54 protein-coding genes (1 of these 54 running past the window's edge) are annotated in these 57,671 nt (G+C 37.2%); 32 read left to right on the top strand and 22 right to left on the bottom strand.

Going from position 1 to position 57,671, the window contains the following annotated elements; genetic code table 11:
• Positions 1–290 carry the final stretch of an endonuclease/exonuclease/phosphatase family protein gene (locus CHB66_RS06285; protein ID WP_089239119.1) on the top strand. The gene continues 787 nt to the left of window position 1, outside the view, so only the last 290 of its 1,077 coding nucleotides appear in the window; its start codon lies beyond the left edge, outside the window; the stop codon is at positions 288–290.
• Between the two features lie 54 nt (positions 291–344).
• The gene (locus CHB66_RS06280) at positions 345–917 is read left to right on the top strand and encodes a hypothetical protein (RefSeq protein ID WP_089239117.1); all 573 of its coding nucleotides are present in this window, start codon (positions 345–347) and stop codon (positions 915–917) included.
• On the opposite strand, the gene CHB66_RS06275 is transcribed toward CHB66_RS06280, so the two are convergent.
• Entirely contained in the window at positions 904–2,430 is a 1,527-nt protein-coding gene (locus CHB66_RS06275; RefSeq protein WP_089239115.1) for a GH3 family domain-containing protein, read from the bottom strand. The two genes, CHB66_RS06280 and CHB66_RS06275, sit on opposite strands and share 14 nt — an antisense overlap.
• 203 nt (positions 2,431–2,633) lie before the next feature.
• Positions 2,634–4,277, bottom strand: coding sequence for a sodium/sugar symporter (locus CHB66_RS06270; protein ID WP_089239113.1), 1,644 nt, complete (start codon positions 4,275–4,277; stop codon positions 2,634–2,636).
• A gap of 335 nt (positions 4,278–4,612) precedes the next feature.
• On the opposite strand from CHB66_RS06270, the gene CHB66_RS06265 reads away from it, so the two are divergent.
• Positions 4,613–6,283: a formate--tetrahydrofolate ligase gene (locus CHB66_RS06265; RefSeq protein WP_089239111.1), complete on the top strand. Its 1,671-nt coding sequence runs from the start codon at positions 4,613–4,615 to the stop codon at positions 6,281–6,283.
• Between the two features lie 75 nt (positions 6,284–6,358).
• Here CHB66_RS06265 and CHB66_RS06260 read toward each other — a convergent pair whose 3' ends face one another.
• The 3 genes from CHB66_RS06260 to CHB66_RS06250 all read right to left on the bottom strand — a co-directional run bounded on the left by CHB66_RS06260 (position 6,359) and on the right by CHB66_RS06250 (position 11,864).
• Complete coding sequence (locus CHB66_RS06260) at positions 6,359–9,196, bottom strand: S9 family peptidase (protein WP_089239109.1); 2,838 nt, start codon at positions 9,194–9,196, stop codon at positions 6,359–6,361.
• Positions 9,197–9,331: 135 nt separating this feature from the next.
• Complete coding sequence (locus CHB66_RS06255) at positions 9,332–11,254, bottom strand: M14 family metallopeptidase (protein ID WP_089239107.1); 1,923 nt, start codon at positions 11,252–11,254, stop codon at positions 9,332–9,334.
• Between the two features lie 118 nt (positions 11,255–11,372).
• Positions 11,373–11,864 carry a hypothetical protein gene (locus CHB66_RS06250; RefSeq protein ID WP_212668444.1) on the bottom strand — a complete coding sequence of 164 codons (492 nt, stop codon included), beginning with the start codon at positions 11,862–11,864 and terminating at the stop codon, positions 11,373–11,375.
• A gap of 382 nt (positions 11,865–12,246) precedes the next feature.
• Between CHB66_RS06250 and CHB66_RS06245 the strand changes: the two genes are divergently transcribed.
• The 13 genes from CHB66_RS06245 to CHB66_RS06185 all read left to right on the top strand — a co-directional run bounded on the left by CHB66_RS06245 (position 12,247) and on the right by CHB66_RS06185 (position 24,362).
• Positions 12,247–12,723: an Lrp/AsnC ligand binding domain-containing protein gene (locus tag CHB66_RS06245; RefSeq protein WP_076499174.1), complete on the top strand. Its 477-nt coding sequence runs from the start codon at positions 12,247–12,249 to the stop codon at positions 12,721–12,723.
• Between the two features lie 257 nt (positions 12,724–12,980).
• A complete protein-coding gene (gene sufB / locus CHB66_RS06240; RefSeq protein ID WP_089239105.1) occupies positions 12,981–14,426 on the top strand; it encodes a Fe-S cluster assembly protein SufB in 1,446 nt (481 codons plus the stop codon).
• 64 nt (positions 14,427–14,490) lie between these two features.
• Entirely contained in the window at positions 14,491–15,249 is a 759-nt protein-coding gene (gene sufC, locus CHB66_RS06235; RefSeq protein ID WP_089239103.1) for a Fe-S cluster assembly ATPase SufC, read from the top strand.
• A 29-nt stretch (positions 15,250–15,278) separates the two neighbouring features.
• Positions 15,279–16,556 (top strand): Fe-S cluster assembly protein SufD, encoded by a 1,278-nt coding sequence (gene sufD / locus CHB66_RS06230; protein ID WP_089239101.1) that lies wholly within the window; start codon positions 15,279–15,281, stop codon positions 16,554–16,556.
• 9 nt (positions 16,557–16,565) lie between these two features.
• A complete protein-coding gene (locus CHB66_RS06225) occupies positions 16,566–17,789 on the top strand; it encodes a cysteine desulfurase (protein WP_089239099.1) in 1,224 nt (407 codons plus the stop codon).
• On the top strand, positions 17,786–18,214 hold the full coding sequence (locus CHB66_RS06220) for a SufE family protein (protein ID WP_089239097.1): 429 nt from the start codon (positions 17,786–17,788) through the stop codon (positions 18,212–18,214). Before CHB66_RS06225 ends, CHB66_RS06220 begins: the two co-directional genes overlap by 4 nt.
• 12 nt (positions 18,215–18,226) lie before the next feature.
• Complete coding sequence (locus CHB66_RS06215) at positions 18,227–18,568, top strand: DUF59 domain-containing protein (RefSeq protein ID WP_076499164.1); 342 nt, start codon at positions 18,227–18,229, stop codon at positions 18,566–18,568.
• A gap of 20 nt (positions 18,569–18,588) precedes the next feature.
• Positions 18,589–19,011, top strand: a complete 423-nt coding sequence (locus CHB66_RS06210) for a BrxA/BrxB family bacilliredoxin (protein ID WP_089239095.1) — start codon at positions 18,589–18,591, stop codon at positions 19,009–19,011.
• 301 nt (positions 19,012–19,312) lie between these two features.
• Positions 19,313–20,602, top strand: coding sequence for a citrate synthase (locus tag CHB66_RS06205; protein WP_089239093.1), 1,290 nt, complete (start codon positions 19,313–19,315; stop codon positions 20,600–20,602).
• A 136-nt stretch (positions 20,603–20,738) separates the two neighbouring features.
• Positions 20,739–20,999 carry an acyl-CoA-binding protein gene (locus tag CHB66_RS06200; protein WP_089239091.1) on the top strand — a complete coding sequence of 87 codons (261 nt, stop codon included), beginning with the start codon at positions 20,739–20,741 and terminating at the stop codon, positions 20,997–20,999.
• Positions 21,000–21,252: 253 nt separating this feature from the next.
• On the top strand, positions 21,253–23,013 hold the full coding sequence (locus CHB66_RS06195) for a DEAD/DEAH box helicase (RefSeq protein ID WP_089239089.1): 1,761 nt from the start codon (positions 21,253–21,255) through the stop codon (positions 23,011–23,013).
• 126 nt (positions 23,014–23,139) lie between these two features.
• The gene (locus CHB66_RS06190; RefSeq protein WP_089239087.1) at positions 23,140–23,856 is read left to right on the top strand and encodes a 16S rRNA (uracil(1498)-N(3))-methyltransferase; all 717 of its coding nucleotides are present in this window, start codon (positions 23,140–23,142) and stop codon (positions 23,854–23,856) included.
• Positions 23,857–23,864: 8 nt separating this feature from the next.
• Positions 23,865–24,362 carry a hypothetical protein gene (locus CHB66_RS06185; RefSeq protein ID WP_089239467.1) on the top strand — a complete coding sequence of 166 codons (498 nt, stop codon included), beginning with the start codon at positions 23,865–23,867 and terminating at the stop codon, positions 24,360–24,362.
• A gap of 27 nt (positions 24,363–24,389) precedes the next feature.
• Here the strand turns inward: CHB66_RS06185 and CHB66_RS06180 are convergent, their stop codons facing one another.
• Genes CHB66_RS06180 through CHB66_RS06165 form a run of 4 tightly spaced genes read right to left on the bottom strand, consistent with a single transcriptional unit; the run spans position 24,390 to position 26,158 of the window.
• Positions 24,390–25,118, bottom strand: coding sequence for a hypothetical protein (locus CHB66_RS06180; RefSeq protein ID WP_089239085.1), 729 nt, complete (start codon positions 25,116–25,118; stop codon positions 24,390–24,392).
• Between the two features lie 15 nt (positions 25,119–25,133).
• Complete coding sequence (locus CHB66_RS06175; RefSeq protein ID WP_089239083.1) at positions 25,134–25,334, bottom strand: helix-turn-helix transcriptional regulator; 201 nt, start codon at positions 25,332–25,334, stop codon at positions 25,134–25,136.
• Positions 25,324–25,704, bottom strand: a complete 381-nt coding sequence (locus CHB66_RS06170) for a hypothetical protein (protein ID WP_141107375.1) — start codon at positions 25,702–25,704, stop codon at positions 25,324–25,326. The genes CHB66_RS06175 and CHB66_RS06170 overlap by 11 nt, the downstream gene beginning before the upstream one ends.
• Before the next feature lie 10 nt (positions 25,705–25,714).
• Positions 25,715–26,158: a hypothetical protein gene (locus tag CHB66_RS06165; RefSeq protein WP_089239079.1), complete on the bottom strand. Its 444-nt coding sequence runs from the start codon at positions 26,156–26,158 to the stop codon at positions 25,715–25,717.
• A 232-nt stretch (positions 26,159–26,390) separates the two neighbouring features.
• Here CHB66_RS06165 and proC point away from each other — a divergent pair, with 232 nt between their 5' ends.
• The 4 genes from proC (at position 26,391) to CHB66_RS06145 (ending at position 32,603) form a co-directional block, all read left to right on the top strand.
• A complete protein-coding gene (gene proC, locus CHB66_RS06160; RefSeq protein WP_089239077.1) occupies positions 26,391–27,194 on the top strand; it encodes a pyrroline-5-carboxylate reductase in 804 nt (267 codons plus the stop codon).
• Positions 27,195–27,392: 198 nt separating this feature from the next.
• Positions 27,393–29,564, top strand: coding sequence for a penicillin acylase family protein (locus CHB66_RS06155; protein ID WP_089239074.1), 2,172 nt, complete (start codon positions 27,393–27,395; stop codon positions 29,562–29,564).
• Between the two features lie 192 nt (positions 29,565–29,756).
• Complete coding sequence (locus CHB66_RS06150; RefSeq protein ID WP_089239072.1) at positions 29,757–30,953, top strand: hypothetical protein; 1,197 nt, start codon at positions 29,757–29,759, stop codon at positions 30,951–30,953.
• Between the two features lie 6 nt (positions 30,954–30,959).
• Positions 30,960–32,603, top strand: coding sequence for a hypothetical protein (locus CHB66_RS06145; protein WP_089239070.1), 1,644 nt, complete (start codon positions 30,960–30,962; stop codon positions 32,601–32,603).
• Here the strand turns inward: CHB66_RS06145 and CHB66_RS06140 are convergent, their stop codons facing one another.
• The gene (locus CHB66_RS06140) at positions 32,604–33,821 is read right to left on the bottom strand and encodes a hypothetical protein (RefSeq protein ID WP_089239068.1); all 1,218 of its coding nucleotides are present in this window, start codon (positions 33,819–33,821) and stop codon (positions 32,604–32,606) included. It abuts the gene before it with no gap.
• A gap of 108 nt (positions 33,822–33,929) precedes the next feature.
• Positions 33,930–35,417: a cryptochrome/deoxyribodipyrimidine photo-lyase family protein gene (locus tag CHB66_RS06135; RefSeq protein ID WP_317045587.1), complete on the bottom strand. Its 1,488-nt coding sequence runs from the start codon at positions 35,415–35,417 to the stop codon at positions 33,930–33,932.
• Positions 35,418–35,438: 21 nt separating this feature from the next.
• Between CHB66_RS06135 and CHB66_RS06130 the strand changes: the two genes are divergently transcribed.
• Entirely contained in the window at positions 35,439–35,732 is a 294-nt protein-coding gene (locus tag CHB66_RS06130) for a TIGR03643 family protein (protein WP_089239064.1), read from the top strand.
• A gap of 50 nt (positions 35,733–35,782) precedes the next feature.
• On the opposite strand, the gene CHB66_RS06125 is transcribed toward CHB66_RS06130, so the two are convergent.
• The 4 genes from CHB66_RS06125 to CHB66_RS06110 all read right to left on the bottom strand — a co-directional run bounded on the left by CHB66_RS06125 (position 35,783) and on the right by CHB66_RS06110 (position 38,823).
• Positions 35,783–36,118, bottom strand: a complete 336-nt coding sequence (locus CHB66_RS06125; protein WP_089239062.1) for a rhodanese-like domain-containing protein — start codon at positions 36,116–36,118, stop codon at positions 35,783–35,785.
• A 64-nt stretch (positions 36,119–36,182) separates the two neighbouring features.
• A complete protein-coding gene (locus CHB66_RS06120) occupies positions 36,183–36,434 on the bottom strand; it encodes a hypothetical protein (protein WP_089239060.1) in 252 nt (83 codons plus the stop codon).
• Positions 36,431–37,306 (bottom strand): sterol desaturase family protein, encoded by an 876-nt coding sequence (locus CHB66_RS06115; protein WP_089239058.1) that lies wholly within the window; start codon positions 37,304–37,306, stop codon positions 36,431–36,433. The genes CHB66_RS06120 and CHB66_RS06115 overlap by 4 nt, the downstream gene beginning before the upstream one ends.
• A 77-nt stretch (positions 37,307–37,383) precedes the next feature.
• Positions 37,384–38,823 carry an MBL fold metallo-hydrolase gene (locus CHB66_RS06110; RefSeq protein ID WP_394335275.1) on the bottom strand — a complete coding sequence of 480 codons (1,440 nt, stop codon included), beginning with the start codon at positions 38,821–38,823 and terminating at the stop codon, positions 37,384–37,386.
• A gap of 229 nt (positions 38,824–39,052) precedes the next feature.
• Here CHB66_RS06110 and CHB66_RS06105 point away from each other — a divergent pair, with 229 nt between their 5' ends.
• Both CHB66_RS06105 and CHB66_RS06100 read left to right on the top strand, forming a co-directional pair.
• Positions 39,053–39,859 (top strand): universal stress protein, encoded by an 807-nt coding sequence (locus tag CHB66_RS06105; protein WP_089239056.1) that lies wholly within the window; start codon positions 39,053–39,055, stop codon positions 39,857–39,859.
• A gap of 179 nt (positions 39,860–40,038) precedes the next feature.
• Positions 40,039–41,445 (top strand): PAS domain-containing protein, encoded by a 1,407-nt coding sequence (locus tag CHB66_RS06100; RefSeq protein ID WP_089239054.1) that lies wholly within the window; start codon positions 40,039–40,041, stop codon positions 41,443–41,445.
• Between the two features lie 50 nt (positions 41,446–41,495).
• On the opposite strand, the gene CHB66_RS06095 is transcribed toward CHB66_RS06100, so the two are convergent.
• Positions 41,496–42,332, bottom strand: a complete 837-nt coding sequence (locus CHB66_RS06095) for an alpha/beta hydrolase (RefSeq protein ID WP_089239052.1) — start codon at positions 42,330–42,332, stop codon at positions 41,496–41,498.
• Between the two features lie 165 nt (positions 42,333–42,497).
• Complete coding sequence (locus CHB66_RS06090; RefSeq protein WP_089239463.1) at positions 42,498–43,337, bottom strand: 1,4-dihydroxy-2-naphthoyl-CoA synthase; 840 nt, start codon at positions 43,335–43,337, stop codon at positions 42,498–42,500.
• 94 nt (positions 43,338–43,431) lie between these two features.
• On the opposite strand from CHB66_RS06090, the gene CHB66_RS06085 reads away from it, so the two are divergent.
• Genes CHB66_RS06085 through CHB66_RS06075 form a run of 3 tightly spaced genes read left to right on the top strand, consistent with a single transcriptional unit; the run spans position 43,432 to position 46,138 of the window.
• On the top strand, positions 43,432–44,511 hold the full coding sequence (locus CHB66_RS06085) for an AMP-binding protein (RefSeq protein ID WP_089239050.1): 1,080 nt from the start codon (positions 43,432–43,434) through the stop codon (positions 44,509–44,511).
• 41 nt (positions 44,512–44,552) lie between these two features.
• Entirely contained in the window at positions 44,553–44,918 is a 366-nt protein-coding gene (locus tag CHB66_RS06080) for a DUF2141 domain-containing protein (protein ID WP_245812674.1), read from the top strand.
• A gap of 32 nt (positions 44,919–44,950) precedes the next feature.
• Entirely contained in the window at positions 44,951–46,138 is a 1,188-nt protein-coding gene (locus CHB66_RS06075) for an ATP-grasp domain-containing protein (protein WP_089239046.1), read from the top strand.
• 142 nt (positions 46,139–46,280) lie between these two features.
• Here the strand turns inward: CHB66_RS06075 and CHB66_RS06070 are convergent, their stop codons facing one another.
• Positions 46,281–46,712 carry a hypothetical protein gene (locus tag CHB66_RS06070; protein ID WP_089239044.1) on the bottom strand — a complete coding sequence of 144 codons (432 nt, stop codon included), beginning with the start codon at positions 46,710–46,712 and terminating at the stop codon, positions 46,281–46,283.
• 109 nt (positions 46,713–46,821) lie between these two features.
• Between CHB66_RS06070 and rluF the strand changes: the two genes are divergently transcribed.
• From rluF to CHB66_RS06055, 3 genes are all read left to right on the top strand, one after another.
• Positions 46,822–47,556, top strand: a complete 735-nt coding sequence (gene rluF, locus CHB66_RS06065) for a 23S rRNA pseudouridine(2604) synthase RluF (protein WP_089239042.1) — start codon at positions 46,822–46,824, stop codon at positions 47,554–47,556.
• A gap of 160 nt (positions 47,557–47,716) precedes the next feature.
• Complete coding sequence (locus CHB66_RS06060; RefSeq protein WP_089239040.1) at positions 47,717–48,475, top strand: hypothetical protein; 759 nt, start codon at positions 47,717–47,719, stop codon at positions 48,473–48,475.
• A gap of 15 nt (positions 48,476–48,490) precedes the next feature.
• Positions 48,491–49,171 (top strand): OmpA family protein, encoded by a 681-nt coding sequence (locus tag CHB66_RS06055; RefSeq protein ID WP_089239038.1) that lies wholly within the window; start codon positions 48,491–48,493, stop codon positions 49,169–49,171.
• 168 nt (positions 49,172–49,339) lie between these two features.
• Here the strand turns inward: CHB66_RS06055 and CHB66_RS06050 are convergent, their stop codons facing one another.
• Together CHB66_RS06050 and CHB66_RS06045 are read right to left on the bottom strand one after the other, a co-directional pair.
• Positions 49,340–50,119 (bottom strand): XRE family transcriptional regulator, encoded by a 780-nt coding sequence (locus CHB66_RS06050; protein WP_089239036.1) that lies wholly within the window; start codon positions 50,117–50,119, stop codon positions 49,340–49,342.
• Positions 50,119–50,364, bottom strand: coding sequence for a hypothetical protein (locus tag CHB66_RS06045; RefSeq protein ID WP_076499101.1), 246 nt, complete (start codon positions 50,362–50,364; stop codon positions 50,119–50,121). The genes CHB66_RS06050 and CHB66_RS06045 overlap by 1 nt, the downstream gene beginning before the upstream one ends.
• A 317-nt stretch (positions 50,365–50,681) precedes the next feature.
• On the opposite strand from CHB66_RS06045, the gene CHB66_RS06040 reads away from it, so the two are divergent.
• On the top strand, positions 50,682–51,350 hold the full coding sequence (locus CHB66_RS06040; protein WP_089239034.1) for a hypothetical protein: 669 nt from the start codon (positions 50,682–50,684) through the stop codon (positions 51,348–51,350).
• A gap of 55 nt (positions 51,351–51,405) precedes the next feature.
• Here CHB66_RS06040 and priA read toward each other — a convergent pair whose 3' ends face one another.
• Entirely contained in the window at positions 51,406–53,925 is a 2,520-nt protein-coding gene (gene priA, locus CHB66_RS06035; protein ID WP_089239032.1) for a replication restart helicase PriA, read from the bottom strand.
• A 432-nt stretch (positions 53,926–54,357) separates the two neighbouring features.
• Between priA and CHB66_RS06030 the strand changes: the two genes are divergently transcribed.
• Both CHB66_RS06030 and CHB66_RS06025 read left to right on the top strand, forming a co-directional pair.
• Positions 54,358–55,374: a 6-bladed beta-propeller gene (locus CHB66_RS06030; protein ID WP_245812685.1), complete on the top strand. Its 1,017-nt coding sequence runs from the start codon at positions 54,358–54,360 to the stop codon at positions 55,372–55,374.
• Positions 55,371–56,504 (top strand): carboxypeptidase-like regulatory domain-containing protein, encoded by a 1,134-nt coding sequence (locus CHB66_RS06025; protein WP_089239028.1) that lies wholly within the window; start codon positions 55,371–55,373, stop codon positions 56,502–56,504. The genes CHB66_RS06030 and CHB66_RS06025 overlap by 4 nt, the downstream gene beginning before the upstream one ends.
• Before the next feature lie 232 nt (positions 56,505–56,736).
• Here the strand turns inward: CHB66_RS06025 and CHB66_RS06020 are convergent, their stop codons facing one another.
• Positions 56,737–57,474 (bottom strand): DUF695 domain-containing protein, encoded by a 738-nt coding sequence (locus CHB66_RS06020; protein WP_245812673.1) that lies wholly within the window; start codon positions 57,472–57,474, stop codon positions 56,737–56,739.
• Between the last annotated feature and the right edge of the window lie 197 nt (positions 57,475–57,671).

The following is a 57,671-nucleotide window of genomic DNA, read 5'->3' as shown; positions in this document are numbered from 1 at the left end:
ATGCAAATATACTTGTCGGAGACTTCAATGATGTTCCTTACAGCTACACATATTTTTCTCTAAGAAAAACTATGAATAATGCCTTTGAAAAAGCTGGAAGAGGTTTTGGCTTCACCTACAACAAAGTCCTTTTCTTTCTCAGAATCGACAACATTTTCTACGATGACATTCTAGAAATCAAATCTTTCAAAACTCATAGAGAAGTAGATTACTCTGATCACTATCCTATCTCGGCTACTTTTTCGTGGGAGAAACCTTTGAGGAAAGTCCAAATTCAAGAAATTGATTAAATTGTCTCCCAGCTGTGATTTGACTTCATCTAAAAAAAATAGTATAATAACAGGATGCGAATAAGTGAAACAAAATACATTCAAAATAGCATTCCAAAAGAATTAAATGAAGTCATCATCAAGGCTTTGGATTTTTATCCAGATATGAAAAATGTAAAAATTGAGTTTGTTCTCAGTGAAAACATTCGAAAATCTGTCATGCAAGCTCAGCCTAGATTCAATACCATGCTGGGTTCTAGAAAAGACAGAAGTTATATCATCAAGATCAGCAGATTTTTTAAATTAAAAGGAAATGTAAAACCCATACAAGAGCTTCCTGAGGATGTCTTGATAGGGTGGATTGGGCACGAGCTCGGTCATATCATGGATTATCTCAATAGAAGCAATTGGCCCTTATTCTTATTTGGAATTGGTTATTTGACCTCCAAGAGCTTTATTATCGCTGCTGAAAGGGTTGCCGATACCTATGCAGTAGATCATGGATTGGGAGATTATATTCTTAGCACCAAAAACTTCATCCTCCACGAAGCAGGCATGCCTGAAAAATACATACAGAAAATCAACAAACTTTATCTCCCTCCAGAAGAAATCATTTACATGATGGAAAACAGGTCTATCCTAGATTAGCAACAAAATCCTCCCAGGCTCTGAAATCCTTTTCCTTCATCACTCTAGGGAATTTGACCTGTCCACCTTTCTGCTTAGTTTTGGCTGTCCATTTTCTGAAAATTTCATCACTGATAAGCTTTACCTCAACACCCTTAAGGGCTTTATTTCTTGCAACCTTGTAGTTTTTATTATGCTCTTTCAAAATTTCATCCAGTCGATCAGCTACCTGCTTTTCATTTTCCTTCGCAACACCATCTGTACCCAAATACCACCTGTGCAAGTATTCATCCGATTCTAAGATTGCTGCCACGGTAAACTCTTTGACATCAAAACCAAAATCATCACCCAATACTTTAAGGGCTTTATTCATTTGTATCACAGAAAGCTGTGAACCCACTACATTGAGAAAATGCTTTGTTCTCCCTGTAATCTTGATCTCTGCTCTCTCTTTATCAGTAAATGCAACAGTATCCCCTATCATATATCTCCAAGCACCAGACACAGTACTCATCAGCAGGACATAATCCACACCTTCTTCTACATCTTCAATATGGATTGATTTGGCATTTTGATTTACACTTCCATCGTCATTCACGTTTTCAGGAATGAAAGGAATGAATTCAAAGTAAATACCATTATCTGTAATCAATGCCATGGAATCAGTTTCCTTACGTAGCTGGGTTGCTATATATCCTTCTGATGCCAGATAAGTATCAATCACGGTAATCGGTTGACCACATAGCTTCTCAAATGACTGCCTGTAAGGATCAAATGCCACCCCACCGGATGTATAAACCTGAAAATTTGGCCATACTTCATGAATATGATTCACCTGATTATATTCGATCACTTTCTTGAGCATCAATTCTATCCAGGAAGGAATCCCAGATATCGCCCCGATATCCCAGTCAGCCGACTGCTTCGCCAATTCTTCCACTCTCAAATCCCAATCATCTATCGCAGAAATATCTTTGCCCGGTCTGTAAAACCCCTCAAACCAAAACGGAATCTGACTGGCACTAATCCCACTAATTTCACCTTCAAGATGTCCATTGACCTCTTTGAGATTAGTACTGCTACCAAACATCAGAATTTCTTTTTCAAAAAACTCAGCTGGTAAGTCAAAATCTGCAACTCCTTTTATCTGCTGAATACCAGCACTTCTGATGGATTGAAGCATGTCTTCTGTTACAGGAATATGTTTTTTGGTACTAGTCGTTCCACTAGAAACAGCAAAAAAATCAACTTTCCCAGGCCAAGTAATATCCTCTCCCCCATCTATTACTTTTTGCCACCAGCGCTCGCGCAACTGTTCATAATCAAAATAAGGTAACTCAGCTTCAAATGACTTCCTAATATCTTCAGATTTGAGAATACGTTCAAATTGATAATACTTACCAAAAGCTGTATTCCGTGCTGTACTTAGTAGTTCTTCCAAAACTTTCAACTGAGCTTCCTTGGGATTATCATTGGTGAAAATTTTATCAACTGTCTCAACAGATTTTTTGATGATCTCTCCGATTAATGCCATGATGAATATATTTTTTAGATTTAAAAAAGTTGATTTGATCAACTTATGTTTTTTTCAAAACAAAGGCTAAAGCCGAATAACTAAAAAACACGCAATATTCCTGCCATGGAATCAAAAAAGCCTAGAATTTTCAATATTCTGAAAATTCTAGGCTTTTGCTAAATATGCAAGTCCACTTTTATCAAGTGGCGGTGTGGCCTTTTTTACCAAAACACTATATAAAGTGCCGTAGTAATCAAAGTAATGATAAAGGCTCCAATTTTGAATCCAGTACTTGTCTTGAAGATATCTCCTGAAATATCGATGCTTTTTGGATGGTCTTTCCCTTTGCCCTCCAATAAACTAATGACAATCATCAAAGCTGCCAAAACCAAAAATACAATACCCATTCTATCCAAGAATGGTAGTTCAGGCCATAAGAATTTCAACACTACAGACAAAGGAATACTGAGTGCGGCACCGACTAAAGCAGCATTAGAGGTCGTTTTTTTCCAAAACACACCAAAGAAAAAGATTGCAAACACACCCGGACTAATAAAACCCGTATATTCCTGAATAAACTGAAATGCTTGATCCAATTGCCCGAGAGCTGGAGCTATGATCGCCGCTATGACAAATGCCACTGCTGCCGTAATTCTACCAACTTTTACCTGCTTAGCTTCAGAAGCATCCTGACCAAAATATTTCTTATAAATATCCATTGTAAAGATGGTCGAAGTACTATTTGCCATGGATGCTAACGAAGACACAATCGCCGCTGTCAATGCCGCAAAAGCTAGTCCCTTCAACCCAACAGGTAGCAGTTGTAACAAAGTAGGATATGCTCTGTCTGACTTCACAATACCTGTGACTGGATCCTTCATAGATTCCACAAATGTCACATCCATCCCATTATTTACGATAACCAAAGCTGCAATCCCAGGAATCACCACTATCAAAGGCATCAAAAGCTTCAGAAAACCTGCAAAGATCATCCCTTTCTGCGCTTCATCCAGACTCTTAGCAGCTAATGCTCTCTGCGTGATGTATTGATTGAAGCCCCAGTAGGACAAATTGGTAATCCACATCCCTCCTACCAAAACACTCAGTCCAGGTAAATCAAGGTATGCATCTTTTGTAGCACCTTTCCCATCAGGAATCATCATTTCACCTTTGGACAAGATCATTGAGAAATGTCCAGGAACTTCTTTTCTCAAGAGACCTAGGCCCTCCCAAGCACTGCCATCACCTACCATAGTCAAGGCGATGTAAGTCGTAGCTAATCCACCTGCTATCAAAAAGAAAACCTGTACGACATCAGTCCAAGCCACTGCTTTCAATCCTCCATAAATGGAGTAAATCATAGCAAAAAGAGCCAGACCAATAATTGCATAGCGCATAGGCACATCTAGGATAGTATTCAAGCTCAAGGCACCTAAGTAAAGTACTGAGGTCAAGTTTACAAATACATATAAGGCAAGCCAAAAGATCGCCATGGTGGTGCGGACCCTTGTATCATACCTATCTAGAAGAAAACCGGGCATGGTATAAATGCCCTTCTTGATGTAAACAGGCAAAAAGAAAATCGCTACAACTAATAAAGTGATCGCCGCCATCCATTCATAAGTGGAAATTGCCAATCCAAGTGCAAATCCGGATCCAGACATTCCAATAAACTGCTCAGCAGAAATATTGGAAGCGATCAGTGATGCTCCTACAGCCCACCATGGCAAGGCTTTGGATGCAAGAAAATAGTCTTGTGAGTTTTTAACATGGCCTTTCTTCTCTCTAGAGACAAAAAGCCCCATTCCGATTATCAGGCAACAATACCCAATAAATACAATAAGGTCTAAAGGTTCTAATAACATAGGTTGAGGTTAATTAATAGGGTTTAAATTATTTTGAGTGCTTCAAATATAAGTTTTTCGTGTTAGGAAAGAATGTTTTTTACAAAATAGTCCTAAATACTATCAAATATGAATGATTCGTCTCCTGCTTGACCGATTTATATAATTTTCCAAGTGCGATAAATGATAAATAGAGATAATTTATATTTGAAATACCTACCACAAAAAGAAGGAGCCTGCCTTCTGTACAACAAACTTTTTCACCTCAATTGGATAAATTTCAGGAATAGGATCAAAATCAGTTTTTAAGCTGCTCTTTTTGGTTATTTTAGACCAAAGTAAAAAGGATAGAAAATATGAAATTAACAGACCAAGAAATAGCAAGAGCTTCCACCATGCGCCCTATCAATCAAATTGCTCTAAAACTCCAAATTGATGAAGATGACCTCCGCCCCTATGGAAAGTACGTCGCAAAGCTCCCTCTAAAATTGATCGAAGAGTCAAAAATGGTTGGTAAAAAACTGATCCTAGTGACTGCCATCACCCCTACCATAGCAGGAGAGGGAAAGACGACAGCAAGCATTGGGCTCTGTGAAGGGCTGAATAAAATAGGTGTCAAAACAGCTGTAGTGTTAAGGGAGCCTTCATTGGGCCCTGTATTTGGAATGAAAGGTGGAGCCGCAGGAGGAGGATACTCTCAGGTCCTCCCAATGGAATCTATTAATTTACATTTTACAGGAGACTTTGCTGCTATAGAAAAATCTCATAACCTTCTGGCAGCACTTTTAGACAACCATATCCATCAAGGTAACACACTAAATATTGATGCTCGAAAAATTGTCTGGAAACGTGTCATGGATATGAATGAAAGGGCACTTCGCGATATTGTTACAGGTTTGGGTGGAGCAGCCCAAGGAATTCCAAGAGAGTCTGGATTTGACATTACCGCAGCTTCTGAAGTTATGGCAGCGCTTTGCCTTGCCAAAGACTTGGTAGACCTAAAAGAAAAACTCGGCAATATCATTGTCGCTTATACTTACGACAATCAGCCAGTCTATGCCAGAGAGCTGAAGGCACAAGGTGCCATGACAGCTTTGCTCAAGCATACCATCATGCCAAACTTGGTACAAACCATCGAGGGAAACCCAGCCATCATTCATGGTGGCCCTTTTGCCAATATTGCACAAGGTTCCAACTCCATCATAGCTACTCGAATGGGTTTATCTTTGGCTGATTATGTAGTCACAGAGGCAGGATTTGCCTCTGACCTTGGAGGAGAAAAGTTCCTCGACCTCAAATGCCAATACGGTGGATTAAAACCAGACTTAGCGGTTATCGTCACTACCATCAGAGCTTTAAAAAGTCATGCAGGGGTAAAATTTGAAGCCCTAAAGGAGCCGAATGCCGAAGCTGTCAAGGTTGGCTTAGAAAATCTGGAAAAACACATTGAAAACATCAAGCACTTCATGCTTTGCCCAGTAGTGGCCATCAATAAGTTTTATACAGACACTGACGAAGAAATCGACATAGTGCTAAAAAGATGTGAAGCATTAGGTGTAAAAGCAGCTATCTCCGAGGGATGGGAAAAAGGAGGAGAAGGCTGTATAGATTTGGCAAAAGTAGTCAAAGAAGTAGCTGAATCTGGTAAAAGTAATTTCACCCCCCTTTATAATTTTGATTGGCCAATTGAGCAGAAGATAGAAACTGTTGCTAGAAAAATCTACGGTGCAGCTGAAGTCGAATATAGCCTCAAAGCCAAACAGCAAATTAGGCTTTTCAATAAAATTGGACTTGATAAAGTCCCCATTTGCATTGCCAAAACACAGTATTCACTATCAGATGACCCAAAATTGATCAACAGACCAAAAGGATTCACGATCAAAATTAGAGAATTTGACATTGCCGCAGGTGCTGGCTTCATCATTCCAATAGCAGGCACCATTATGCGCATGCCTGGACTACCATCCAAGCCCGCCGCAGAAAATATTGACATAGATGCCGATGGAAATATCACCGGATTGTTCTAAAAAAGATTTTACTAATTACAAAAAAGCCCTTCAAGAGATCCTGAAGGGCTTTAATTTTATTTTAGAAAAGCTATCTTATTTATCTTCTTCTAATTCATATTTCAAGGTTCTGCCCTTTTCTACAGCAGGTAGACCTTCAGTCATCCACAATGGAGCAGGAGCTCCTTTAAGGTAGTGATCAAAGAATTGAGACAACCTGATAGATAAGTCTTTTCTATTTTTACGCTGAACAAGATTGTGATCTTCTCCATTGTATTGTAGCAACCATGCAGGCTGATTCAGACGCTTTAAGGCCATAAACATTTCAATACCTTGATACCACGGAACTGCTCCATCTTCGTCATTGTGCATGATCAATACAGGAGTAGTCACTCTATCCATAAAGAATAGCGGAGAGTTCTCGAGGTAGTAAAGTGGTTTTTCCCATAAGGTTCCTCCTATTCTACTCTGTGTCTGCTCATACTGGAACATACGGCTCATACCTGTTCCCCATCTGATACCTCCATAAGCCGAGGTCATGTTCACAACAGGTGCTCCAGCTCCAGCAGCTTTGAACATATTCGTTCTAGTAATCAAGTATGCTACTTGATAGCCACCCCAGCTTTGTCCTTGTATGGCCATATTATCAGCATCTACAAAGCCTTTAGCTACGATAGATTGAACACCAGGAATGATACAATTATAAGCACTTGGCCCTGGAAGACCCAGGTCATACTTGATATCTGGTACAAACACCAAATATTCATTACTTACAAAATACGGGATATTGATTGTAGAAGCACTTGGAGCAGGTGCTCTGTAGTTGTGTAGTCCATCAGAATTTCTCTCGTAGAAATACACCATCATAGGATATTTCTTATTCGGATCAAAGTTCTCAGGCTTGAACAATAAACCTTGAAGTGGAACACCATCATTAGCCAAATAATCTACCAGTTCAACAGTACCCCAGTTTACTTCACTCTGCTGTGGATTAGCAAAAGATAATTGAGTCAATTTTGACATATTCATATCAGTCGCATACACATCAGCATATTCTTGGTAAGTAGATCTCCTTACAATCAAATCATTGGTATTTTCAGCTTTTCTTAAACCAAGATATCTATTGTCTGTAAAGATGATTTGTTCAGGAGCTTTTTTACCATTGATATCTCCTTTTGAGAAACCATTTTTCTTATTGAACTCGTGGAAAGCCGTCAAAATTAACGGAGAGGCAGGATCAATTCCTTCATCTTCTTCTAGCTCTAATCTTTGTCTTCTGTATTCAATATTTTGAGCTCTACCTGCACCTAAAGTGATGTTTTGAGGTGCAACTTTACCAGTTGGATCAATCTTCCAAATGTCGTATTTATCATAGACCAAGAAACCTTTATCATCTTTCAACCAACCCGCAGCACCATAGCTACCTGGCAAAGAAGGAGAGTCATGCTGTTCATTGTAAACATTTACATCAAGTACATCTGTGATGTTTTTTGTCGCTTTGGTTACAACATCATAGATAAACCAAGCTCTTTCATTTCCGTCATACCAGTATACATATTTACCCGCTGGAGAAAGAGAAGGTCTACCTGTAAGAGCTTTTTGGATAAGCGTTTTGTTTCCAGTTTCTAGATTCACTAAGTAAACATCACTACCAATCTGAGTATTCCAGCTATATTCTCTTCTATATTCAGAATCATCCATTCCCAAAGCTAATTTATGCTTAGCCTTGTTGTCATACATCACTGTACTTACTTTTTCATCAGCTATTTGAGTTACTTTTCTGTCCTTTATACTGTAGGCAGCCAAAAAGCTTCTATTGAGTTCTCTATTTCTATTTCTCAATTGCATTGGCTGAATTTCAGCATCTTGCCAGCCCCAAATATCCAACTTCACCCTTTCCTCATCAAGCATGGTGGTATCATCCTCATACTCGTAGCTCACATAATCATTGGTGGTACCGAAATACAACCTACTATCATCTGTAGCAAAACTGATCCTACCTGACTTGCTGATCATTCCATCCTTCAAGATACCTGGAGTATCTTTAGAAGCAATTTTTTGATTCGTAGCTTTTGCTATATCATACAGGTACAAATCATAGTACGGCTTCTTAGCCTTCAGAGAGTCTTCTGTAGTCAAATAAGCAAGGAACTTATTCGTATCAGAAATATTTACAGACATATAATCTGTTTTGCCTACATCGATAATTTGAGATACACCAGATTTTAAGTCAAGAATGAAAACACCTGCATTTTTTAAAGTGTCTTCTGTGGCTTTTACATAATACATATGTGTACCAGTATCAGAAAAACCATAAGACTTAACTCTATCATATTCATAAGTAGTCTTTCCATCGAAAGACCTTACAATTAGAGTAGTTCCATCAGTTTTTTTAGGCTTCTCCGCTGGAGCTACTTTAGTGGTATCCCCTTCTTCTCTTTTGGCAGGCTTCTGAGGAAGTTCCTTTTCAAAAAGCACAGCTAACCAACTGGCTTCTTTGTTTGGAGTAGAAAAAGACTTTACTCTTGCGAGCTTTTCAATGTTTCCATTAGCCAAGTTGAGAATAAAAAGACTATCCTTAGGCATGTCATCAGCTTTGGTCTTTTTCAATTTCAAAGCTTTAATCACATCTTTTTCTGCTGTGATTCTTCCAACTGCAAAATTATTATCATTAGAGAATGACCACCTGTCCGCTCTATTGATTACATAGCGCTTTTGAGCATCTCCATGGCTTACAATTTCAAGTCTACCGTCCCCATCCTGAGGACTTACTTGAAAACCCACCCACTTACCATTGGTGGAAATATTATCGGAAGACACACTCTCCCATCCATCATAATCTGCGTGAGTCAGCGCTCTCTTCTGCTGTGCCTGTAAGCCAAGCACAGCAAAAAAGCAGATTACTGCTAAGATTTGTTTTAATTTGAATATCATAGTTTGTGTATTTTGATTACAATATAAATAAAGATTGATCTGCAGAACCTTATCTTTTATATCAAAGGAGAATTAGATAGATAAAAAAGACTGTTGCTCTTTAAACAGCAACAGCCTTTAAAATAAGCTTATTCATTACTTCCCTAGCTCAATTTCCTTTTCAATATATCCTCCTCGGGTGGAAAGGATTTTGAGTTTGGCTTTTACAGGTTCACTCTGGTTGATTTTCACTTTAAAAGTAGCCGTTTTAGTCTCTCCTGCTTTGGTATACCCTGCATAGATAGTCTTATCGTAAAGCTCAGGAGAGATAATCTGCACCTTAGCATCCTCAAAGCCTTTGGTTAGATCTCTATCAAATTCGAGCATTAGCCTATCCTCTTGAACGATCTTCACTCTTTTGGCTTGCTCCAAAGCCACTGGGAGTCCACCTGAATTTTTCCAAGTAACTTTTACATCATAGGTACCATCAGTTGATTTCTTAATATCAGTAGCCAACAGATCTATTTGCGGCAGCTCTTTGGCCATTGCCAAATTGAATAAAGACTGCTTTCTAATCCATGATTCTAGCTGCCAAGGCGGACCATTTTGTGAGAAAAATTTAGGGTGGAAACCTCCAATTTCTACTTCGCCTAATTGTGGATGATCAAATTTTTCCCATGGCTTAAAACCTTTGGATCCGTTTTCTTCATCATCCCACATCAAAGCATCATAATCATCATAGATTCCATCTCCATCATAATCCTTCATGGCGCCATTGTTCCATAATTCATCACCGTACCAAATAGCACCATAATAAAAATATCCAAAATCAGGTCCATGCCCAAAAAGCGGGTTAGGTTTAAGTGGATCTCCTGTAAGTCTGTTCACTTTGTAACGCGTTGAATAAGTCTCATAGACATCCCCTGCCCAAGGATATCCAGTGATATCCATCCCCATTTGATCAAATTTCTTATAAATGGCTAAATCTTCCGGAAACATACTTTCCTCGCTTCCTGAAGTAGAAGGTGGTCTTAAATGCATAGGAACTCTTGTATCCAAAGAATTGACAACTGAGATATTTGGATGTGATAAAAGCCAAAGAACCGTAGACCTAGTCTCAATTTCACTCAATGGATATTCACCTGCACCCCACTGGGTGTAACCTCTACCTGTCATATCTCCTCCAGAATCTGGTCTCCAATTTTCAGGGTAATTTCTGTGTAGGTCAAGTCCGCCAATACCATCTTCATTGTAGCGTCCATCCCCATCATTATCAATCCCCTCGGTAAACATTAAATATTCGCCTTGTCCATCAAACACCCGTTTCATCAAGCGACCCGAAGGATCTCTTGGATCAAGTATATAATTGGCTTTGGCCTTGTCCTCTTCTGTGACAGCTTTCTTCCGCATCATGTGGATGACACCATCTCCATTGAGATCTTCTTCTGGATCCTCATCCATCAGTCCATCTCTGTCCACATCATAAGGTCTCACCGTGGATCGATTTCTCTGTTCGGTGAAGAGATACATATTAGTACCGTCAGGATTGTTCTGAGGTCTCAGGTAGATGGTCTTGGTATCGATAAGTTTGGTAATCTCGGGATCCTTACCGTAGTTTTCCAATAGATGCTGAGTCAACCATAGTACAGATTCACTACTGGTCACTTCACCTCCATGTCGACCTCCTTCAAAATAAGCGGCAGCCTTATCTGTGTGCTTTCCTGTTTTCTTATTGGTAATGGTCATTTGCAATATGGGACGACCCTCAAAAGATCTAGCTACTTCATATAGCTCAGTAATATCAGGATATTTCTCTGCCCATACTTTGTACCAATGATACATTACATCAGGCGTATGATAAATATCGAAGGTAAGCTTTTCACCCGGTGTATATTCTACTTCGGGAAATTGATGTTTTTTGAAAAAAGACTGACCATGTCGCTCTCCTGCCACAGTGTAGAATTTTGATTTCTCATCTTGCTCAAGCCATAGCATTGCTTTCCCCAAGCCATAATCCTGAGCCACAAGCTCACCAAAACAAAATGCCAAGGGTATTATTAAACTGTATTTATGTTTCATAAAGTAAGAGTTTGATTGATTATAAAAGTATCAAACCAACTCTTTCATTCAAAACCACTCAAAAAAAATCCCCACCAAAAAATTGGAGGGGACTTGATAAATTAAACACTCTTATCATTTACCTTTTAATAATCAACTCAAAATCTGTTGCATCATAATTTGAATATCCTGGAACTGGCAGACATTTAGGAAGCTTCCTCAAAACATGAGCAATTCTTTGCTCCAAGCCTCTATCTGCTTCAGTCAACATTTCATATCCTACAAGTTTCCCTTGATTATTTACATTCAATAAAATTCTCACTTCATCTAATTCTGAGCTTGTTTTTGTTCTAAAAATGAATGGCATATAGCTTTCCACCATTTCCAATGTAAATACTGGCCAAGCCCATGGAGAACCAAAATCAGCTAATACATCTTCAGTTGCTTCTGAATGTGTTTCAGTATGAACGGCTTCAAAATTAACTGTCTTTAAAGTTACTGATTTGAAACTGATTGCATTCACTTTGAGCTTAGCCTCAATATCGTTATTAGTTGTACGTGCCAAGCTTTCTTGTCCCAGTGCAACTGTGATCAAGAAAATCAAAGAAAATATGGATATAAAACCTTTCATTGGAACGCCTTTTATTTAATGATTCAAAAATACATAATAAATATTTTCAAACCCAAAATTTTGCAGTTTAAATTTACAAAAAAGCAATAAAAAAGTCTTGCCACCAGCAAGACCCTTTTCAGAATATAAACCCAAATATAACTTTAGAGATTAAAAGTTCTTATCTTAAAACATCTTAAATTGAGACCTTTAAAGCCTATATCAGATGATTATTTGACTTACAATACATAATGCCAAATTAAATTTACTCTTAATTCCTGAAAGCCAAAATAAATGGTTTTATATCAATTTTACAAATTGAAAAATAAATTTTGCATTATTTTAAGTATTTCATAATTTGACCGCTGATTTATTACCATACAGCTAATATAAACTCAAAATAATGGACAAAATTTTAGATATTGACAATGTTGATCTGAAGATCATTTCTCTTCTCAACGAAGATGCGAAGACCCCCTATACAGAAATCGCCAAAAAAGTATTCGTCTCATCTGGTACAGTACACGTCAGAATGCGAAAATTAGAAGATATGGGTGTAGTAAAAAGTGCTACCCTGAACATTGATTTTTCTAAACTTGGATACGACATCTCAGCTTTTTTGGGTATCTATTTAGAGAAAAGTTCCCTTTATGATACTGTTATAGAAAATCTCAAGCAAATACCAGAAGTCATCAACGCATATTATACAACTGGAAACTACAGCATTTTCGCCAAAATCATTTGCAAAGACACCAATCATTTAAGAACAGTATTGGATAATATACAAAAAGTAGATGGTATAGACCGAACTGAAACCTTGATCGTATTAGAAGAAAGCATCAATCGGCCAATTCAGTTTTTTGATAAAACTGGGAAATAACAGTTTTAAAAATCTTACTTTAGATTAAATCTAAATAAAATAATATTAGAACTATTCCAATATTTTTTATAACCATTAATCATAGGCCATGCTTATAAAGCTTGGCTTATTTATTTCCTTTATCATCTATTTTTCAATCACTTATAATTTATTTTTTCTATGATTCATAGATTTTTGAAATGAAAGCGAACAATATATTTTAGATAAATGTTGTATCTTCGCATGTCAAAATATAATTAGTCTAAATAACTCACAATATGAGCAAAGACAATCAAATTTTAGAAGAATTCACATCGAAAGATTATGAGCACGGCTGGTCTGTAGACATGGAAGTCGACGAAGCCCCACTTGGTCTTAATGAAGATATTATTAGATGGATTTCAGCCAAAAAAGAAGAACCTCAATGGTTGCTTGATTGGAGGCTAAAAGCTTTTAAAACCTGGGAGACAATGTCAGAACCAGAGTGGGCGAATGTGACCTACCCAAAAATCGACTTGCAATCACTGAGATACTACTCTGCACCAAAAAAATCTAATAAGCCGAAAAGCCTAAATGAAATAGATCCTGAATTACTTCAGATATATGAAAGACTTGGTATCTCTCTAAACGAACAGAAAAAACTTCAAGGAATAGCAGTTGATGCAGTACTAGATTCAGTTTCCGTAGGTACTACATTCAAAGACACGCTCTCCAAACTTGGAATAGTATTTTGCTCTTTCAGCGAAGCGGTGAAAGAACATCCTGAGTTGGTGAAAAAATATCTAGGATCTGTAGTTCCAACGACAGATAACTATTACGCTGCGCTAAATTCGGCTGTATTTTCTGATGGTTCATTTTGTTATATCCCATCAGGTGTAAGATGTCCTATGGAGCTTTCCACCTATTTCAGAATCAACGCGGCCAACACAGGCCAATTTGAAAGAACATTGATTGTAGCTGAAGAAGGCTCTTATGTATCTTATCTAGAAGGCTGTACTGCTCCTCAAAGAGATGAAAACCAACTTCATGCTGCAGTAGTTGAAATCTATGCGGCTAAAGATGCTGAGGTAAAGTATTCCACAGTCCAAAACTGGTTCCCTGGAGATAAAAATGGCAAAGGTGGTATTTACAACTTTGTGACCAAAAGAGGTATTTGTGCAGGTGATAACTCTAAGATTTCTTGGACTCAAGTAGAAACTGGATCGGCTGTAACATGGAAATATCCTTCTTGCATTCTAAAAGGAGATAATTCAATTGGAGAGTTTTATTCAGTAGCAGTTACTAATAACTACCAGCAAGCTGATACGGGGACTAAAATGATCCACATTGGTAAAAACACTAAATCAAGAATTGTATCCAAAGGTATTTCAGCTGGAAAATCTCAAAATTCTTACAGAGGTCAAGTTCAAGTGATGAAACGTGCAACCAACGCAAGAAACTTCTCTCAGTGTGATTCACTTTTGATGGGTGATAAATGTGGTGCACATACCTTCCCATATATTGATATTCAAAACTCAACAGCTAAAGTAGAGCATGAAGCAACTACTTCTAAAATTGGAGAAGATCAAATTTTCTATTGTAACCAAAGAGGGATCTCTACCGAAGATGCGGTAGCATTGATTGTCAATGGATATGCAAAAGAAGTTCTCAACCAGCTACCAATGGAATTTGCAGTAGAAGCTCAAAAACTACTTGCACTTACATTAGAGGGCTCTGTAGGGTAATTATTTAAATCAATTCGAATTCAATCAAAATACAGCTAATTAAAAAGGCTAATCTCATACTATTATGTTGTCAATTAAGAATTTGCATGCCTCAATCGAAGGCACACCAATATTAAGAGGAATCAATCTTGAAGTTAAGCCAGGAGAAGTTCATGCTATCATGGGTCCTAATGGCTCAGGGAAATCCACATTAGCCTCTGTCCTGGCAGGTAGGGAAGAGTATGAAGTAACAGAGGGAGAAGTTTCTTTCCTCGGTAAAGACCTCCTTGAACTAGCACCAGAAGATAGAGCAAGAGAAGGTGTCTTTTTAGCATTTCAATATCCTGTAGAAATCCCAGGTGTTAGTTCAACAAATTTTTTAAGAACAGCCGTAAATCAGGTCCGCGAGTATAGAGGACTTGATGCACTTGATGCAGTGAAGTTTCTTACCATCATGAAAGAAAAAATGAAATTGGTAGAAATCGACCAGAAGTTATTGAGTAGATCTCTTAATGAAGGTTTTTCTGGAGGTGAAAAGAAAAGGAATGAAATCTTCCAAATGGCTATGTTAGAGCCAAAACTCGCTATCCTTGATGAAACTGACTCAGGTCTTGATATCGACGCATTGAGAGTTGTATCCAATGGAGTGAATAAATTAAAGTCTCCTGATAATGCTACTATTGTGGTGACGCACTATCAAAGACTGCTTGATTACATAGTTCCAGATTATGTACATGTACTCTACAAGGGAAGAATTGTAAAATCAGGAACGAAGGAGCTTGCATTAGAATTGGAAGAAAAAGGATACGACTGGATCAAAGAAGAGGTAGACGCTGCCGTATAATTTCCTTTTATTCTTAACTCAATTCAAAAATGACGACGATCACTAAACATAAAATCACTGACCTTTTCCTTCAAAACAAGCCTTTGACTCAAAATTTTGAAAATTTGAGAAAAATGGGACTGGAAACCTTAGAAATCAAAGGATTGCCAGCATTAAAAGAAGAAGAATATAAATTCACACAGATCAGCAAAAGATTAGATCAACAAATAACTAATTTCAAAGCTGCTCAACCTGCCTCTTTGAATAAAGAGTTGATTCAAAAAGCAATTTTCGAAGGCTTTGAGGGTGATATCATCGTTTTCAATAATGGTGAATTTGTCCCTACACTTTCTACTGTATCTCATCAAAACTATTCATTTTCCCTGCTTTCAGATTCTAAGTCGGAAATATTAGGAAGCATTGCCAAAGTTGAAAATGACCCATTTGTTGCTTTAAATAATCTTTCATTTAAAGATGGGGCTTTCATTTCTGTACCAAAAGGAAAGAAAGTAGAGAAGCCAATTTTCTTACTTCACTTCAATCAAGCAAACCAAGGTCAGGTAATCAATCAAAGAGTCCTAATCGATGTGGCGGAAAGTGCAGAAGTTACTTTCCTAGAAAATACAATATCTCTTGATGAAGAAGTATATTTCTCCAATTCCGTTGTAGAAGTAAGAGTAGCCCAAAATTCACATGCGCATTATTACCGGCTTCAAAATGAAAACCGCAAGGCTATTGTTGTCAATAATTTTGTGACGGATATTCATAGAGATGCTACTTTCACCTCTGTCGCTACACAGTTACAAGGTGGAATGCTCAGAAATAACCTTACTATGAATCTGCTAGATTCTGGTTGTGAAGGCAATATGTATGGCTTATACCTACTCAATGGTAAAACACATGTAGACAACCATACCAATGTGGATCATACCAAACCACACGCAGACTCGAATGAGCTTTACAAAGGAATCCTAGCAGATTCCTCCAGAGGCGTTTTTAATGGGAAGATTTTTGTTCGCCAAGATGCGCAAAAAACAAATGCATTTCAGCAGAACAACAACATATTATTATCAGAAGAAGCTATTATCAATACCAAACCTCAATTGGAAATCTGGGCTGATGATGTGAAATGCTCTCATGGTTGTACCACGGGTCAGCTTGACGAAGAAGCATTATTTTATCTTCAGGCCAGAGGAATTGGTAAAGAGCAAGCAAGAGGATTGTTATTGTTTGCTTTTGCGGGAGAAGTGATGGAACACATCTCCTACGAACCATTTCAATTGTATTGCACCAATCTTATTCAAGAGAGATTAGGAAGCAAGTTTTAAGAATAATTTATGTCTTTAAATATCCAAGAAATCAGAGCGTTATTTCCAGTTCTTCATCAAGAAGTCAATGGGAAACCTTTGGTTTATTTTGACAATGCAGCCACTACTCAGAAACCAATATCAGTAATTGATGCCTTGTCAGCATATTATAAAAATGATAATTCGAATATTCATAGAGGAGCACATACATTAGCAGATCGTGCTACACGCTATTATGAAAACACAAGAAAGCTACTTCAACAGTTTCTTAATGCTAGGGAAGAAGCGGAAATCATTTTCACCAAAGGAACTACAGAGGGAATTAATTTAGTAGCATCTACCTTCGGAAGAAAATATATCAATGAAGGAGATGAGATAATTATTTCAACACTTGAACATCATTCTAATATAGTTCCATGGCAAATGCTATGTGAAGAAAAAGGTGCTGTTCTTAAAATCATTCCTATCAATGAGGCTGGTGATCTAGATATGCAGGCTTTCAAAGATTTGGTTAGTCCAAAGACCAAATTGGTCAGCATCATTCATGTATCCAATGCATTAGGCACGATCAATCCAGTAGAGGAAATAATTGAGCTATCGCATCAAGTAGGTGCTAAAGTCCTGCTAGATGGAGCTCAATCTACATCCCATCTGGAAGTAGACGTTCAAGCCTTAGATTGTGATTTTCTAGTTTTCTCTGCGCATAAACTATACGGACCAACTGGTCTAGGTGTACTATACGGAAAGAGAGTGGTGTTAGAGGAAATGCCTCCATATCAAGGTGGTGGAGAAATGATCAAAGAAGTTACTTTCACCAAAACGACTTACAACGAACTGCCTTTTAAATTTGAAGCGGGCACACCAAACATTGGAGATGTCATCGCTTTTGGAAAGGCATTGGAGTTTATCAACCAACTTGGGAAAAAACAAATCAAAGCACATGAAGACGAGTTGTTAGCCTATGCAAGTGATTCATTATCCCAAATCAAAGGCTTTATCCCTGTAGGTACCGCAAGGGAAAAAATATCTGTCATTTCATTTAACATCAACGGTATGCACCCATTTGATGTAGGCATGATGCTAGATGCCAATGGCATTGCTGTTAGGACAGGGCATCATTGCACTCAACCACTCATGCAACGGTTCGGTATTGAAGGAACTGTGAGAGCCTCTTTTTCTGTTTACAATACCAAATCAGAAATCGATAAATTGGTAGCATCAGTAAGCAAAATCGCAAAACTGAAAAATAAATGAGCATAGAAGCTATTCAAAATGAAATCATAGACGAATTCAGTATTTTAGGTGATGATAAAGAGTCAACAATTTTCTATATCATGGAAATTGGAAATGGCTTACCAGAAATGCCTGAAAGTGATAAGACAGATCAGAATATCATCAAGGGATGTCAATCCAAAGTATGGTTAACTGCTATAGAAAAAGATGGCAAAGTACATTTTCAAGCGGACTCTAATACTGATATCACAAAAGGACTTATAAGTTTATTAATAAGAGTATTGTCTAAGAGAACACCCGAAGAGATCATTCAAGCCGAGTTATCTTTTATAGATAAAATTGGTATGGGAAGCATCATAGGCTCTCAAAGATCCAACGGATTGGCGGCTATGATTAAACAAATGAAAATGTACGCTTTGGCTTATCAAGCCAAACTTAATGCATAAAAACTATTCAATATGTCTGAGACAAATTCAAACCTTCAAGAAATACCTGCTCAGGAATTAAAAGAAAAGGTCATCACGGCAATCAAGCAGGTGTATGACCCAGAAATCCCTGTAGATGTCTACGAATTGGGATTGATCTATGAAATTAGCGTGTACCCTGTCAATAATGTCTACATTTTAATGACATTGACTTCCCCAAACTGTCCTTCTGCTGAATTTATCCCAAGTGAAATCAAAGATAAAATCCAGCAGATTCAGGGAATCAATCATGTGGAATTAGAGTTAACATTTGACCCACCTTATACACAAGATATGATGTCTGAGGCTGCAAAACTTGAATTAGGATTTCTTTAAAATTATAAATAACTAAATATATGTATCCAGAGGATTTAATCGCACCGATGCGTGCAGAGTTGACTGATGTAGGTTTTCAAGAGTTCAGAACAGATGAAGATGTAATCAACCATCTGAAAGATCATAAAGGTACTACTTTAGTAGTGATCAATTCTGTTTGTGGCTGTGCGGCTGGAGCTGCAAGACCTGGAGTTAGATATGCTATCGAGAAAAGTAGTGTGAAGCCAACCTATCTTGCAACAGCATTTGCTGGTAATGATGTAACAGCGGTAAATAAAATTAGAGAAGTAGTACTTCCTTACCCTCCATCATCACCTGCTATGGCTTTTTTCAAGGATGGTGAATTGGTTCACTTCATTGAAAGACATCATATCGAAGGAAGAAATGCTCAAATGATCGGTGATCACTTGGTAGAAGTGTTTGAACATTTCTGCAAAGATTAGACAATTAGCCCTTCGGGGCTTTTTTTCTGCTAAAAAAATATAGCATTTTTCACAAGAAGATTCAGAATAATATTTTGAATTCAATATTGTTTATTCACTTTCTATATTTCTAAATTTGAAGCAGGCCTTATTTCAATGATCAAAATGCTATTCAAGAGATGAATAGGTGTTTGAGCAATTTACCAGTGAATATACCATTGATACGAATTATCATGTAAATAACACTCGTTTTTGCTAACTTAAGGCGCTGAAATAAGTTAATATCTACAAGAATCAATAAACTAATAATAATAATCAATTTATGTCCGAAATAGCTAAGTTATCATACGGCGGGAAGGAATACGAACTCCCTGTAATTGAAGGAACGGAAAACGAAAAAGCGATAGATATCGCTAAGCTCAGAGCACAATCTGGCTTGATCACAATAGATCCTGGATACAAGAATACAGGCTCTACTACTTCTGCAATCACTTACTTGGATGGAGAAAACGGTATATTAAAATATAGAGGTTACAAAATCGAGGATTTGGCAGAAAAATCTTCTTTCCTTGAAGTCGCCTACCTTTTGATTTACGGTGAACTTCCTACTCAGAAAGAGTACGAAAAATTCACCAGAGAAATCACTACCCATACTTTGGTACACGAGGATATCAAAAAAATCCTAGATGGGTTCCCTTCTAACTCCCATCCTATGGGCGTACTTTCTTCTTTAATCTGTTCGTTGACAGCATTCTATCCAGAATCACTAGATCCTACAAGAAACGAAGAAGCTGTTAACTTGAGCATCATCAGACTTTTAGCTAAAATGCCTACGTTCGCGGCTTGGGCATTCAAAAATAAAGTAGGTCACCCAGTAAATTACCCTGATAACAGCTTGGATTATTGCTCAAATTTCCTCAAAATGATGTTTGCGCTACCAGCAGAGCGTTATGATGCGGATCCAGTAGTTGCAAAAGCGCTTGATCAATTATTGATCCTTCATGCAGACCACGAGCAAAATTGCTCTACTTCTACAGTAAGAATTGTAGGTTCTTCTCAAGCATCGATCTACGCTTCAATTTCAGCAGGTATCAATGCGCTGTGGGGGCCACTTCATGGAGGTGCCAACCAAGCTGTAATTGAAATGCTTGAAGCAATCAAAGCCGATGGTGGAGATACCAAGAAGTTTTTGGACAAAGCAAAAGACAAAAACGATCCATTCAGATTGATGGGCTTTGGACATAGAGTTTACAAAAACTTTGATCCGAGAGCAAAAATCATCAAAAAAGCAGCTGATGATGTATTGGCTAAACTAGGCGTAAATGATCCTGTATTGGACATTGCGAAAGAACTTGAAGCAGCTGCGCTCAGTGATCAATATTTCGTAGATAGAAACCTTTATCCAAATGTAGACTTCTACTCTGGCATCATCTATAGAGCTTTAGGAATCCCTACTGACATGTTCACAGTGATGTTTGCAATTGGTAGACTTCCAGGATGGATAGCTCAGTGGAAAGAAATGAGGGAAAATGGTGAGCCAATAGGCAGGCCACGTCAGATCTACACTGGAGCAGTAGAGAGAGATTATGTCTCAATGAATAAGAGAAGTTAATCCTTTCAGTAAAAATACAATCAGACTCGAAGCCAATTGGTTTCGAGTCTTTTTTTATCAAAAAGTTTTAATTTTTATTCAAGCTATTGGAGATTGTTTTATATTTGGAAACTAAATAACATAAAATGAGTTTTCAATGGACGCTAAGACCTTAGAAGAAGCCGTAGCTTTGACAAAAAAATTTACTTCAAAGCCAAGTAATGAAGAATTATTAAAAATATACGCACTATACAAGCAAGCTACCGAAGGAGACAATGAAGGAGAGAGACCTGGGGGCTTTGATTTCGTGGCAGCAGCCAAATACAATGCTTGGCTCAATCAAAGTGGGAAAAGCAAAGGAGAAGCTTCAGAACAATACATTGCTTTTGTAAACGAAATTTCATCAAAATATTTATAAAGTAAATACCCCATAAATTATTGGGGTATTTTGATTTTTTATCAAGGTCTACCAAATTTTTTTAAATGATCAGGTAATTTTTCTTAAGATTATTTCAATTTCTTTTTTATCATAGATTGGAATTCAATTTATTTCATCATATCTTTGCACCCGAATAAAATTATAACATTTTTCTAGCCGTGGGTTTCCTTACTGTCGCTAACAATAGGAGGTTCTTAGGAAATCATGGTTGAGAAAAGTAAGGAAACATTTCATGGAAAAAGAATTAACATTCTCAGACCTTGGGATTTCATCAGAAATCCTAAAGGCAGTAGAGGATATGGGCTATACCCAACCTTCTACTATTCAATCACAATCTATACCACTTTTGCTTGAAGGCAGAGATGTCATTGGACAAGCTCAAACTGGAACAGGTAAGACAGCTTCTTTTGGTATTCCCATTATAGATCAAGTAGACCCTACGATCAACAAGCCACAGGCTTTGATCCTATGCCCTACCAGAGAATTGGCTGTACAGGTAGAAGGAGAAATCGTCAAACTATCCAAGTACAAAAGAGGAATCAGCAGCACATGCATCTATGGTGGTGAGTCTATTGATAGACAAATCAAAAGCCTAAAGAGAGGTGTTCAGATTGTAGTTGGAACCCCTGGTCGAATCATGGACCACATGCAAAGAAGGACTTTAAATCTTAGTCAAGTGAGCATTATCGTTTTAGATGAAGCTGATGAGATGTTGGATATGGGGTTCAGAGAGGATATCGAGACTATCTTGAGCTCAATGCCTGAAGAAAGACAAACTGTATTTTTCTCAGCTACAATGCCTAAGCCAATCCTTGACTTGACTAGAAAATATCAGGATAATCCTGAGATCGTGAAAGTTCTAAGGAAAGAATTGACAGTAGAAAATATTTCTCAAGCTTATTATGAAGTAAGACCTAGTTTAAGAATTGAATTGATGGCCAGATTGATGGATATCAATCAATTCAAGTTAAGTGTGGTCTTCTGTAATACAAAAAGAGCAACAGATGAAGTAACAGAAGCGTTGATTTCTAAAGGAATCATGGCAGAGGCACTTCATGGAGACCTTTCTCAAGCTCAGCGTACCAAAGTAATGAACAAGTTTAGAAAAGGGACTTGCTCAGTGCTAGTAGCTACTGACGTTGCTGCAAGAGGTATTGATGTGGATGATGTAGAAGCAGTATTCAACTACGACCTTCCATTGGATGAGGAAAACTACGTACATAGAATCGGTAGAACTGGTAGAGCAGGTAAGTCAGGTATGGCACTTAGCTTTGTGACTGGCAGAAAGGATACTTACAGATTAAGAGATCTTGAAAAGTTCATCAAAACATCCATCCACAAGATGGATCCTCCATCAGTTTCTGACTTGGTTGAGCTGAAAAAGGCTTCTTTGGTAAAAGATGTGAATACAGCTATTAGTAAAGAAGAAAACAACCAACTTTTCGAAGAAACAATCGGAATGATGCTTGCTGAAGGACTGAGTATCGAACAAATTGCACTTGGCTTGATCAAGTTGCAAATGGGAGAAACAGTAAAAGAAATGGAAGATCAAAACTTTGGACTTGATCTAGGCGGTGGAAGAGACCGATCTGATCGTGGCGCAAGAAGAGGTGAAAGAGATTTCGGAAGCAGAGGTAGAAGTGAGAGAGGAGATAGATTCTCTAATAGAGACCGTTCTGAAAGAGGCGGAGACAGAAGCGAAAGAGCTCCAAGAAGAGAAAGAACATCTTCTAGAGAAAAAGGAGTTAGAGAACCGGGTATGGCCCGTCTATTTATCAACCTTGGTGCAAAAGACAGAATTCGTCCAAATGATATCGTCGGTGCAATTGCTGGAGAAACTGGCGTACCGGGCAGAAGCATTGGAGGTATTGATATCTTTGACAACTTCTCTTTTGTAGATGTGCCTCAAAAAGATGCACAGCATGTCATCAGTGTCATGAGAGACAATACTATCAAAGGTAAAATTGTCAATATCGAGATTTCAAAAGGGTAATTTATAAAGATTGGTAATTTGAAAGCGTATCTTCTTGGAGGATACGCTTTTTTTGTTTTATGTGACGGCAGACACCCTTTAGTTTCAATTAGATTTAGTATTTTTACTTAAAGAAATTTTAAGCCCATGCAACTATTTTTCACAGAACACACTAATGAAAATCAATTTACCTTGGATGCTGAAGAGTCTAAGCATTTGATCAAAGTATTAAGAAAAACACAAGGAGACAGAGTACATTTCACTAATGGAAAGGGCTGTCTCTATCATTGTGTCATCATAGATGCCAATCCCAAAAAAGCTACCATTAAAATTGAAGATCGAGAATTTCAACCTGAAGATGACTACTATATCCATTTGGCAATATCTCCCACAAAAAATTCGGACAGAATGGAATGGATGATAGAAAAACTCACAGAAATAGGTGTTCACGAGATCACTTTCATGGAATCAGAGTTTTCTGAAAGAAGTCACCTCAAACTAGAAAGGCTAGAAAAAAAAATAATAGCTGCTAGCAAACAAAGTCTCAAAACTTGGATCCCTAAACTCAATTCAGTAAGACCAATGGAGGAATTAGTGCAAGATACTGAGTTCAATAGCTATCAAAGATTTATCGCTTATGTTGACAAAGAAAATGATCGGCATCTTTTCGACAAAGCCAAGCCTGACAATGCCTATTTGATACTTATCGGGCCAGAAGGTGATTTTTCAAAACAGGAAATTCAATTGGCTTTTGACAATCATTTCTTACCTTGTTCTCTAGGAAAAAGTAGATTACGGTCAGAAACAGCTGCCGTTGCTGCAGTCCATACTTTACAATTGATTAACAATCTCAAAGAATTATGAAATTAAGCATGAAAAAACCTATTCTTTATCTCTTTGCAATCGCAGCGCTTTTTGCTTGCCAAACTAATGTCCAACAAGAAGAAAAAAGTACAGCTGTAGGACACGAAGGCTGGCTAGAAGGCACTTCTGAAGAGAAATTTGAAGAAATCGCCCATCAATTAGGAGGGTTCAGCAAGACTATGGTCGAAGTTTCTTACAGATATTCAGAGCTATATTGGGCTGGAATGGATGAAAACTGGGGCTATGCTGACCATCAAGTAGAACACATCATCGAAGCATTGGAAGATGGACTCAAAAGAAGACCTGAAAGAGCCGAATCGGCAGAGAGCTTTATGAAAGATGCTCTTCCCGCAATAGAAGAAGTGATCAAAAAAGAAAACAAAGAAGAATTCCTCAAGGGATTCAGAGCATTCACATCAGCTTGTAATGCTTGTCATGCCATGGAAGGAGAATCCTACATCATGATCAAAGAACCGGAAGTGAGAACTTCTCCTGTTAGATTTTAAAATAAGAGAGGCTCAAAAGCCTCTCTTTTAATTTTTAGAAATCAACAATACCTCTTGCTGAATTACTTTTTCTTCTGACTTAATCCCTTGATTTTTTAACTCTTTTAGAACAGTTTCAAGATTCCCATTAAGTATAACTTCTATACCTAAGTATTCTTCATTCTGTGCATCACCAACAAATGTCCAATTTTCAAAATCTTCATTCAAACTCTCCGCTAACATCTCTAATGAATAACCAAGGTATCTCCTTTTCCTATTCCTGGTGTCAGAGTAAGAGGCTGCGCCAACAGGTATATCTTTTATGCCAGATTGAGCCAGACTTTTGTCTTCAAGTTTTAAATAATTAATCTTCTTATCTATAGTAACAGTCTCAGCAGTTAAACTTAATTCTTTTATAATTTCAAGTGCTACTTCTTCCCTAATATCATCGACTGGCACTGTTGATTTAAGCTCCAATCTGTAGCCTCTTTTGTCTTCAAAATTTAATTCGACTGGTTTACCGTTTAAAACAATGGATATCACTTCATCAAATGATCCTGACTTTTGTAGAAGATTTGGGCCAAAAGCATATCCTTTGAGCTTAATCCCTGAGATAAATGTCTCACGATACAAATTCAACTCCACACTCTCATTTTCTATTGAAAGGACAAGCTCTTGCCTCGGCCCTTCCTTTATCAAAGCATCATACTTCATCACAAAAGATGTGATAGCAAGAGCTAAAAACAGCGCAATTGATGTAATTTTTAACTTTCTCATATTTTTTTCATTATGTTATTCATTTTCTTCCAATTCAAAAATCCTTTCTACAGCAACATCAAAACACCTTGCGATCTTCAATGCTAGTACAGTAGAAGGCACATACTTTCCAGCTTCAATAGAATTAATTGTCTGTCGACTTACACCTATCTGATCTGCTAAATCTTGTTGTGTCATGTCTTTTTTGGCACGTTCAACTTTCAGACTATTCTTCATCTTGCTTGAAATAAAGTTGATAATAGAATACTGCCAAATAAATCGCTATAAATACAATACCAACTAGGACAGCTGGGATCGGCAAATTCACAAACCCCTCTCCTCTCCAATTATCAATTAAAGTAAACCCAAGAATGAAAATCACTTGTAAAAAGACAGCTGTCTGCAAAGATTTCAAGCGAATAACTTGAATCATTTCATCTTCGATTTTTTCTCTTGAGGATGCAATCAGAAATAGCCCGAAGAAAGCTACCGCGGTGAATAAAAGAAAGTAGAAGTATCCATAAATCAAATGGCCAATTACTGATAATAAGAATATGATAAATCCGATTGATTTGAAATAACTAGGTAATAAATATTTGGGAATCATAGGTTTGAATTTATTTTGAGCTTTGTTCATCTACTTTGTTAGATTTCCAAACCTGATATTTGAGCGCAGCTAAAACGTAAAAACTTAGGAGAAACATAACCAATGGAGCTGAAATCTTAGGGCCTGAAATTGGTAAACCTCCGACATTTCCTACTAAATGAACAACAATCAAAACCGCCAAACCCCATATCAACCAATAAAATCCTGTTTGAAAAGCCTGAAGACGAAAATGTTTAAGCCTTTCATCTTCCTTATTCTCTTCAGTTAAAATCATGATACTAGCTCCCATAGCCCAAAAGGAATATACTAAATCAGCGACACCATCACTGGAAAGCTTTACATCAATAAAAAATAAAACAATGAGTACAGGAATTGGTAATGCGAATAAAATATAAGCGAAAATATTCCACTTTTTTTTTAACAAGGGGACATGTATAAGTTTATCTCTTTCCATAGATCAAATATTTTTAACCAAATGTAAAACAAACTTTACTTTATGTCAAAATTATTTTACATATTTTATTCTATTTGTTGAAGCTTTTACAGTGTAACAAGCTCTACTTAATTTTCAAATCAGCAAAATAAGCTATAAAAAATTTCGAAATACATTCATATAAGGCTACTTTTATTCAACTTTTCACTCCCAAAACCTAAAATCATTAACTTTGCTTGAAATACTGTTTGATATGAATTCATTACAAAAAATAGCCATCATTGGGTGCGGGAATCTGGGAACATCAATAGCGAATGGATTACTAGACCAAGAAGGCTTCCATCCGCAACACCTACACGTTACCAAAAGAAATCCTGCTAACCTGCTTCACCTTCAGGACAAAGGGGTACGAGTGCACAATGATAACCTGATTGCAGCTCAAGAGTCTGACATCATCATATTAGGTGTAAAGCCATATAATGTCACAGCAATATTGAAGCAAATCAAATCAACTCTCAATCCTAAAAAACAAATCATCATATCTTTGGCTACAGGAATCACTTTGGATGAAATGTATGCAGAGCTTGATCCTTCAACAATTTTATACAGGGCAATGCCTAACATTGCTGCTGATATTAATGAGTCCATTACCTGTATTTGTGGTAGAAACAATGATTTAAAAAGTGATGAATTGGTCAAAAGCTTATTCAACAGCATTGGCTTTTCCATCACAATCGATGAAAATCTTATGGAGGCGGCCACTGTACTAGGTGCTTGTGGTATTGCTTACGTTTTGAGGTTTATGCGAGCGATGATTCAAGGTGGTATTCAAATTGGCTTTGACGCCAAGACAGCCTCACAGATTGTCAATCAAACCGTCAAAGGTGCAGCAGAATTGATGATTCAAAAAAACATGCATCCAGAAGAAGCCATCGATAAAGTAACTACACCAAAGGGTTGTACGATAGTAGGATTAAACGAAATGGAACATCAAGGCTTTTCCTCCGCTATGGTCAGAGGGGTATTGGCTTCTTACGAAAAGATCGCCAAGGATTAAGGGAAATCCATATAAAAAAGTCAACGCTAGTTAAGCACTAATGTAGCGGAGAAAGCTAATTTTTACACCATCCATAGCCAAATTCATCCATCTCCATTTCTTAGGGCTTTTGATTTCGGATCAAATCATTATTTTAGCCTTTAGTCTTAATCAGATTCAATAACCCAAATATCAATTTAGAGCAATAACCCTGACATCATGTTCAAAAAATCACTTCTGTTATTAGTTTGGTTTGCTTTTATCACCCAAGCTCATGCACAATCAGAAATTCAAAAATGGGAACAATATGCCCAAAATACTGAAATCATCCGAGACCAATGGGGTATACCACATATTTACGGAAAAACAGATGCTGATGCTGTTTTTGGAATGATTTACGCCCAATGCGAAGATGACTTTAATCGGGTAGAAACTAATTATATCAATGCGATGGGTAGAATGGCTGAGGTAGAAGGCATCAGCCAGCTTTATGTAGATCTCAGAATGAAACTCTACATTGATCCTATTGTGGTGAAAAAAGAATATGAGGACAGCCCTAAGTGGCTCAAGGATTTGATGGATGCTTGGGCAGCAGGAATTAACTACTACCTCCATACTCATCCAGAAGTCAAGCCTAAGCTAATCACTAAATTTGAGCCATGGATGGCTTTGACTTTTAGTGAAGGCAGTATAGGAGGTGATATTGAGACTATTTCTCCTAATGGACTGAAAGCTTTTTATGACAATAAGGCCCATGCATATTTAACTTATACCGAGAGAGACTGGGAAGAAGAACCCAAGGGATCAAATGGTTTTGCTATTGCTCCTAAACTGACTCAATCTGGTAATGCCATGTTGATGATCAATCCACATACTTCTTTCTACTTCAGACCAGAAGTCCACATGGTCAGTGAAGCGGGACTCAATGCTTATGGCGCCGTGACTTGGGGCCAGTTTTTTATCTACCAAGGCTTCAACGAATATAATGGCTGGATGCATACTTCTGCCAAAGCAGATGCGATAGATCATTTTGCTTTGATTGTAGAGATGAGAGATGGTAAGTATCATTATAAATTCGGAAATGATTGGAGACCTTTTATAGAAAAGAAAATCAAAGTCAGCTATAAGGTAGATAATAATATGGCTGAGGAAGAGTTTACCGCCTACTATTCCCACCATGGGCCTGTGATTCGTGAAGAGGATGATAAATGGATTGCTATTGCCTTGATGGTTGAAAGGGAAAAAGCACTGACACAATCTTACAATAGAACTAAGACAAAAAATCACGAGGAGTTCAAAGCAAATATGAACTTGAAAACAAACTCCTCCAATAGTACTGTATATGCCGACAGAGATGGCACCATTGCATACTACCATGGAAACTTCATTCCAGTGAGAGACCCTCAATTTGATTGGAGAAATGTCGTAGATGGGAGCAATCCTGATACAGATTGGAAAGGTCTTCATGACATAGAGGAAATGATCTATATTGAAAATCCGGCAAATGGCTGGATCCAACATTGCAACTCCGATCCATTCAATGCTCTTGGAATAGATAGCCCTCTTCGTGAAGATTACCCTCCTTATATCGCTTGGGACACTGAGAATGCCCGCGGTCTCAATGCAGTGAGAATTTTATCGGAAATCAAAGACTTGACTTTAGATAGATTGATCACGGATGTGGCTTACGAACCAACTTTGATGGCATTCAAGCCTATGATCCCAGCGCTTGCGCAAGCATTTCGTAAACTCCCTAACTCAGATCCGAGAAAGGAAAAATTGAAGGAACCAATAGGGGTTTTGGCTGACTGGGATTTGAAGACAGGCATTCATTCTGTCGGAACTTCCTTAGCTGTGTTTTGGGGAAATCAATTGATGGCAGAAGGTAGAAGAATGGAAAGAGCGTGGGACACTTATATTTTTGATTTCTTGGCAACAGAAACCACTGATGAACAAAAAATATCCGCCTTCGAAAAAGCAGTAGAAAGATTGGCAGAAGATTTCGGTTCTTGGAATACACCATGGGGAGAAATCAACAGGTTCCAACGTGTCACCAATGAAATTCAAGGCAAATTCTATGATGAATTACCAAGTTTGCCTGTTGGCTACAACTCTTCGCTTTGGGGGTCCCTTGCAGCTTATGGAAGTAGAGCTTACCCTAATACCAAAAAATGGTATGGAAATGTTGGCAATAGCTTTGTGGCAGCGGTAGAGTTTGGTGAAAAGGTAAAAGCAAAGTCTCTACTAGCTGGTGGCCAAAGTGGAAATCCATTTTCTCCACACTTTGTAGATCAAGCTGAAATGTATAGCAAGGGAGAGTTCAAAGAAGTTAGCTATTATAGAGATGATGTTTTGAAAAACGCAAGGGTTATTTATAAGCCGGGGTTTTAAGGGATAATAGTTGATTGAGATACTAGTTGATTAAGTTATTAGGTTACTGAGTGGTTAGGTTGCTTAGTGAATTTGTTAAGGTTTTCCATTGATACGGTAACCTTTAATTTCAATTCTAAATCGATTAATTGATATGCTCGATCTGGAAATATTGATTAACTTTATCAAATTGTTTATTAGCCATATACCATTATGAATCAATCAAATACACTCATCATTGACAGTTCAATTGAGTTGTCAGAGACCAAAGCTAAGGTAATCCCAACCTATATTTACGCTTCTGTCTTTGCCTCTTTTTGTATTGCTACAGGCTTACTTTGGGATATTTCTTGGCATATGACTGTAGGGAGAGATGGTTTGCTATCTCCTCCACACATGCTTATTTATTTGGGTGCTGTGATATCAGGAGTATTTTCTGGTATCAAAGTTCTCAAAAATAGCTTTTGGTCTTCTAAGGAGGCAAAAGCTGAGAATATCAAGTTTTGGGGGATTTTCCATGGCTCACTAGGCGCCATGTTTTGCATCTGGGGAGCTTTTGCCATGCTGACATCAGCACCTTTTGATGACTGGTGGCATAATACATATGGCTTGGATGTAAAGATTCTTTCTCCTCCACATGCACTCTTGGGTCTTGGAATGATTATGATTCAATTTGGAGCAATGATTTCTGTGATTTCTACTCAAAACAGATTGAAATCTAAAATGGATGATAAAATAAAAAATCACCTACAATGGCTTTTTGCATTAAGCTCAGGTTTCCTATTGGTGATGGTTTACACACTTACCTCAGAATATTTCTATCCTAATGCTATGCATCAGGTATTCCCTTATCAAGTGGCTGCAATAGTTTTTCCTTTATTTATTGTGTCTGTTGCATTCGCATCTCCATTCAAATTTGCTGCTTCAAAGATGTCCATAATCTATATGTTGACTATGGCAGGAATGGTTTGGCTACTTCCTCTATTTTCTGCAGAACCTTTATTAAGTCCTGTTTTAAATCACATTGATCGTTTTCAACCCTATCATTTCCCAATGCTTTTGATCATTCCTGCTTTAGCTGTAGATTTTGTGATGATGAAATTTAAGGATAAAAATAAATGGCTTTTAGCGACAATGTTGGCAGTAGCATTCTTAATACTTTTCATTCCAACGCAGTGGTATTTCTCTGAATTCCTTTTGACAGAACATGCAAGAGGTTGGTTTTTTGGCAGATTCTCCCTCCCCTATTTTGTCAATCCTGATGGAAACTACCGATATGTGTTTTATCCAGGGTCGGTGGATTCCATTTTCAAATTAGGAATAGGGTTATTGTATGCTTTAATAATTGGTATCTTAAGTTCTAGAATTGCTTTAGCTTGGGGAAATTGGATGTCACAAGTCAAGAGATAATATATTATGAAACGATTCACCAGCATTTGCTCAATATTATTTATCTACATTCTTGTCAGTAGTCATATTGGAAGTCCAGGGGTGACTTTCGAAGGACTCCTTGGCAATTATAGAGTGCTCGCCAATATCAATCCACCCGATGTAGTTCCTGGCACAGCCACATTAACTGTAGTCCTTCCAGATGCTCCATCGAATATAAAAATTGAGGCTCGTCCAGTATATTGGTCTGCTGGATTAAAGGGCACGCCAAAAGCAGATATAATGCTTCCTGTTGAAGGTGAAGCAGGTAGATACGAAGGTGAGCTATGGTTTATGGAGCCTGGCACTTCAAGTGTTCAAATTATGCTAGAGCAAAATGGCGAGGTATTTGAAACCATCATTCCTGTGATGGCCATGCCAACTGCTCAGCGAGATATGCCACAGGAATTGGGATTAATTTTGGCTGGATTGGGTATTTTTTTAGTCATCTTGATGGTAACGATCATTAGTTCAGCCATGAGCGAGAGTATCAGGGAACCAGGAGAAATTAGAAATAAATCATCTATTAGGAGAAACCAAATCGGTATTGCCTTAGGATCTATTTGCATGTTATTGATCTTGTGGGCTGGTAAAAACTGGTGGGATGCAGAAGCTAACACCTATTCTCGGTACCTTTTTCAACCCATTTCGGCCAGTGCTCAAATAGAAACCGGCTCGGATGGGAATTTGCTTACCCTGTCCATAGACCCCAAAGAACTGAATCAAGGAAGAATCACTCGAAAGCTTAGCTACATGGTACCAGACCATGGCAAGCTTATGCACATGTTTCTGATTAGAAAAGGGGATTTGGATGTGTTTGCTCACTTACACCCGCAAAGAATTGACACCCTGAATTACAGTGTCAGTATACCTGACCTCCCTGCCGGAGATTATCATGTATTCGCTGATATTACAAGATACACGGGTTTTTCTGAAACCATCGTAGCTGATCTCCAAATTCCTGATCAAGGCACTTTTTCCTTTGCCAGTCAGAAGGAATTTGTTTTAGGGAGGGATGATACTTTTACATTTTCCACCCCTGTTTCAGACCCCAAACCACTGCGGCTAGACGAGGCCATTATGATTTGTGGAAAACCTGGTATCAAAACAGATCTACCAGGTGGTTATTCGGCTATTTGGGAAACAGAAACTGGTAAGTTTGATGCTGGTAAGTTGTACACCTTGGACTTTGCGCTTTTTGATTCAGATGGAGAGCCTGCTGTGCTTGAGCCATATTTGGGAATGATGGGACATGCGGTGGTATTGAAGCATGATGGCTCAGTTTACATTCACCTCCACCCTACTGGCAATTATTCCATGGGATCTCAGCAAATGCTCAAAGAGCGCTTTGCATCAGGGAAAGTTGGATTCAACAATCTTCCTTCTGGGTTAAGTTTTCCAGACAGTATTGATAATGTGATTCGAATCTTGAATCAGCTTTCAGATGAAGAAAGAGACGAACTGCTGATGGCAGATATGGATCATCAGAGACTTTATGGTGAAGAGCATGATGAACACAGTATGGTCAGCTTTCCCTATGCATTTCCTGAGTCAGGAAAATACAGAGTTTGGATCCAAGTCAAAATCAATGGCAAGATTGTCAATGGGGCTTTTGATGTGGAAGTGGGATGATTAAAAACCACCAGAAAAAAGCCCCATTGAATCACTTATTTTGGGTTTGAGGAAATCAGCTGAAGGCTTATAAAATGCACCGGAATAAGTTGATACCATCACCAAGCTATCTTGATAATAAGAACTAATTCCTGTAATCTCGTGGCCTTCCAAACCACTATTATCTAATTCATCTAAAATGAAACTATTGGGGGTAATTGAAACTTTAAAAATTTGAGAACTATTAGTTCCATATAAATCACCATTCAATTCTCTATAGTAAAGGCGATTCAAGTTAAAGAAAGAGTCTTGTTGATTATAATCAGCCAACACTGACCAAGATTCCCCATCATCTGTAGAGTAATAAGAATCTGTAAGTTCAGTAGCATCAGCACATATGATCACATTAGTTCTTGGGTCTTTGACAAGGTAGCTTTGCCCATATTGCTCTCTCCCATTATAGATATTATTTTTTTCAAATTCTTTAATGTTCCCCTCAAAATCAACCTTAAACAAACTAAACCAAGTCGAAATAATAAAACCATCCTCAACTGAAAGCATCGACATCACTCCATTACCAAGTAATCCTTCTTTTTGGGGTGATTTAAAAGTATTTATTGAAATAAGCTCTGTTCCAACCCTAAATCCACTTGTAGTGTTTTGCTCTACTTCAATTATAGCAAACCTCAGTGGCATTGATGGATCATTATTTACTGAATAACTCAAAAGGATAAAATTTCCATTTAATTCAAAAGCATTACCAGTTGATTTAAAAATAAAATTAAATACCCTAAAATTAGGATCAATTTCACTTCCTTTGATTTCTAAACCATTTGATGATGTACTTAAACTAGTGGGCTCGTTAAGTGAATAAACAAAAATACTATTTGGCCTTTCAACAATATTGAACACCATAAACTTATCATTGATAGGAAAAGATTGATTGAAAGGCATATGAACTCTCAAACCTGCATCTGGTATTGAAAGTCCAAAAAAATTTAATTGTGAAAAACTCCCTCGATCAAAATAAGATTTCACGCCATAACCAAAGTCATGAAGACTTATCAAATTATCTTCTAATTCGTATAAGCCTCTAATAATCTTATTAGCGTTCAAATATTCTGGATGCTTAATCCAGCCAGTTTCTTCTTCAACGATTGGTTCCGTCTCTGTTTCATCACCGAGACAAGAAAAAAGCATTAAGCTAAAAAAAGCAAAGAGTAGTATTGAGTTTTTCATAATTGAATTTAATTAAACCTTAGTTTAAATAGCTTAAAAAGTAAATATTAATGACTGATTTTTATTTAAACGAACTTATTTACATTTAAAGGGAAATTCATCAAAAACTCAAGGCCAACGATTCGGTACTGTATGCACATGCAGTACCCTGTTGGCTTCTTTAATGACAGCAGGGTGTTTTTGAGCCTTCCAAATCTGATCTCTGGCAAATTTACCTGATTGCTCTAAATCTACAATAGGCAAAGGATAATCCTGCCCTAGTCTGAAACCCATCATTTCTTGTTCGATTGCAGTGATTTTCCAAGGCTCGTGCAAAAAAGCAATGGGTAACTTTATTAACTCTGGTACCCATTTTTTGATAAATACCCCATCTGCATCATGATCCTCAGATTGCTTCACAGGATTATAAATTCTCACTGTATTGATACCAGTCACACCTGCTTGCATTTGAAGCTGAGGATAATGGATGCCTGGCTCAAAATCCAAAAATTGTCTCGCCAAAAAATCCTTTCCTACTCTCCAATCTTGAAATAAATGATGGGTCAAAAAAGAAACTACCATAGCACGCATTCTAAAATTCAAATATCCCGTCTCTTTCAAACAGCGCATACAGGCATCTACGAGCGGATAGCCTGTCCTCCCCTCTTCCCAAGCCTTTACCTTTTGTTGATCTAAAGGCTTCTCCATCAAATCAAATCCCCTATTCACATGTTCTTTTTCCATCCTGCACTCCATCTCAAACTTCTGGATGAAATGACAATGCCAGCGAAGTCTAGATTGGAAGTTGGTCAAATTTCTCTTTTGGAATCCATCCTTCTTTTTTGCTTCAGCTGCCTGATACACTTGCCTAATAGACAGGTTTCCCCAAGCTAGATATGGGGAAAGTCTGCTACAGCCTTTTCTACTCAGCTCAGGTTTGGAAATATGTTTGTTATAGTTTTTTGCTCGGTCAGCGTAAAAGGATTCGAAATATTTATAAGCTGTTGTTTCTCCCCCTTTTTGCATCAAGGGGTTGAGGCTCACCCATGATTCAGGTATCTGAGATTGCTTCAATTCCTCTTCGAAAGATTTAGGCAAAGTATAAAACCTTCCTTTGTTCATATCTGGATCCTTTACTTTTTCGCACATCATGGCATACCAATCTTGGGACCAATTCTTTCGGTTTTTCCTCCGTCTCAGTACACCCTGCTGTGCATATTCTTCCCAAAAAATCTGATGTTGATCAAAGAATTTTCTCATCCTGAGATCCCTGTCAAATGTCACTTTTATACCTGTTTCAATATGAGAAAAGACGGTTTTGACACGATAGTACTTCAATACTTGTTCGAAAAAGTTAACAGGGTCAGCAAAATAGAAATGTACCTTTGTATCAAAAAGTAGTAATCGCTCATTCATATCCTCTAAGCTTTGATAGACAAACCTCCAATGTCGCTCATCGCTCTGTGGAGCAGCTATCAATTCTGGCTCAAAAAAATAGACCATCACGATAGGCAAACCCTGTTCAATGGCTTTTTTGAGTGGCTCATGATCCTTTAGCCTCAAGTCTCTTTTGAACCAAACAATATTTACTTCCTGCATAAACTGAAAACATTTCATGTCTGTCAAAGTTTGAAAAGTATGCAAAAAATTAAGACACTAAAAGACGAAGAGATAGATAGAATAGTGGAGATGGCATGGGAAGATCGTACTTCCTTTGACGCCATAGAACGTCAGTTTGGAATACCAGAAAAAGAAGTCATCAAAATCATGCGTCGAGAGATGAAACACTCCTCTTTTCGCATGTGGAGAGCGAGGGTTCAAGGAAGAAAAACAAAGCATGCTGGAAAAGCAGTCGAGGACGTGAACCACTTCAAATGCTCTAGACAGAAAGTGATAACAATGAACAAAATAAGCAAAAGAAAAGCCCGATAGATACTTCCGGGCTTTTGTCAATCAATCTACTCTCAATCAATAAATGTCTCTTAAACTATATCATAGGGCCAGCTCATGATACCATCTTCTAAATTGTATAAGTTTTCGAAGCCTTGATTGGCCATGATAGCACAAGCTTGTCCGCTTCTATTTCCACTTCTACAATAGAGGTAGTACTTTTTATCTTTTGGCAGATTTTGAACCTGATTCATGAAAGTCCCGCTTGTGATTTCAATATTTCTAGCTCCTTTGATTTTCCCTGACTGAAATTCTCCTGCGCTTCTGACATCGATCAATACTGCCTCCGTAGCGGTCATCCCTTTTTTGAAATCTTCTGAATTAAGATCTGTATAGTTTTTCGGTTGTGTTCTAAAGAAATTAAACATAGCTATTTGTTATATTTTACCATACAAAAGTACAGCACTAATCAAACAGCCACAGTAACCTTTATCACTTAGCTCCAAGGGTTTGTTTACTTGAGAAAAATTTCTTTTTCAGATGAATAAATATCAATCTTAAAAGCAAAAAGAAAGGAATACCATGAAAGAGAAAGTCAAACCAGTCCATAGGTTCCATACCAACGGCACCTCCTAAAATCCACCTAACCTTCCCAAAAATATGTGGCTCAGGAACAAAAGGGGCTAGGCCTAGGGTAAGACAAAGTATGATGACAAATCTCCAGTTATTGTTTGTAGTTTTCATTTCTTCTTTTGAATAAAAGGGTAAGTAACCTGAGACCAAAATGATTTTGGGAATGTTTCCATGCCATCAAATCCAAGTGGCTCATCTTTGCCTTCATTTGGGATGTAAGCAGTCCCAAACAGGTAATCCCAAACACTCAGGGTCAATCCATAATTAACTCCATTAGTCCCTTCAGGAAGTTTTTTAGCATGATGCCAAATATGCATGATGGGATTATTGAGAATGTACTTCAATGGTCCGTAAGTAATTTTCAAATTTGCGTGATTGAGATGACCTATGGCGGTGGTGAATATGTGCACTATAAAGAAATCAACTAAACTAAACCCAATCATTGCCAAAGGAATGTATTGCACAGTCTTGTAAATGATCGTCTCCATCCAATGAAACCTCAGGTGAGCTGCAAATCCCATCTCTTCTACAGAATGATGCACTTTATGAAATTCCCAAAGTGCAGGATATTTATGTAAAGCTCGGTGAACATTCCATTGAATGAAGTCCGCCAAAACAAAAAGCAATAAAAACTGCGCCCAAACTGGCCAAGTCTCCACATGCAAAGCAACGATGTTTTCTAATCCAAAAACTCCTAGAAAATCATTGAATGCCTCTACAGCTATATTTGAAATGGCATTGTAAGCAATCAAGGAAAATAAAAAGAAATTGAAAAACATGTAAAAGCCATCCAACCAGAAATCTTTCCTGAAAATTGCCTGCTTTTCTCTCCAAGGGTATATTATCTCCAAAAGCCAAACAGCTACCGATAGCCCTAATAACCACCAGAAGTAATTAGTCCATGAAGGATAGAGTATTTCATTTTTCAGATAATCAAAATACCCATAATAAGCATCTTGAACTACCTTGATATATTTATCCATAATTGAATTTCTATTTTGAAAAGAGGACTACCCAATAGGTAGCCCTCAGTCACAATCCATAAACCACAAACTAATAACTATTTGTTATAATCTAAAATTGCCGAACCCATATCTATCACTTTAGCGCCTTTTAATATTTGATGTACGATACTTGATCCAGCCGCAGACCGATATCCAGTACCACAATGTACTATGATGGGCTTATCCGTTGGCAATTCTTTAGCCCGCTCCATTAATTCTGGAAGTGGAATATTGATCGCTCCATCAAAGACTTGCTTTTGAGCTACTTCTCCTGAATTTCTTATATCCAAAATGGTATACTGCTCAGGATTCGCATCAAAAGCACTTCTATCAAATATTGGCATAGATTCTCCATCAGTTTTTGAATAGACGAATGCACCTTTGATAAATGGTTCGTAACCAATCTTGGTAGTTTTGGAAATCATCTCTTTAAGTTCTTCTTGCGAATCTGCTACTAGGTAATACTCAGCAGTGGGAGGGACAATACTTCCCAACCAAGTCTCAAATTTGGCTCCATTCATGATATTGATAGCATCTGGAAGATGACTTGATTTGAAAGTAGCTTGGTTTCTACCATCGATGATATAAGCTTCCTCTAAAGAAACTGTATTTTCCCTCAGTAAAGTCACTTCCGACTTTGCTAATTGATATGCTTTGGCACCTTTCCTATTTACCTCTACACTGAAAGGAAAATACTTGGGAATGAAAGGTTGATCTTCTAGCAATACAGCAACAAATTCTTCTTCAGTCATAGGCTGCAAAGCATAATTAGTGAGCTTTTCTTGACCAATGGTACTGACTTTTTCTTTGCTCAATGATTTTCCACAAAGCGAACCAGCACCATGTGCAGGATATACCAAAACTTCATCATCCAACTTCATCAATTTCTCTCTGGTACTATGATACATCATCTTAGCTAACTCCGTGCGCTGTGCTTGGATACTTCCTGCCGACTCTCTCAAATCAGGTCTACCAACATCTCCAATAAACATTGTATCTCCTGTAAATACGGCAATATCAACCCCATCTTCTTCCAAAATCACAGAAATACCATCTGGAGAGTGCCCTGGAGTAAATATGGCTTTAAGTCTCACTCCATCGGCTAATACTATCACATCACCTTCATCAAATGGCGTAAAATCATAATGTACATTGACCAAATCACTGATATAAATAGGAACATTAAGTGTTTGCTGGATTTCCAAATGGGAACTCACAAAATCCGCATGAGGGTGGGTTTCGATAACTCCTACGATTGTTGCTTTTTTCTCCTTGGCATAATCATAATATTGCTGAGGATTTCTCCCTGGATCGATCAAAACAACCTTACCTTCAGTATAAATGGCATAGCTAAAATGCGCTAAACCATCATCCTCAAATTGCTTTATTTCTGACTTTTGAGGTTCTCTGCCCTTTACAAGCTCATTAAACTGCGCTTGAGAAGTAACAGCAAAAATCGACAACCAAAGTAATATCAAATATTTTTTCATGTTCATGGTTTGTTATAATTTGAATAGCAAGACTATTCCTAATTTGAAATTCAAAAATACTGAAACAATTAAGCGCAAATTGTGATCTAAGTTACATTAACAGCAGTCATTCATCAGCAAATTTGTAAGAAAAAATGAAAGATTTTTGGAACAAAAAATTTAGAATAATAGATACTCAGTATCGTGGTTCTTGCCCTTAAACTTTCTTATCTTAGAAGTCTAACTTCTGACAGACATGAAAATCCTCGTACCTACTGATTTTTCAGATAATGCCAACAATGCGCTAACTTTTGCCAAGCACATGGCTAAGTCGCAGGAAAATGTCCAAATCACTTTGTTATTTGCTTTTTATGCGGTCTATGACTTTGCTGCCAATGCATCACAGATTGTAGATAGCATAGAGCAAGATGCTAAAAAAGCGATGAAGAAAGCTGTAGACTTAGCATTGTCTGAAGGTTTGAAAATTGATTATCAGATCGTACAGGGGACAGTCGCAACCGCTGTTACTTCTAAAGCATACAGGGAGGATTATGATTTGATTGTCATGGGAACCCAAGGTGCTAGTGGCATCAAGAAAGCACTCTTTGGCTCAAATACTGGTCATGTCATTAGAGAATCACAAGTGCCAGTCTTGGCCATACCAGCAGAAGCTCGATGGGAAAACATTAAATCAGTTAGCGTAGGAGTTGAGCTTGATAATTCTGAGGAAAATTATTACAAAAAGCTACTGAAACTAACTCAAGGACTTGATTTTTCTTTTGAATTTATTCACATAAAAAGAACGATGGATTTCGAAAAAGAATTGGCTTTTCAGGGACTGCTTAATTATTTGAAAACTAATTATCCGGAAATTAAAGCAAATACAAAGAGTATCGAATCTAACTCTGTACTCCATGGAATAGAGTCATATCTCTTACAAAATAAGCATACTTTTATGGTAATGTTTTACAAGAAAAAAACCTTCTTTGAATATCTTTTTAATGAAAGTGATTCCGTTCAAATGTGCTATCACACTGTTGTCCCCCTACTTATAATAAAGTGATTTTGAAGATCAATTCATTCTTTTAATAATTTTATATTTAAATTTTTGTATTATAAAATAAGACAATTGTATCTTGTTTTTTTATAAAAATATGAGGTGATAATTAGATTTTAATCCAGTAATTTTGCGTTACATTAGTCTATATTTATCAAAGAGTTAACACAAAACCAACTACTCCCTTGTCTATTAAGGATAAAAATATTTCTGACGAAAATAATCATCCCCTACCAGACTGGATCTTCAATTCAGGGCTCTTCTACGTAGTCATTACAGATATGGAAGGGAAATATCTCTATGTCAATGATTTTTTTATCAAAAAATTTCAATCGGTAGATACTGATATCACCAATAAATACTTTACTGAAACGGTAATTGCTGAAGATATTGAGAGTGCCATAGAGGCAGCAACAAAGTGTATACAAAACCCAAGTCAATCTTTTGAAGTAGATTTGAGAAAACCTATAGGCCTTGGTCAGCAGACATTTCACAGCCGTTGGGTTTTTTCATCATTGAGTAATCAGCAAGATATACCCATTGGAATTTTTTCAGTTGGGTACGAAATCAGTTCTATTTCAGAGACTGTTAACTATAAAATCTTTCAAAAAATCAATATTTTTAAGATCCTAAAAAATAGTTCAGATGGTTGTTTTCATCTCTCTAAAAACCTAGAGTTGAAAGGGATAAATAAGTCTGCTTCTAAATTCTTGGGGATTCCTAGCGATAATGCTGAAAACGTATTTAACGAAAGGATAAAGCAAAAAGTAAATACACCTTGCATTGATGCAATACTTTCAAGCATAAATTCTGATAATGCTACGCTATTCCAAGACAATATTGAAAAATTGGACTTGTATTATTCAGGAATAGCTATTCCTGATAATCAGGGAGTAAGTGTTATTCTCAGAGATAACACCAGAGAACAAAAATCTAAAATTAGGCTCCAAGAGTCTGAAAACAAGCTAAAAGCAATTCTAGATAGTACTTCTGATTGCATCATCTTGATCAATCAAGATTTCAATATTATAGCATTCAATAAGGTGGCTTTTGATTTGTGCCACGGAATACATCAAAATAAACTCGTGATTGGAAATGACTTTAGAGACTTCATTTCAGAAGCAATCAAAGAAGATTTTTATAAAAGCTTCACTATTGCAATAAATGGTTCTATTTCAAAATTCGAACAAAAGCTCACACATGAAGATGGGACTACTACATGGCTAGAATTTGTCTTCTATCCAGTATATGATTCTAATCAGCAGATGATCGGAGTGAGTAAAGTGGTCAAAGACATCACTGAATCCAAAAATTACCTTGCCAAAATTCAAGCTCAATATGAAAAATTAAAAGAAATAGCCTGGGTCCAATCACATGAGGTGAGAAGCCCATTGGCAAACATCATGGGCCTAATTGACATGTTAAAAAATGAGCGTTTGAATCTTGAAGAAGAAGAAATTGAGTCACTTTTCAACAGTTTACTTTGCGAATCTGAAAAACTGGACCTTAAAATCCGAAAAATCACCAAATCTACCGAAGAACATATTGGGCAAGGCTCTCAAAGAGAGTCTGATAAACTAACCAATTGGTAATATACCAATATTTAAATTGCGACATTATTCACTATCAATATTTTTGAAAATCATACCCTTTCCTTGATCCATTGAATAATATCATCTATAATTTGCTCCTTTTCATATTCATTGAGCAACTCATGATAGAGACCAGGATATCTATTGAAGGTTTTGTCTTTTACCTTAGCTCTTCGAAATAACATTTCAGTTCCCATTGGATTAGTCAGCTGATCATCTGCACCATGAAGCATAAGAACAGGTAACTTAAAATCATCAACTCTATCTTCAATCTCTCTCATCATCCTCAAAAGTTCAAAACCAGTTCTCGCTGGAATCGCTTGAGAATAAACCAGTGGATCTTCATTGTACTTTTTGACCTCTATAGGATCGTGAGAGATCATCGAACTATCTAATTTTAACACCTTAAGCCTTGGGGCTAATTTACTAACAAGTGAAGAGATGGCAATGAGGGATTTAGAAACATTATCGGCAGGCTTGAGTGCCGCAGCACTCAATATGACACCCCTGGCATCAGGCTGGTAACTGATTACATATTTGGCAACCAAACCTCCCCCCATACTATGTCCAAATACAAATGACGGAATGTCCTTCACATAAGACTTCACTTTACTAAATAGTGCATCAATATCTCTCAAATAGTCTTCATGATTTGCAAAGTAAGCCGTCGGCTTTGGCAGAGAGGATTTACCATGCCCCCTACCATCAAATGTAAACACTGCAATACCTTCTTTGACCAACCTGTCAGCAAAATGTGCATATCTACTGCTATGTTCTCCCAGCCCATGAACCAGAAGTAAGGATGCTTTCGGTTGCTCAGGCATCCACGCTTGAAGGTAGAGTTTTATACCATCATGGGTTGTATAAGTAGTCTCTAAGTAGTTCATTTGGATTGTAGATTTAAGATTATATTTATGAAATAACTCGTAGTCTTATTTTGAAGACTTTTGAAGATGCTGCAGCATCTAAAAAGTCGTTCATTTTTTACATTTTCTTCTTCTTGTTGCACTTCTTTGGTTTATCTAAAATCTACCTTCAAAAATTTTAAATCCTTAAGGTATCCACTTCACATCCTTGAAGTTAGGTTTTCTTTTCTCTAAGAATGCATTTCTACCTTCTTTGGCTTCATCCGTCATATAGGCCAATCTAGTCGCTTCACCCGCAAACACCTGCTGTCCAACCATTCCATCATCAGTAAGATTAAATGCAAACTTGAGCATTTTGATAGAAGTAGGAGATTTGGCTAATATTTCTTGAGCCCATTCATACGCTGTATCTTCCAACTCAGCATGTGGCACTACGGCATTCACCATCCCCATATCATAGGCTTCTTGCGCAGAATAGTTTCTTCCCAAAAAGAAAATCTCTCTTGCTCTCTTTTGACCGACCATTTTCGCTAAATAGGCAGAACCATAGCCACCATCAAAGCTGGTCACATCGGCATCAGTTTGTTTAAAAATCGCATGCTCTTTACTTGCTAAAGTCATATCACATACCACATGCAGTGAATGTCCCCCTCCAACTGCCCAACCTGGGACAACAGCTATTACTACTTTCGGCATAAACCTGATCAAGCGCTGCACCTCCAAAATATTCAATCTATGATAGCCATCTTCACCTACATACCCTTGATGTCCTCTAGCACGCTGATCGCCGCCAGAGCAGAATGCATAGACTCCATCTTTAGGAGAAGGGCCCTCAGCAGAAAGTAAAACCACCCCGATCGAGGTATCTTCCATCGCATCATAAAAGGCATCATAAAGTTCGCTGGTAGTCTTAGGACGGAATGCATTTCTGACCTCAGGTCTATTGAAGGCAATTCTAGCTACACCATCACATTTCTTATAAGTAATATCTTCGTATTCCTTGGCAGTTGTCCAGTTGATTGTCATGTCTAATCTATTTTTATTTTTTTGCAAGATAACAGGCTTCGCTGAATTTTGTTGAATTTTAGGAAAGGCATTACCTTGCATAGATCTTAAAAATATGGGGCAAATAATCTTAGAACATCAGACTTTCTCTTTCAATGAGATTCTTGCTGGAAAATGGCAAGTAGAGGTACCTTATTTCAAAGAATGTCTAATATTTTGTCAAGATTGGTTGTCTGGCAAACAAGAATTTGTCTTGAAAACCTCAGGCTCTACAGGAAACCCAAAAGATATTCTTGTCACACGAAGCCAAATGGAAAAATCAGCCAAGGCTACTGCTGAATTTTTTAAGATCCCAACTCAGCCCCTATTATTAGGCTGCATCAATACCGCAATGATAGGTGGTAAAATGATGCTTGTGAGAGCCATGGAGTGGGATGCCAGCATTTATCTTTGCCTACCTTCTAGCAATCCTTTTAAGGAGGAATGGATGCAGCAGCCTTATGATTTTGTAGCCATGGTACCCATGCAGGTGGAGTCTAGCCTTCGAAATCAGGAACAAACCCAATTCCTCCGAAAAATAAAGACTCTGATTATTGGCGGAGCCACATCTTCTCCAAAATTGGTAGAAGAAATCAAAAAAGCTAGACTCAATGCTTTTCAAACCTATGGCATGACCGAGACAGTCTCCCATATCGCATTAGCAAAAATAGAATCGGGTGATTTGATCTATAGCGTACTTCCTGAAGTAAACATAGGAGTTGATGATCAAAGCTGTCTTTGGATAGAAGCTCCCATGGCACAAGAAAAAAGGCTCCAAACCAATGACATCGTTGAGCTGGTTTCTCCTACAAGCTTCAAGTGGTTAGGAAGAGCTGATTTTATCATCAATTCAGGAGGAGTGAAAATTCACCCTGAAATCATAGAAAAGCAAATAGAAAAAATAATTACTGCTAGCCTAGGTCCCGTCAATTATTTTATAATTGGCGAAACTGATGATTACCTCGGTCAAAGAGCCGTTTTAATCATCGAATCTGAGCTTGACCAAAAGAAGGAACAGGAATTGCTCAAGCTCTTGAAATCAAACCTGAATAAATACGAATGCCCTAAGAGAATCTATGGCATACCTTCTTTTCAAAGAACGGATTCAGGAAAAACCAACAGAATTCAAACTCTCAAACTATGTGGTTCCAATTAATTTTAATGATGTTTTTAGGTTTTGGCAAAACTGATCTTCAAATGTCACAGCTCGACTTAACAGTAGATAAAATCAAAAGTGATAAAGGTGTTATCAGAGTTTTACTTTTTGATCAGGAAAAAGGATGGCCAGATGATCCAAGCAAGGCTTTCAAAAGCGCTACGCTTAAAATAGTAAATCAAAAAGCAACTTATACTTTCAAAAATCTGCCAGCAGGAATATATGCAATTGCAGTCATTCATGATACAGAGGAAACAGGCAAACTACGAACCAATAGATTTGGCATACCACTAGATGGATATGGCTTTTCAAATAACGTAACAGGAACTTTCGGCCCTCCTTCATTCAGTAAAGCTACATTTAGCTTAACCACTGGTGTAAATAGACAAACAATCAGTCTTCGCTAAGCTTAATTTTGCCTGCTAATCATCCCAAACTTATGATTCTTTTAGATTACCCATTTGTTTCAGATTTCCTTCTCGAAACAATCGAGCATTATCAATATCCGGTAGTTGCTACACAGCAAGCAAAAGACTGGTGCAAAAACAGAAATATCAATTTCATCTCTGAAAAAGAAGCTGAAAAGAGCATTCAACAGGATCCAGAAATTGCTTTATACACTAATTCTGAAAACACCATCAGCTGGGTACAGCAACATGCCATTGGAACTAGATTTCCAGAACTGATAGATACTTTCAAAAACAAATTCCGATTCAGAAAACTCGTAAGCGATATCTTTCCCGATTATCAGTTTCAATCAATAGCCTTTTCTGAGTTAAAAGAAGTCGATCCCAATGATCTGAATTACCCATTAATTGTAAAGCCCGCTGTGGGTTTTTTCAGTATCGCCGTGCATAAAGTGGATAGACCTGAAGACTGGATGAAAACCGTAGATCAAATTTATGAGGCAATTGAATCCACCAAAAGCTTGTATCCAAAAGAAGTAATTGATAATACAGATTTCATTATTGAAGCATACATCAAAGGTGAAGAATATGCATTCGATTGTTATTTTGATAAAAATGGCGAGCCTGTCATTTTGAATATCCTTCATCATGTATTTATCTCCGAAGAAGATGTCAGTGATCGCTGGTACTATAGCTCTGAGGAAATCATTAAAAGGCTTCATAATCCTTTGATGGATTTCTTAAAAGCTATAGGTGAAAAACTTGAGATCAAAAATTTTCCACTTCATATAGAGATTAGAGTAGACCAAAATAACCGTATCACCCCAATAGAAGTTAATCCTATGCGATTTGGAGGTTGGTGTACTACCGCAGATTTGACCTGGTTTGGATATGGAGTGAATTCTTATCAATATTTCTTCGAATCCAAAAAGCCTGATTGGGAAGCTATTTTCCAAAATAGAAAAGATAAAAAATACAGTCTTATTCTATTAGATAAGGCAGCAAAATTCAAACTAGAAGAAATAGCATCATTCGATTATGAAGCGATTGCAAATGATTTCGAAAATCCACTTCATGTCAGAAAATATCCATTGAATGAATTTGGTGTGTTTGGATTTTTATTTACTGAAACCAGTAAGGAAAAGGAACTACATGATATCCTTCACTCAGATTTAGGAAATTATATTAAGTTTAAAAAAGAAAAGAACTTGAGCCATTGATCATATGGGTTTGATAATTGAGGAGAATTGATCAGAAGATTAATTCTATTGTTCTCTTGGAGTATCAACTATAAAACTAAAGGGTCGGTGGCTTACAATGAAACCATCGACCCCTTATATTAGATGCAGATTAATACAGTTTTCAACTTTTGTAAAAATCCCGAACAAATGCTAAAAGCTGATTGTCAGTCATTTTATCTGAATTTTGTACAGAAACCCATTTTTTACTAAATGATTTATTCTCTGCTAGTCGATTTTTGAACTGATCTTTAGCTGTTCCCGGACCAAAAAGGAGGATATCATCATATTTAGCAATTTTATCTTCAAGCATTTTATAATACTCATTGAGTTCATTCTGGGCGATATTGTTTTTTCTGTATTCATTGTTAGAAAGTACCGAGGGGTTGGGAGAAAACCGAGCTGTATCACTTACCTCCCCTTCCTCTCTTTTGATTCTTTCATGTGGAGAGATGAGTGTTTCTAGAAATTGAGCTTCACCTTCATGATATCCTATAAAATGTGCTTTTGACTGATCCAACCATATTCCTACTGACTTAAATTGCTTTGTTTCCATATAGATTAAGGGTTTAAAATGTGTCTCACTTAAAATTAACTATTTATCAGTCCTGATCAAAAGAGATATTCCTGAAATAAGCCCTAAATTTGCATGAAATTCAGAGTTCATGGATCAATCAGAAGCTACCCGAGTCAATAAATATCTCAGCGAAGTAGGATACTGCTCGAGAAGGGCTGCGGACAAACTTATTGAAGAGGGCCTTGTCACTATCAACGGGAAAATTCCCGAAATGGGTACAAAAGTATTCCCCGGAGATGAAGTAAGGGTAAAAGGAAAGCTAATTTCAGCACCAAGTTCAGACCATGTTTACATCGCTTTCAACAAACCAGTTGGCATTGTTTGCACTACTGATGTAAAAGCAGAAAAAGACAACATCATTGATTACATAGGACATCCCAAAAGAATTTTTCCTATTGGGAGATTGGACAAACCGAGCGAGGGATTAATTTTCCTTACCAGTGATGGTGATATTGTCAATAAAATCCTTCGTGCTGGTAATAACCATGAAAAAGAATATGTGGTAACAGTGAATAGACCCATTGGGGATGATTTCGTAAAAAGCATGGAAAATGGTATCCCAATTCTCGAAACGGTGACTAAGAAGTGTAAAGTGAGGAGGATAGGAAAAAACAAGTTTAACATCATCCTCACCCAAGGACTCAATCGTCAAATTCGTCGGATGTGTGAATACCTTGGCTACGAAGTCACCAAGCTCAAGCGGATTAGAATCATGAATGTAAAGCTTGACCTTCCCGTAGGCAAATGGAGAGACCTTAGCAAAAAAGAAATGGAAATCATCAACGAGATGGTCGCTAATTCCTCCAAAACATATGAGGAGTAGTTATTATTAAACAAATTATCCGCATTTATACCAGTGTTAAAAAAGAGCACATGATTTGAAGTGAATGATCGTTCACAGTTGACTGTAATTCGAAATCATCAAGCTTCAAGAATATTTTATTATATGTAAAAAAGCGGAGATTCATAAAAACAAAAATAATATGCATTTGAAAACAGATGATTTGTTGAGGTTAGAAATAGATTATGATTCAGGAAGTATCCCTCCACCCTTTAGTCATAGATTCAAACTGAAGCTCAATTTTGAAAAGAATTTCCTCAATACGGCTGTGGATATGGAGTACACCCATAGAGAGGAATTGACAGAAGAAGAAATTCTGAACGAGGGATTTACTATTGAAGATGATTATCATTGGGTAGGCGAACTTCACAATGCTTGGGTCGCACCAATCAAAAAACTCTACACCAAATCCAAATGGTCCAATAAAAAAATAGATGAAGAAGATGGTGGTATAAGGATATTAGCCAAAGATATTCATGGCAAGATCGCCAGAACAGTTCCGTTAAACCAAGAAGATTGGAAGATCGAGTCCCAAGAAATCATTCAAGCCATCTTCGAAACTAGTAAGCGAGAAGCACCTCTGACAGTCAACTTCCTGCAAATCAATTCAGATTCAAGTTTAGACATCGCTTTGACGATGAAGTTTTCGGTAAGGAAAGCCATAGCATCAGTCAATGGTACAGAAAAAGAACTCAATTGGGAAAAGACAAAAGATCTACTTACCAATATCTATCTACCTGATTATGATTACGATATAGCCAAAGAAAATAAACCTACTAAAAGGGGGAGCTATATTGACTGTGGTGATGGTTTTTGGCATGAATTTGGGAAAGGTATTTACAATATTGACGCTTCTTATGATGCAGTCTCTAAAATCAAAGAAGGGTTTTTAAACTTATAACCAACTTTAATAGCTATGAAAAAGCCAAGATTCATCAAGAGTATTTTCGCCCAAATTTTAGGGGTGGTATTTCTATTCAGCTGTGCTAGCTGGAACAATACAGAAAAAGGAGCCGTGATCGGTGGTGGAACTGGGGGTGCAGTAGGAGCGGTTCTTGGAAATAAAAGTGGCCAAGCTGGCAAAGGTGCTGCTATCGGAGCAGTAGTCGGAGCGGCAGCTGGTGCGGCAGTAGGTATCTACATGGATAAGCAAGCCAAGAAGATAGAAGAAGAAGTAAAAGATGCAGAGGTAGAAAGAGTAGGTGATGCGATCAAATTAACCTTTGATTCAGGCATCCTTTTTGGATTTGATTCTTATTCATTGACTCCTGCATCTCAAGAAAACATCATGAAGTTTGCAGAAATCCTCAAAGAATATCCTGACACAGATCTATCCATCGAAGGCCATACTGACAACAGAGGTTCCTATCAGTACAACCTTGGACTATCTGAAAGAAGAGCAGCTTCGGTGAAAAACTACCTAAAAATGCAAGGTATTGATGATAAAAGAATGACTACATTAGGTTTTTCGTTTGATAAACCTGTAGCTACCAACGACACTGACGAAGGACGTGCTAAAAATAGAAGGGTTGAAATTCTAATCACAGCCAATGACGTCTTGATCGAGAAAGCTGAAAAAGGTGAAATTGAAAATTGATAAAAAAGTGATTGAAACATAAAAAAACCGGTAATCTACCGATTTTTTTATGTTTCATACTTTTGGGCTTTCAGAATAATATCACCCATTTATTTTTCTAAAACATCGAAATGAATGAAAGATAAAATGTTTGTCAAACAACTATCAATATGCTGTAAATAAGCACTTTCAATTTCGAGAACCTTTCATCTTGACGATCTCAGCTTTCAAGTCTAGTATCATTTTGGATAGGTCCTCGTTGGTAACAGGTGTATTTTTATCCTTTGGATTTGGGAAATCAGTACTGATAAAAGCTTTGGCCTCCCAAACTTCCATCACATCCTCCCCTTTGATCTCGTAAGGCTTGTAGTGTTCATTGTCAGAGACCAAAAACAACTTTCCATTATCCTGCAAATAATTAAATACCCGCTTATACACCACGCCTTCGGTACTTGTCACTAAGACGTAGGTCTTTCCACTTTTGATAGCTGACAACTGCTCTATATAGCTGCCTATAATCAAAGTCCCTGGTACTAGGGGTAGCATACTATCCCCCGCTATTTCAAAAGCTCTGTAAGATTGATTGGTAGCAAGATGAGGTAACCGAAATTGTGGTAGCTGCTCCATATACTCAGGATCTGCAAAACCATTGAGATAACCGGCGGAAGCCTTTTGACCTACCATGCTGATATGTTCATTGTCTTCCTTGTCCACTGCTATGGTCAAAACTTTAAGCTGTTTTTGTTGTAAGACTTTCCTGCCCTTTTCTTGTATATCATGATGAAGCAATTCATCTATAGATACCATGAAAATCTCAGAAATCTTAGCCAAAGCTGTAAGTTTTGGTTCAGACCTTCCATCTTCATAAGCAGATATCATGGTGCGCTGCACACCGAGATCTTCAGCAAGTTCCGATTGGGTGATCCCCTTGGTAGTTCTGAGGAACTTAAGATTCTTAGCCAATAGCATTAAGCAGAGTAGAGATAAAAGTTATGATCTTCTTTCACTGGATTCTTCACAGAAAATGGGTTACTCATTTTTCTCTGCTCCATCCTATTCTTGATTTCCTCTATGATCTCTCCCACCGACTTAGGCTCACTGACTAGCAAATAGCCATATTGTGGCTTTTGCTCATCCTCTATAAAAAACTTCACTTGACAATTACCTGAAGGCAAGGTTTTTTGAGTCAAACTGATTTTTGCAATCTCTTCCATAGCTTTTTTGTTTTAACAGTAGCTAAGATAAGAAAGTTATTTTAAATAACATATACATGTTTATAAAACCAACACTTTTTTGACATTAAATGTCGTAGTTTTTAATAATCATAAATTTCGACTTCTGAAACTTCATCAATAACAACCAGATTGTCCACTTTCTTACCAGTTAAGTAGAAAATAAAATCTTTATAAAATCATAAATCAGTAACTGCTATTCAGCAGAATAAATCATTTTTAAACTAAACATAAACTTTTCATATACTAAACCCGTAAGCTTACCTGAAAACAATTATTTATTTATTAAATCCTATTCTATGAAAATTAAAATCTTATTAGCTATCCTATTATGTTCCAGTTCAGTAGTCATGGCTCAATCAGTGGACGAAAATGAAAAGAGGGTTTACAATTATGAAGAAACCAAACACGAACTTGCTGTCAGCTTACTTCCCATCTTAAGAGGAGAGGTGCCTAGCTCACTATTTTATAGGAAAAATTACCTGAGCCCTAAAGGTAGAAATATGGGATTCAGAGCGAACATGGTTTTTCAGAATGAATTCAATTCTAATTTTCTATTCGAGGAGGCAGTCAATTTTAGAAAAAATAGAGAACTGACCTACGAGATCACCATGGGGCTAGAGAGGCAAAAATTCATCAATGATAAATTCATTGCCTATGGAGGTGTAGACCTTGGCTTTGGTTTTGCAAATGCCAGATTTTTTGATAGAATTGGACAACCAGCAGGAGAGAGTGAATTTTTCAACATTGATGTCATGAGGTACAGCGCTTCCAATTTTTGGGGAGTCAAATACCACTTCAATCCAAGATTGAGCTTTTCCGCAGAAACTGGCTTTGAAGTTTTTTATGCCAATTCTGTATTCAAAAATGGAAGTTCATTTACCCCCACAGACCGAGAATCAGGGCCAGAGACTTTTGGGTTGAACTTACTTCCTCTCAAAGCACTGAGGATTTCTTATCATTTTTAGAAAAAAAAACTATCTAAGCTAGACCTGCAAACAAATTTAGAATTGTAGGTCTAGCCTAATAAGGATCTACATCCACTACCACCCTGACACTTCTGTATTCCTTATTGGAGTAAATTTCTTCCAATATCTTCTGGAGCTCGTGCTTGAATACGGCTTGAGCATTTCCAGATTTGTCTAATTTGACGAGGGTTTCGAAGATGTATTGATTCTTGATTTTTCCGATCAGCCCTTTTTCAGGCCCCAGCATGATTTTTCTGACTTGTATATCGCTCAGTAGGTTATGTAAATGCCTGGCTGCTTTCTCCGCTGTTTTGTAATCCTTGTGCCTACTCGATATTTTGATCAGCTTGACAAATGGAGGGTAAAAAAACTTTTGCCGCTCAGTCATGTCATTTACATAGAAGTTTTTATAATCACCCTTCATCACAGCATCAAATACAAAATGATCTGGCTTGCGGGTCTGTATGACCACAGTCCCCTTTCTCTCCCTTCTTCCAGCCCGACCGGCTACCTGCGTGATCTGCTGAAATGCTCGCTCACCAGCCCTGAAGTCAGGAAAATATAAGATCCGATCCGCATCAAGTATACCTACTACCGTCACTCTATCGAAATCTAGACCTTTGGTAATCATCTGGGTACCGACCAATATATCTACATTGCCAGCACCAAAGTCTTCCAATAAACGCTGATAACCATACTTACTCCTTGTCGAATCCAAGTCCATCCGGGCAACTCTTGCCTCAGGAAAAAGCAAAGCCAAACTCTCCTCTATCCGCTCTGTGCCGAGCCCTACTGCTGCCAACTTCCCGCTACCACAGGCTGGACAGACCTTGGGTACATTCTCCTTGAATCCACAGTAATGGCACCTCATCTCCTCACTGAACTGATGGTAGGTCAAGCTCACATCACAGTGCTCACACTCTGGGATCCAGCCACAATCTTCACATGAAATATAGGGTGCATAGCCCCTCCTATTTTGGAAAATTAGCACTTGCTCTTGCTTGTTGAGTGCCTCTTGGATCTTCTCCCGCATCACCCTAGTAAAATCAAGCTTAAGCAAGTTCTTCTTTTTATCCACCAAAATGTCAGACAAAATATACTCAGGCAACTTCGCATCACCATAGCGCTGATTGAGTTGGATATAGCCGTACTTCTTGGTTCTGGCATTGAAAAAGCTCTCAAAGGATGGTGTCGCAGAACCAAGTAGCGTCTTCGCTTGATGCAACCATGACAGCATGATAGCTGCATCTCTTGCATGAAACCGTGGTGCTGGATCATACTGCTTGTAAGAAGATTCGTGCTCTTCATCCACAATCACCAAACCCAAGCTGTCGAATGGCAAAAATATAGAAGACCTCACACCAACCACAAAAGCAAACTTTCCACTGATGACACCATTCCATACCTCCACGCGCTCATTGTCAGAATACTTCGAATGGTAGACACCCATTCTACTCCCAAAGACCTCCTGCAGCCTTCCCACCATCTGCGTGGTCAGTGCAATCTCAGGCAATAGCAATAGCACCTGACTGCCACTCGCCAAAGCCTCTTCTATCAGCTTGATATAAATCTCCGTCTTCCCACTTCCTGTGATCCCATGGAGAAGGTTGACTTGATGATCTTGAAACCCTTGCTTGATCTCATTTAGCGCACGCTGCTGCTCTTCAGAGAGCTTGATCTCCTCACCACTTCCTTCCTTGTCCTCAAATCTACTGATGATCAGCTTATACTCTTCCATAACCCCATTTTTGATCAAGGTTTTCAAAGAACTCATAGAAAGTCCTGCATCAGCAATGACTTTCTTTTCGACGCCTTTTGAGTTCAACGCTGGATTTTGGTATACGGGAATTTCTTGGAGGTATTTGAGCAATACTTCTTCTTGCTTGGGCTTAGCAGCGATCTCTTGAAACAAGCGCTCTAGGGCTTGCTTATCACTCGCATAAGGATGACAAAGCCTAATACGATTCTCAACCTTTGGCGTATACTTATCCTTGACTTGCTCAAAGATGATGATGGCCTCTTTGATCACCAGGCTTTTTAATATACCATGAATGGTCTTGACTCCCACCAACTCCTGACAATCCTCATAAGTCAATTCTGCCTTGGTAGCCAAAGCCTGCAGGATGACTTCTTCCCTTTCGTCCAAAGGATATGGAGAAGTATCCGCATCGTAGGTAGGGTTCAGCTGAACCTTGCTCTCACTGCTGAGCTTGAGACCAGCTGGAAGAGCTGCATTCATCACTTCCCCAATATGGCAACAATAGTACTCCGCCATCCATGCCCAAAACTTGATCTGCAAAGGATTGACCATGGCATAGGTATCAAGCACATCGAGGATGGTCTTAGCTTCATATTCTTTTGGCGGCTTCTGATGGACCTTACCAATGATGCCAGTGAGTACTTTTTTCTGCCCAAACTGCACCATCACCCTATAGCCAATTCCCACTTCCTCTGCGAGGTTGCGAGGAATCTTATAGGTAAACATCTTGGGAATGGGCACAGGCAGGATCACATCAGCAAAAAGCCGAGATTTTTCATCCTGGGGTTCGTAAGTATCGCCAAATAAACTTTCCAAAAATCTGAATTTTGATTGGTTCTCAAATTAGGGTCAATCCAAAAAGACCTTTAGGCAAATATAGGGAAAAGCTGTATTTGATTTGATCCAAAACAGATATGATAATAGGAAGTCGACACATATCAATAAAAAATCGTCTTAAAGCTTTTAAAAGTATTAAAAATTAGATTGAGCAAAACTTAATGAAATATAGAAATCGAAATGATACTAATAAAATTAGCATGTTTATTATTATTTATATTCAATAAAATAGCAATTTTATAAAATAATAAATAAATTATTTTTGATAAATTAATTAGATTTTTTATTTTTTTTTTTTGATTTGATTAACTAAACATTCATAATATGAAAAACAAAATTAAAAATTCAATCTTATTCCTGTTTCCCATATTGCTTTTTTCCTTCTCCTGCCAAGTAGAAAAGAATGAATCCATCAATGTTGTAAGCCCAACCAAAGAAATTTCGATCAATGAAATATTTCACGAACTAGAGATCACACCAATCTCCTTTGAAAATATTGAAGGATTTGGTTTTGTGAAAAAAATTGAATTTTTGGACAATAAGCTTTTCATTCTTGATGATGAGTTTTCCAAAAGCTTACAAATTTTTGATAATAAGGGGGGATTTATACAAAAGATCCAGTCATTTGAAAAACAAAACATCTATGATTTTCTAATCGACATAGATAATAATATAATTTTACTCTACACCCAAGGAAAGAGAATAGAGAAATACTCCATTGATGGAAATTATATTAGTACTACTCGTCTAGATTTTGTGATTGAAAAGTTATTGACAATCCAAGAAGGGAATTTATTTTGCTATTTAGGATATGAACCAACTTCAGAAAATGAAAAATTTAATATTGCTGTATTAGATAAAAATACATTTCAGTTGCAGAACAAACTTCTTCCCTATCAGGAAGAACCAATACTAAGCATAGAAGCGACAAATATTTTTTCACCATCAAAAAAAGATAAGCTATTCAGTATCCCCTTTGATAATAATGTATATAGGCTAACTTCTGAAAATGCTGACATAATTTATACTTTGGATTTTGAAAATCAGTTTCTAACTCCAGAATTATTAAATCAAGTTGAAAATGATTTCGAAAATAAGACCACACATATTGATGGCTTGGTTGCATTCGATGATAATTTAATATTTCATTACAATAAATCTGGAAGACCAGAATATAGATTAATTAGAAATAATGGAGCCGAAGTAATAAAAATCAAAGAAGGAAAAAATTTCACAGATTTTTTAATCAGTTTTTCCCTGCTAAATCATACCATTTTCAAACAGGGGGAATTTATTTCAGTGATAGATTTAGACCATTTTAGAGGATTGATAGATCATTTTGGAGAAAATATTGATCCATTACATTTAAAAGCATTTGAAGGAGAAGCGCTCTTTGCCATCTTCAAATACAAATTTCAAACCCCATGATATTTTTATTCTTTATATTTTCATTTATCCTTGGTAATGAAACAGTAACTGGAAAAGTTGTTGATAAAAATGGTGATCCTATTCCTCTGGTGATGGTCTCTAATGGAGAATATCACTCTGTAGCTAATCAAAAAGGGGAATTCAAGATTAAAATTGACGCAGACAATAAATTACTGATTTTTAGATCAATGGGTTATAAATCAAAGGTCTTAAAAGTTGATTCTAACTCAAACCTTGAGGTCGTTTTGGAAGAAGAAACATACAACCTTAACGAAGTTGTCGTTTCAGCCCTTAGTGCAGAGGATATTATCAGACAAGCAATAGATCAAATAGGAAAAATCTATCAAATCTACCCAGCCACTACAACTTATGAATATGGTGAAAAATTAAATTTTCAAAACGCACAATCTAGAGAAGACAATTTTATAGAGCGGTTTCTACTTTTCAATAGACAAATTGATCGATATAATGGGTTACCTAATTTTGAAATCTTGAATATAAAAATTCAAGAAGGAAACAAAGAGATTTCCTATTTGGATAGTATCCTTTACCAAAAGAAATATTTCAGGAATATTAATTCATTTTTTTTTGAAGCATCAAATATCCCTTATTTTCTTACTTTAAATGAAATGAAGCGCTTCAATTATCAATTGGAAGATGAAAACTCCGAGGTATATAAAATCCAATTTGAAGGCAAATCTGCAAAATCTGAATTTGATGGAGAAATATGGATCAATAAAGATGATTATGGTATATCATATTTGAAGTATTGGAAAAACAGTAAAGCTTTAAGAGCTGAAAACCTTAAATTAAACCTTATGACTAAGATTGTGGATTTTAAAAAAATCGCCTTCATTAAGGAAGAATATGAAATTTGGAATGAAAAAGATATATCTAACAGATACATCTTAAAATCAAGCATTAGTCGTGTGGAATCCAATTACAAAAAGAATGATATTGATGATATATATCTAATATCGAATATAAAACTCAACCTTTCTTCTTCTCCAAAAATCACAACAAACAAAGATGGATATACTTCTGAAGATGATATGTTTACTTTAAAAGTCTGGAAAATGCCCGTAAATAAACCGAAAGAACATACATACCTAATTTCATTTGATCATTAAATTACCACATAAAACTATTTCCCTTCCGCATATAAAACACTTTCTGGGGGCATTTTACCATCTGTATCAGACTGACCATAGGATAAAATAGGAATAAGTAAAAATATTGAAATTTTCTTCATGATTAAGTTATTTAAAGTTAAACCCTAGCTTTTTAAAGACACTATACTTTCAATTTACTTGAAACCGCTCGCTGTCTTCCCAGGTGAAGTTGGCAACTTGGCTTCCTTTGTCAATTAGGTCTAAATCTTTCAAATGATCGCCAATATTTATCTTTATAGATATCAAAATTCAAATTTATTTTGCCTGAATGTTTAGTGGCTAAATTGTAAAGAAGTTTGGATGGCTTTCGGAAATCTTTACATGCAAAAAAAATAATTCTTTCTCCATCTGCTGTTTGCCTCCCTATATTCAAATATCCGTCAAAGTCTTTAAGTTCAAGCATTAATTCATCTTCAAAATTATTTAGTTGTTCATAAGAATCATTATCAGGCATACCATTGTTCTTACTGCCGTCATACTTTATTTCAACCTTTAAAATCCAAGGATGTGATGCTTTACTATCCCAATCAAGTAAAGTGGTATTTATAATTGCTACTAATTGAAGACCATTTTTAAGAGTTGCTTCCAAGCTTGAATAATTATCGTTATCAGTATTGTGTCTTATCCCATCATATTTTTCCAAAAACTCCTTTTCTCTCCAAATCAGATAATCTTTAAGCTTTTCAATTGGAATCAAATCTATCTCAGCTTGGTCTTTTGAAATCACTGTTAAGTTGTCTATGGTTGTAACAGAATTTAGTTCTTCGAGATAATTATCAAGGAAAATGTATATCCCGTTTATGATAGTTATTCTATCTTCTTCTTTGTAATCATCATGTGCCACGACAATATCAACTTCATCAGGATAGTTTCTGTCCTCAATAGCATAAAACGATAGATTACCACTTTCAAAAGTGTAATCTTCCATTCTTATATTAACATCCTGTATATCAAGAGCTGGTTTTAATGCTGTGAATTTCCAATTTGAAATTGATGGAGCTGAACTAACAAGTTCTTCAACAAAAATTATAGGCTCTAGGTGGAATATAGTGGGTAGTCGAATTTGAGTTTTCCAGAGATGAAGTAAATCATGTTGATAAAGTTGGAGATATTCCTATAACCTCT

The sequence above is a fragment of the Belliella buryatensis genome (assembly GCF_900188245.1).
Lineage (GTDB): Bacteria > Bacteroidota > Bacteroidia > Cytophagales > Cyclobacteriaceae > Belliella > Belliella buryatensis.
This window is presented reverse-complemented; position numbering and strand designations above follow the sequence as displayed.

Bases quoted from the DNA above. Each gene is read 5' to 3' on its own strand.
- CHB66_RS06280 (WP_089239117.1), top strand. From the start codon at position 345: ATGCGAATAAGTGAAACAAAATACATTCAAAATAGCATTCCAAAAGAA.
- CHB66_RS06275 (WP_089239115.1), bottom strand. From the start codon at position 2,430: ATGGCATTAATCGGAGAGATCATCAAAAAATCTGTTGAGACAGTTGAT.
- CHB66_RS06270 (WP_089239113.1), bottom strand. From the start codon at position 4,277: ATGTTATTAGAACCTTTAGACCTTATTGTATTTATTGGGTATTGTTGC.
- CHB66_RS06265 (WP_089239111.1), top strand. From the start codon at position 4,613: ATGAAATTAACAGACCAAGAAATAGCAAGAGCTTCCACCATGCGCCCT.
- CHB66_RS06260 (WP_089239109.1), bottom strand. From the start codon at position 9,196: ATGATATTCAAATTAAAACAAATCTTAGCAGTAATCTGCTTTTTTGCT.
- CHB66_RS06255 (WP_089239107.1), bottom strand. From the start codon at position 11,254: ATGAAACATAAATACAGTTTAATAATACCCTTGGCATTTTGTTTTGGT.
- CHB66_RS06250 (WP_212668444.1), bottom strand. From the start codon at position 11,864: ATGAAAGGTTTTATATCCATATTTTCTTTGATTTTCTTGATCACAGTT.
- CHB66_RS06245 (WP_076499174.1), top strand. From the start codon at position 12,247: ATGGACAAAATTTTAGATATTGACAATGTTGATCTGAAGATCATTTCT.
- sufB (WP_089239105.1), top strand. From the start codon at position 12,981: ATGAGCAAAGACAATCAAATTTTAGAAGAATTCACATCGAAAGATTAT.
- sufC (WP_089239103.1), top strand. From the start codon at position 14,491: ATGTTGTCAATTAAGAATTTGCATGCCTCAATCGAAGGCACACCAATA.
- sufD (WP_089239101.1), top strand. From the start codon at position 15,279: ATGACGACGATCACTAAACATAAAATCACTGACCTTTTCCTTCAAAAC.
- CHB66_RS06225 (WP_089239099.1), top strand. From the start codon at position 16,566: ATGTCTTTAAATATCCAAGAAATCAGAGCGTTATTTCCAGTTCTTCAT.
- CHB66_RS06220 (WP_089239097.1), top strand. From the start codon at position 17,786: ATGAGCATAGAAGCTATTCAAAATGAAATCATAGACGAATTCAGTATT.
- CHB66_RS06215 (WP_076499164.1), top strand. From the start codon at position 18,227: ATGTCTGAGACAAATTCAAACCTTCAAGAAATACCTGCTCAGGAATTA.
- CHB66_RS06210 (WP_089239095.1), top strand. From the start codon at position 18,589: ATGTATCCAGAGGATTTAATCGCACCGATGCGTGCAGAGTTGACTGAT.
- CHB66_RS06205 (WP_089239093.1), top strand. From the start codon at position 19,313: ATGTCCGAAATAGCTAAGTTATCATACGGCGGGAAGGAATACGAACTC.
- CHB66_RS06200 (WP_089239091.1), top strand. From the start codon at position 20,739: ATGGACGCTAAGACCTTAGAAGAAGCCGTAGCTTTGACAAAAAAATTT.
- CHB66_RS06195 (WP_089239089.1), top strand. From the start codon at position 21,253: ATGGAAAAAGAATTAACATTCTCAGACCTTGGGATTTCATCAGAAATC.
- CHB66_RS06190 (WP_089239087.1), top strand. From the start codon at position 23,140: ATGCAACTATTTTTCACAGAACACACTAATGAAAATCAATTTACCTTG.
- CHB66_RS06185 (WP_089239467.1), top strand. From the start codon at position 23,865: ATGAAAAAACCTATTCTTTATCTCTTTGCAATCGCAGCGCTTTTTGCT.
- CHB66_RS06180 (WP_089239085.1), bottom strand. From the start codon at position 25,118: ATGAGAAAGTTAAAAATTACATCAATTGCGCTGTTTTTAGCTCTTGCT.
- CHB66_RS06175 (WP_089239083.1), bottom strand. From the start codon at position 25,334: ATGAAGAATAGTCTGAAAGTTGAACGTGCCAAAAAAGACATGACACAA.
- CHB66_RS06170 (WP_141107375.1), bottom strand. From the start codon at position 25,704: ATGATTCCCAAATATTTATTACCTAGTTATTTCAAATCAATCGGATTT.
- CHB66_RS06165 (WP_089239079.1), bottom strand. From the start codon at position 26,158: ATGGAAAGAGATAAACTTATACATGTCCCCTTGTTAAAAAAAAAGTGG.
- proC (WP_089239077.1), top strand. From the start codon at position 26,391: ATGAATTCATTACAAAAAATAGCCATCATTGGGTGCGGGAATCTGGGA.
- CHB66_RS06155 (WP_089239074.1), top strand. From the start codon at position 27,393: ATGTTCAAAAAATCACTTCTGTTATTAGTTTGGTTTGCTTTTATCACC.
- CHB66_RS06150 (WP_089239072.1), top strand. From the start codon at position 29,757: ATGAATCAATCAAATACACTCATCATTGACAGTTCAATTGAGTTGTCA.
- CHB66_RS06145 (WP_089239070.1), top strand. From the start codon at position 30,960: ATGAAACGATTCACCAGCATTTGCTCAATATTATTTATCTACATTCTT.
- CHB66_RS06140 (WP_089239068.1), bottom strand. From the start codon at position 33,821: ATGAAAAACTCAATACTACTCTTTGCTTTTTTTAGCTTAATGCTTTTT.
- CHB66_RS06135 (WP_317045587.1), bottom strand. From the start codon at position 35,417: ATGAAATGTTTTCAGTTTATGCAGGAAGTAAATATTGTTTGGTTCAAA.
- CHB66_RS06130 (WP_089239064.1), top strand. From the start codon at position 35,439: ATGCAAAAAATTAAGACACTAAAAGACGAAGAGATAGATAGAATAGTG.
- CHB66_RS06125 (WP_089239062.1), bottom strand. From the start codon at position 36,118: ATGTTTAATTTCTTTAGAACACAACCGAAAAACTATACAGATCTTAAT.
- CHB66_RS06120 (WP_089239060.1), bottom strand. From the start codon at position 36,434: ATGAAAACTACAAACAATAACTGGAGATTTGTCATCATACTTTGTCTT.
- CHB66_RS06115 (WP_089239058.1), bottom strand. From the start codon at position 37,306: ATGGATAAATATATCAAGGTAGTTCAAGATGCTTATTATGGGTATTTT.
- CHB66_RS06110 (WP_394335275.1), bottom strand. From the start codon at position 38,823: ATGAACATGAAAAAATATTTGATATTACTTTGGTTGTCGATTTTTGCT.
- CHB66_RS06105 (WP_089239056.1), top strand. From the start codon at position 39,053: ATGAAAATCCTCGTACCTACTGATTTTTCAGATAATGCCAACAATGCG.
- CHB66_RS06095 (WP_089239052.1), bottom strand. From the start codon at position 42,332: ATGAACTACTTAGAGACTACTTATACAACCCATGATGGTATAAAACTC.
- CHB66_RS06090 (WP_089239463.1), bottom strand. From the start codon at position 43,337: ATGACAATCAACTGGACAACTGCCAAGGAATACGAAGATATTACTTAT.
- CHB66_RS06085 (WP_089239050.1), top strand. From the start codon at position 43,432: ATGGGGCAAATAATCTTAGAACATCAGACTTTCTCTTTCAATGAGATT.
- CHB66_RS06080 (WP_245812674.1), top strand. From the start codon at position 44,553: ATGTCACAGCTCGACTTAACAGTAGATAAAATCAAAAGTGATAAAGGT.
- CHB66_RS06075 (WP_089239046.1), top strand. From the start codon at position 44,951: ATGATTCTTTTAGATTACCCATTTGTTTCAGATTTCCTTCTCGAAACA.
- CHB66_RS06070 (WP_089239044.1), bottom strand. From the start codon at position 46,712: ATGGAAACAAAGCAATTTAAGTCAGTAGGAATATGGTTGGATCAGTCA.
- rluF (WP_089239042.1), top strand. From the start codon at position 46,822: ATGGATCAATCAGAAGCTACCCGAGTCAATAAATATCTCAGCGAAGTA.
- CHB66_RS06060 (WP_089239040.1), top strand. From the start codon at position 47,717: ATGCATTTGAAAACAGATGATTTGTTGAGGTTAGAAATAGATTATGAT.
- CHB66_RS06055 (WP_089239038.1), top strand. From the start codon at position 48,491: ATGAAAAAGCCAAGATTCATCAAGAGTATTTTCGCCCAAATTTTAGGG.
- CHB66_RS06050 (WP_089239036.1), bottom strand. From the start codon at position 50,119: ATGCTATTGGCTAAGAATCTTAAGTTCCTCAGAACTACCAAGGGGATC.
- CHB66_RS06045 (WP_076499101.1), bottom strand. From the start codon at position 50,364: ATGGAAGAGATTGCAAAAATCAGTTTGACTCAAAAAACCTTGCCTTCA.
- CHB66_RS06040 (WP_089239034.1), top strand. From the start codon at position 50,682: ATGAAAATTAAAATCTTATTAGCTATCCTATTATGTTCCAGTTCAGTA.
- CHB66_RS06025 (WP_089239028.1), top strand. From the start codon at position 55,371: ATGATATTTTTATTCTTTATATTTTCATTTATCCTTGGTAATGAAACA.
- CHB66_RS06020 (WP_245812673.1), bottom strand. From the start codon at position 57,474: ATGGAAGATTACACTTTTGAAAGTGGTAATCTATCGTTTTATGCTATT.